Here is a 55,650-nt window from a genome sequence, read left to right as displayed (position 1 = left end):
TGGCGGATCATAGCGGCCTCGCGCCGGCTGGCAACCGCCGCGCTTTGCCGAGCATGCCGTCCACATGACGCAGCAGAAAAGATCAGGCGTCCAGCCTTCTCCGCCGGGTGAACAGCACGGCGACCCCGATCATGGAAACCAGCCACTCGATCAGGAAGGCTGCCGGAACCTCGAAGTGGCCTTCGCCGGCCCAGCTGGGCGTACCCGTTCCCGGAAAGGAGCCGAAAAAGACCGAAGTGCCGACAAAGGCGGCCGCGACCCACGCCCCCGTCCTGGTCTCGGACGGGCGATCCATCCATTTGAAGCACAGCGCAACCCAGAGCAGCTGGGGCGAACCGAACATGAGCATGAAGACCGTCGCCGCGAGGGGTTCGGCCCCCTCGGACATCACGGCCAGGAACTTGAAGCTCGCCAGGCACGCGAACGCGAGCATGAGAATCCGGTTCATCTGTTTCCTTGAGCAGCGCCCGACATCGAGGCCCAGCACCTCGGCGTCGTGGGGGAACACGCATCGTAGTTCCGTCCAGCCGTCGCGCCTTGCCGCGAGCGCTGCGCGGGATCAGGGTCGGCTGACGTCATCGCAATACGGTGCCGACCCGTTGTACTCCAGCAGATCCCACAGGTTGCCGTACAGATCGCGGAACACCGCGACCGTGCCGTACGGCTGCTCCGCCGGCGGGCGTACAAACTCCACGCCGGCGCCTGCAAGCCGATGGTAGTCGCGCCAGAAGTCGTCCGTCTGCAGGAACAGGAAGACCCGCCCACCCGTCTGGTCGCCGACCAGCCTGAGCTGCTCGGGCGTGGAGGCGCGAGCCAGCAGCAGGCTGGCGCCAGCACCGCCGCAAGGAGCGACGACCACCCAGCGCTTGTCCTGCTCTGGCCGCGGGCTGTCCTCGACCAGCTGGAAGCCCAGCTTGCCGACGTAGAACGCGATGGCCTCGTCATAGTCGCGGACCAGGAGTGAGACGTGGACGATCGCTTGATTCATGCGTAGACCTGCAAAAACCAGCCTTGTTGTGCCCGGTGACCGAAATCAATCGCGCGTTCCCTGTGCGTGACGCCTGGTAGATATCAGATGCGATGGAGGACTTACCGATTCCTTGTCCCCGGCAGGATGCTGAAAAAAGTTCCCGCTATGGAAAGTAGCAAGGCGCCAACGACAATCGGCAGACGATACCTGGCCATGAACTGCTCCGAAGCCATCTTCCCGCAGTCGTATCCAACAGAGAAATCTTCTGTTTCAGGGCAGCCACTCAACGCAACGAAGATTCCCGACACGGTCAGCGCAACAGCTGCAAACAGCACGAACCAAAGCAGACAGAACAACAATCTCCGCATATGTTTCCCCTGATAGCCAACGCTTGAATCAAGCCGCGCCGCAAAACGGTGTCGACTTGAATGAGTGGTCAGGCCGCTGCCGCCTGGCGGGAAAGCCAGTATCCGCTTGCTGCAACGGCCACCCAGAACAACAGTCCAACGACTGCGCACTGCGCTTCACTCGCCTCGGCCTTCGGCCGGAACTTGCGAAGTAGCACATATCCCACGCCTTTGATCATCAACTCGAAGAAGATCTCGAACAGGATCCGACCAAGAACACGAGCAACCCCGCCAAGCGCATCTCCAGCGATCTCCCCAATCGGCATAGATGTGTCCTAGCGGTCAAACACCAGAATCAAGCCGCGCGGCGAAGCGACATCGGCTTGAATGAGTAACGCGCCACCGAACCATAGGTGAGGTAAGCCGGCGCGAGGAGCGGCCAGGGCACTCAGCGCCCCGCCGAGACCCAGAACACGCTGCGGAAGTGATGCATCATGTCGGGCGCACGATAGGCATTGCCCACGAACATGGCGTCAGCAGGCGGCTCCCCGCCGGCGCACGCAAGCGGCCGCGCGTTCACTTCTCCGAACCGGCCCTCACCGAATGCCTGCCACTGGTCGCTTTCCACCGGATCGTCGGTGACCGTGCCGTTGGCGTTGCCCACCTGGTCGCGCAGCACCCGGAAGCGGCCGGCGTTGCAGTCCACCTCCAGATCCCACATGTAGAAGCGATGTGGATGGCTGGCCTGCTCCACTACCTGGATGTACTCGATCCTGCGCATGCCAGCGGAGAGTGCATCCACGTTGCGTGCAACGAAGGCCACGCGCTGCGGCGCTTCGCCCATGCCACCCACCAGATACCAGCAGCGCAGGTCGGCCGCGGGATTGCACTTGAGCTGTCTGCTGGTCAGTGGGTCGGCATCCTGTGCCATCGTGGCCAGCGGCAAGCCTGTCGACATTCCCATCAACAGCCCCGCCACCAACGCGCCGCGCCGGCGCAGCCGTGCCCGCAAATCCATCGTGTCTCTCCCTGATTCCTGATCCAATGCGCCGCGCCCTTGCTGGCCTGGCGCCGCGGACCGCGCGGTCATTCCACCAGCGGCCGGAAGGTGGTGGCGGCGCCTTCCCTCACCGTGACCAGCTGCCCCGGCGTCACCGTGCCGCTCTGGGTGCCGAACTCCCGCCGGTAGACGGGATCGATGCTGCCGGACCCAAAGGCCGGCGAATACGAAACGCTGCGCCGCCCGGTATCCACGTGGCGCTCGGTTTCGAACGTCACCGGAAACTCGGCCCACACCAGGTAGCGCCCCGGCTTGAGGCCGGCGAATTCGAAGTTGCCCTCGCGGTCCGTTCGCACGCGCCCGGCGTACTTCCAGATATCCGGATGCAGCTTGCGCAGGTGATGGCTGGAAAAGCTCAGGCCGTAGGCGTCATGCCAAGCCTCCACATGAGCCGTCATGGGCAGCAGGAACACCCACTCCCGATCGGCCACCGCAGTGGCGGCGCGGCTGAGCATCCGCGCCAGCGAGCGCCCCGGCTTGATGGAGTACCCCATGACTCCGCGCAGGCTGCCGTTGCCCAGCTCCATCATCGCTTCCAGCTCGCGCGCGTCGTACCGCTCCATGATGCGCTGCTCCTGGCCGCGCTCTGCCTGCGCCTGCTCTTCGACGGCATGGCGCGAGGCGCTGCGAACCTGCGCGGAAGCCACCTGCGTTGCCAGCAACATGACGCAGCTCAGTCCCGCCACGCCGCAATACAGAACCTTCCGTCCCATTGCCTCTCCCCCGCTCCCTGGAAACGCAATCATAGAACGCGGCTGCGGCGTTGTGTCACCGCGCGCCGCGACGCAGCAAACGTCCGACGCACTTGATAGGCGGTAGGCGTCGGGCCCGTCCCAGTGAGATCGCCAGGTGGACTGCAACTGCGAGCAGCCGAATAACGGCGGGGGTGGGCGGTGTGGCACGGCTTACGCATCGCGCTGCGCCTGCCACTTGTCCATCACGTCCGCGCCACCAGCCCGAGGGAGCGCATGCACGAGATCTCAGGGGTGTTGCACTTGGGGTGTTAATTCAACCCGATTCGGTCTGTACAACCCGATTCTGGCTGGCCGCGCAGACACGGTCAATGCGCGAACCTTCCGCGGTTTCAGTGGCTTGGTGGCTTGGAGCTTGGCCCCGCTCGAGCCCGTTGGCCCAAGACTCGGCGTTATACCGTATGGACGCGCGGCCATAAGAGATATCGCGGTGCCGGGAGGGTCATATCTTCGTGTTGTCGGCACCGCCCGGTACGTGCGGCGTTGCTGCGGGATGTGCGATATCGCTGCATGATCGGGCAGGATCCGGACGTGGCAGCCGGCGTGCCTGCGCGTGGGCGTATGTGCGGCCGCGCGCGCCGACGTCGTGCAATCGATATGCGGTCTGGACGCTGTTACCGCCAGCAGTTCTGGCGCGCACTCGCTCCCAGTGGTGTCGTCGTCCTACCCCGACACCTGCCGGCTCGGGTCTCCGATCTCCAGCTCGCGCAGGATCACGCTTGCCTGGGTGCGGTTGCGGGCGCCGAGCTTTTCGAAGATCACCGACAGGTGCGCCTTGACGGTGCGTTCCTGGATGTCGAGCCGGTCGGCGATCTGCTTGTTGAGCAGGCCCTGGGCGACGAGGGTGAGCACGCGGAACTGCTGCGGGGTGAGGCTGGCCAGGCGCGCGGCGAGATCGGCGTCGGCAGGGGATGACTGGGTGCGGGTGACGGCGCCGCGCAGGGCAGGGGGCAGCCACTGTTCGCAGGCCAGGACGGTGCGGATGGCTTCGCGCAGTTCGTCGAGGCCGGCGCTCTTGGGGATGTAGCCGGCGGCGCCATGGTCGAGGGCGCGGCGGATGATGGCCGGGTCTTCGTTGGCCGAGACCAGCACCACGGCCACCGCCGGGAACTGGGCGCGGATGGCGGCCAGGCCGGCAAGGCCGTGGTTGCCGGGCATGTGCAGGTCGAGCAGCACCAGGTCGATGTCGTCGTGCGTTTCGAGCAGGGCGAGCACGCCGTCGAGCGACTCGGCTTCGCAGGTCACCACGCCCTCCGCCGCATCCACGGCAGCACCGCGCAGGGCGGCGCGGAACAGCGGGTGGTCGTCGGCGATGAGCAGGTTGGGCATTGCGGGCAGGCTACAGGGCGAGGCTGAAGTAGGCGCTGTTGGGGTCTTCGACGTAGTGGCCGAAGGGCGGGCAGGGGCGGAAGCCGGCCGCCTGGTACAGCCTGCGTGCCGGCTCGAAGTAGGGCATCGAGCCTGTTTCGAGGCTGGCGCGCGCGTAGCCGGCGACACGCGCGTCGGCGAGCAGGTGGGCCAGCATCTCGCGGGCCACGCCCCTCCGCAGATAACCGATCGCGGTGCGCATGGCCTTGATCTCGGCATGGCCCGGGCCGAGGTGCTGCAGGGCGCCGCAGCCGGCGAGCTGGTCGCCGTCGTGCAGGGTCCAGACGCGCACGCCAGGCTCGCGCAGGCCGGACAGGTCCAGCGCGTGGCGGCTTTCAGCCGGGGCGGTGGCGGCCATGGCGTCCGCGTGCTGCTGCATCAGCGCGGCGAAAGCGGGGTCGTCGAGGTCGGCGGGGCGGATGTGCATGGCGGTGGGCGGGCTGGTGCCCGTGATGCAATAGGAACGCGTGGGACCGTGGCGGCCAGAGGTCGTCTGGCTGCGGTGGCTGCTCTCATTCGTCTTCGCCACCTTTACCCCGGCGGGTACGTAGCCCCGCAAGCGGGGGCGGGAGCACCGGTCATTGCGCCGTCCAGCCCCCGTCGATGGGCATCGATGTGCCGGTGACATTGTGGGCTTCGCGGCGGCACAGCCACACGGCCATCGCGCCGATATCCTCGGGCAGTGAAAGGCGCTGGCTGGGCTGCTTTTCCGACAGCAGCGAACGCACGCCGTCCTCGCGGCTGCCGCCGTTGCGGCGCGCTTCGATCTGCGGTTCGATCAGCGGTGTCTCCACCCAGCCCGGGCAGATGCAGTTGACGGTCACGCCACCGCTGTCACGGCTGCCGGCCGCGGCGTACTCCAGCGCGGCCACCTTGCTCAGGCCGACTATGCCGAACTTGCTGGCCACGTAGGGCGCCTTGTCCTTCGAGGCCACCAGGCCGTGCACCGAGGCGACGTTGACCACGCGCCCGTAGCCGCGTGCGGCCATGCCCGGCATCGCCAGGCGCATGGTGTGGAAGGCCGAGCTGAGGTTGATGGCGATGATGTCGTTCCACTTGGCTACCGGCATCTCGGCCAGCGGCACGGCGTGCTGGATGCCGGCGTTGTTGACCAGTACGTCGATCGGGGACCAGGTATCGATGGCAGCCACCATCTGGTCGATCAGGTCGGGATTGCGCAGGTCGGCATCGAAGTGGCGCACGTCCGGGGCGCCGGCATCGCGCACGGCCTGCACGGCCGATGCGATCTGTTCCTCACTGCCGAGGCCGTTGACGGCGACGCGCGCGCCGTGCGCGCCGAGCGCTTGGGCGATCGCCAAGCCGATGCCGGAGGTGCTGCCGGTCACCAGTGCGGTGCGGCCTTCGAGGAAGCGGTCATTCATGCGTTTCGGGGTCATGGGGGCCTGCGGCCACGGTAGCAGGCGCGAGGCGGGTGGGAGTGGTACCAAAGTACGATGGGCCGGGCCGGGCGGGCTGCTACCGTGCCGGCATGAGCTATCCATCCATGATCGGAAAAGTGTGCGCGGTGGCGCTGGTTGCCAGTCTGGTGGCCTGTGCCGGGGGGCCGCGCACGAAGACAGCGGAGGCGACCGTGTTCAGCGCGCAGCGCAGCAGCGAACATCGCGGCCAGGACGACCTGCTCACCGCGGGTCTGGGCCTGGACGGCCTGCGCGCGATGGTGCCGCCGGCGTTTGCCGATGCGGGCCATCCCACGTCGGCCGAGCTGCGTCGCCGCGCACTGTGGAGCAACTGGCGCGGTATCGCCGATCTCGCGCCAGGCGGCGGCTATGGCGAGCTGTACGGCAGCGTTGCCACGGTGCCGGGTCGCGAGTTCCATGCCTATGCGAAGGTGCCTGGCGCGATCCATCCGCACCGCGTGATGCTGCAGCTGCCCGACGCGTTCGATGCGCGCAGACGCTGCGTGGTGGTCACTGCCTCGTCCGGCTCTCGCGGCATCTATGGTTCGATCGCGGTCGCCGGTGCCTGGGGCCTGCCGAAGGGCTGCGCGGTGGCCTATACCGACAAGGGCGCGGGCAGCGACTATTACGATCTCGACAGCCACACCGGCAGCCGGCCGGACGGCACGCGCGCCGCGCTGGGGGCGCCGGACCTGGCCTTCGTGCCGGATGCGCCGGTCAATGCCTCCGGCGTGGGCTTCAGGCACGCGCACTCGAAGGACAATCCGGAGGCGGACTGGGGCCGGCATGTGCGCCAGGCGGCCGAGTTCGCCCTGCAGTCGCTGGCCGAGGCGCTGCCGGCGCAGGCGCCTTTCACGTTCGACAACACGCGCGTGATCGCGGTCGGCATCTCCAACGGCGGCGGCGCGGTGCTGCGCGCGGCGGAACTCGATGGCGACTGGCTGGACGCGGTGGTGGCTGGCGAGCCCAATGTCCATGTCGACGCGCCCGGTTCGCGCACTCTCTACGACTACACCACCGAAGCCGCGCTGCTGATGCCCTGCGCGCAGCTGCATCTTCAGGACTTGCCACAGCCACCGCTGGCCGCGCAGGTGGCACCGCTGTGGACCGCGCGCTGCGCCTCGCTGGCGGCCGAAGGGCTGGTGGAAGGGGCCGATGTCGCGGCGCAGGCGAAATCGGCCTACGAGCGGATGCTGGCAAGTGGCTGGACCGACGAAGCGCTGCGTGCCGGCGTACTGTCGACCGGCTTCGACCTGTGGCGTGCGGTGGCAGCGACCTATGCCTCGGCCTATGGACGCTTTGGGGTCGGCGAGCATCCCTGCGGGTTTGCGTTCTCGGTGCAGAACGCCGACTTCTCCGCGCGTGCGGCCACGCCGGCCGAGCAGGCCGCGTGGTGGAGCGACGCCAGCGGCATTCCGCCGGGGGCGGGCGTGGGGCTTGTCGATCCATCGCTGGCGCCGCCGGACTTCGGTTTCGCCGGCCTGCAGTGCCTGCGTGCGCTCAACGGTGGTGATGGCGAGGATGCCAGGCGGGTGCAGGCGGGGATCGCAGCGACCCGCGCCGGCTTGCCGCGCGACGGGCTGCCGATGGTCATCGTGCACGGCGCCGACGACGGGCTGGTGCCGATGGCCTTCAGCAGCGTGCCCTACGTGGCGGCGGCGCGTGCGGCCGGGCGCGACGTGCGCTTCTGGGAAGTGCGCAATGCGCAGCATTTCGATGGTTTCCTCGGGCTGCCGGACTATGCCGCGCGCTACGTGCCGCTGCTGCCGTACATGTATGCGGCGCTCGACCGGGTCACCGCGCACTTGGACGAGGAGGGCGGATTGCCGGCCAACGCGGTAATCGCGACCACGCCGCGGGGGATGGGCAGGGCGCTGGAAAAGACGAATCTGGCGATGCCGGAGTAGGGGCGGGGCTGTCGCACGGCGAAGCGTCGGGGGATGCAGGGTGCTGTGCCTTCGGCGCCCCCGAGACGTCAACCGCTGTGGTCTTGGGCTGGTTCAGTTGCGCAGCTACCTGCTTGCCCCCCCCCCGCTCCTGTCATCCTCACGACGCTTTTGGCACTCTGGAGGTCCGTTGTTTCCGCAGGACCGGCCATGTCCAGACCCCGCCATTTCTCGATGCTGCGCGACTTCCAGCTGGCCGACTGGTTCACGCTGGCCAATGCGGTCTGCGGCACCGGCGCTGTGTTCGCGGCGATGCGGTTCCTGCAGGACGGGGTGGTCAGCGACCTGCTGGTCGGCATGGCGCTGATCCCGCTGGCCTTCATCTTCGACGCGCTCGACGGGCGCATCGCGCGCTGGCGCAAGGTCGCTTCCACGCTGGGGCGCGAGCTTGACTCGCTGTCCGACGTGATCTCCTTCGGCGTCGCGCCCGCCGCGCTTGGCTATGCCTGCGGCCTGCAGGGCGGTTGGGACTGGGTGGTACTGAGCTACTTCGTCGGCTGCGGCGTCAGCCGCCTGGCACGCTACAACGTCACCGCCGAGACCCTGGCCGATGGCGGTGACAAAGTGAAATTCTTCGAGGGCACGCCGATCCCCACCAGCCTGGCGATCGTGATCATGCTCGCGATCGCGGCCTGGCAGGGTGCGATCGGGGACGCGATCTGGTTCGGGCAGTGGCAGCTGGGTCCCTGGCAGCTGCATCCACTGGTCCTGGTGTACGCGCTGTCCGGTTCGCTGATGATCAGCAAGACGATCCGTATTCCGAAGTTCTGAGGCGCATGACACCGGAGCGTCGCTTGCCGTTGCTATGATCGACCGATACAGGAGGACGGCATGTTGAACCAGGGTTCCGGCATCGGTGCGGGCAGCGGGCAGGCGCAGGATTTCGAGCGGCTGGCGCGCCAGTACTGGGCGGCGTGGGGCGATGCACTGCGTGGTACGACCCCGGGCGGCGGCCAGGCCGGGACGCACGCCTGGCAGGACGCGATCGAATCGTGGACGCGCCATGCACACGGCGGCCGCTCCGGCGTCAACGACGCACTGGAGCGTTTCAACAGCCAGGCGCGCGACTGGTATGGACACATGCAGCAGGTGGCCGCGCAATTCGCGGGCCGCGACCATACCGCGGGGGACATCACCCAGGCCTGGAAGCAGGCGCTGGGTGCGGCCGGTACCAATCCTTTTCCCGAGATGCTGCGCTCGATGCGCGGGCAGGGGCTGGGTGGGCTGGACCAGTGGGTCGAGGATGCCTCTCCGTGGCTGGATGCGATGCGCGGCGAGGGCATGTCGTGGCTGCGGATGCCTGCGTTTGGCCTCGGCCGCGAGCACCAGGAGCGCCTGCAGCAGTTGGCGCAGTCGCTGCTGGAATACGAGGAAAGCAAGAACGCCTACAACGCGCTGATGCTCAAGGCCACGCAGCAGGCGTTCACGATCTTCGAGGACAAGCTGGCCGCGCACGAGGAGCCGGGCCGCCAGATCGAAACCCCGCGCGCTCTGTTCGACCTGTGGATCGATGCGGCCGAGGAGGCATACGCCGAGATCGCGCTGTCGCAGGAGTTCCGCCAGGCCTATGGCCAGATGGTGGATGCGCAGATGCGCCTGCGCGCCGGGATGCAGCGGCAGGTTGAACAGATGTGTTCGACCCTGGGCATGCCGACGCGCACCGAGGTCGATGCCGCGCATCGCAAGATCGTCGAACTCGAGCGTGCGATGCGGCGGTTGCGCGATGCGGTCGAGGGTGGGCCGATGCCGGCAACGCCTGCGGCATCGGGCCAGCGCGGTGCCAGGCCGCCTGGCAAGCGCGCGGCTGCGAAGGCGGCGGCGGGGAAATCTAAGTCCGCGCGGGTCACGGCTAAGGCGGATTCGGCCGGCGCTGCCAGCAAGACGGCTTCGAGCAAGGCGGTTCCCAGCAAGTCGGCGTCCAGCAGGTCGGCTGGCAAGACAGCTTCGAGAAAGGCGCCTTCGGGCAAGACGGCCAGCAAGTCGGCTTCCAGCAAGTCGACTTCAAACAAGCCCACGTCCCGCAAGGCAGCGCCGCGCAAGCTGGTGCAGGCAGCCAAGCCTGCGAAACCGGCTGCCCGGAGCAAGCCCGCCAAGCGTGCCGCCCGCAAGCTCGCGCCGCGCCCCAGCGTGACCGCACGGCGTCCGCCGACCAACCGATTCACCAGCCACATCCCGATCCCGGACACGCCACTGCCGCCCGATGCGGCGCCGGTATCCAAGCGTGGAGGACGCTGACATGCACGGACCCCTCGGCATCACGCCCGACCGCCTGGCCAGCGAGGCCATGCGCTTCCACCACAAGCTTGCCGCGGGCCTGCAGAGCCTGCGCGAAGTCGGCGACTACGACTATGGCGCCACCGGCAAGGAAGAAGTCTGGCGTGACGGCAAGGTCGTGCTGTATCGCTACGTGGGTGAAAAGACGCCCACCGCGAAGGTGCCGCTGCTGATCGCTTACGCGCTGGTCAACCGTCCCTACATGGTCGACCTGCAGGAAAGCCGCTCACTGGTGCGCGGGCTGCTCGAGCGCGGCGAAGATGTCTACATCATCGACTGGGGCTATCCCGACCGCTCCGACCGCTACCTCACGCTGGAGGATTACATCGATCGCTTCCTCGGCGGCGCCATCGACGTGCTGCGCCGGCGCAGCGGGCTGGATGCGGTCAACCTGCTCGGCATCTGCCAGGGCGGCGCGTTCTCGCTGTGCTATGCGGCGCTGCACCCGGACAAGGTGAAGAACCTGATCACCATGGTCACGCCCGTGGATTTCCACACGCCGGACAACATGCTCTCGAACTGGACCCGTGACATCGACGTGGACCTGTTCGTCGACACGCTCGGCAACGTGCCGGCGGATATGATGAACTTCTCCTACCTCACGCTGAAGCCGTGGCGGCTGTTCGTGCAGAAATACGTGGGCCTGGTCGATATCCTCGACGATTCCCGGGCGCTCGAGGACTTCCTGCGCATGGAAAAATGGATCTTCGATTCACCGGACCAGGCCGGCGAGGCGTTCCGCCAGTTCATCAAGCAGTTCTACCAGGGCAACGGTTTCATCAACGGTGGCATCGACATCGGCGGGCGCGAGGTGGAGCTGGGCTTCGTCGACATGCCGGTACTCAACATCTATGCCGAGCAGGACCACCTGGTGCCGCCGGATGCCTCGCGCGCGCTGCAGGGCGTGGTGGGCACGGGCGACTATTCGGAGCTGTCGTTCCGCGGCGGGCACATCGGCATCTACGTCTCGGGCCGCGCGCAGAAGGAAGTGCCCTCGGCCATCCACGACTGGCTGGCGGCGCGGGCGCGCTGAGCGTCCTGCGGGGCGGTCATCGGACGCAGCGGATTCTTCACAATCCCGGCGATAGACTGCCCGCGCATCCACGGAACACAGCCATGAACACGACCGCCAAGCCTGCCCTGACCCGTTCGATCAATGACCGCGTGCTTGCTGGCGTGGTGGGCGGCATCGCGCACCGCTTCGGCTGGAGCCCAACCCTGCTGCGGGTCCTGTACGTGGTCGGCTCGGTGCTGTCGGCGGCGTTCCCCGGCATCCTGGTCTACCTGGTGCTGTGGCTGCTGATCCCGGAAGGCAACGATTGATCCAGCCCGCCACGCGATCGCGCGTGGCGCCGCTGTTGGAGGCCGCCGGCTTGCTGCTCGGCATCGCCTGGACACTGCCCAATACGCTGATCGGATTGCTGGCCGGCATGATCGCGGTACCGGTCGGCGCGCGTGCGCGTTTCAATCGGCGCGAGCGTGCCCTGGTGTTCCATCGCTGGCCGTGGGGACCGGGCGGTGCGATGACGCTGGGCAACGTGATCCTGCACAGCGGTGACAGCCTCGATTCCACCTGCATGACCTACGCGCACCGGGCAGGCCTGTGCAGCGAGCCGGGCATCGTGCTGGGCGACCACGAGCGTGCGCACGTCTACCAGTACATGGCGCTGGGTCCGCTGTTCCTGCCGCTGTACCTGCTGTGCGGCGGCATCAGCGTGCGCAACCGCTTCGAGCGCGCCGCCGACCGCTACGCGCAGACAGGTCGCGGCTGGTGGCCCTGGCCGGGGTGATGCGTTTGCAACCCTTGTCGGTATGTCCAAGTTGTCATTTCGACCGCAGGGAGAAATCCCGGCGACGGGCCGCAGATCTCTCCCTTCGGTCGAGATGACAGGCCAGGGATGGACGCGGCGTTGCTGTCGACAGGTACGCTGCGTCGGTGTCGGTGTCGGTGTCGGTGTCGGTGTCGGTCCGATGCCGATGCCGATGCCGGAGACAACATCGCCGGCGTCTCGAATGCGGACTCATGCGGATCTGGCGAGCGCCGACGAACGGTCGCGGTATTTGACGGTCGCGTAACAGCACCCGCGATACTCTGCTTGCGTCGAAAAAGAAACCGACGGCGAAAGCCCGAAGCAGACGATTCGACAAGGAAGGCTCAGCCGACCGGATCAAACCGGAAGACTGGGCCTTCTGCTTTTGCGCCATCGGCGCGTGTCCTGGAGTACGGCGGCGTGCACCGCGCTGGCGTAATGTCCGCACGGTATCGGTCCCCGACATTCCTCCACCGGAGAACGCAGCATGCGCCTGCACACTCGCAGCCTGGCCCTGGCTCTCGCCACCATCCTCGGCACCGCCTGCGGCGGCACGTCCGATACCGAAGTGCAGGACGCTGCGCAAACGGATCCTGCGCCGGCGGCTGTCGAACCGGCCATGAGCCCAACTGCTTCGGCCACCCATACTTTCGATACCGCGCAACTCGCCCGGTTCGACCATCCCTGGGCCATGACCTTCCTTCCTGACGGCCGCCTGCTGGTGACCGAGATGGGCGGCGCGCTGAAGCTCTACGATCCCTCGGCCAACACCACGGGCAGCATCAGCGGTGTGCCCGAAGTGGTGCATGTCGCGCAGGGCGGACTGGGCGACGTGGTGCTGCATCCGCAGTACGCCGGCAACCAGATGATCTACATCAGCTTCGTGGAGCGCGGCGATGACGGCCTGCTTGGCGCCGCGGTCGCGCGCGCGAAGCTGGCGCTCGACGACGCGGGTGGCGGCGCACTGGAAGGTGTCGAAGTGATCTGGCGCCAGGTGCCGAAGAGGAGCGGCGACGGCCACTTCGGCTATCGCATCGCCTTCGACGACGAGGGCAAGCTGTGGATCAGCTCCAGCGAGCGCAAGGAGTTCGATCCGGCGCAGGACATGGCCACCAACCTGGGCAAGATCATCCGGCTCGACGATGACGGCAGCGTGCCCGCTGACAACCCCTTCGCCGGGGCGGGCGAGATCGCGGCGCAGGTCTGGACGCTGGGCCATCGCAACATACTGGGCATCGATTTCGACGCGCAGGGGCGGCTGTGGGCGCACGAGATGGGGCCCAAGGGCGGCGACGAACTCAACCTCATCGTCAAGGGCGAGAACTACGGTTATCCGCTGGTCTCCAACGGCGTGCACTACGACGACACGCCGATCCCGGACCACGACACCCGGCCAGAATTCCGTGCGCCGGTGATCACCTGGACGCCAGTGATCTCGCCGGCCGGCTTCGTCATCTACGACGGCGACCTGTTCCCGGCATGGAAGGGCAACGGCTTCATCGGCGGCCTGTCGTCGTTGGCGCTGGTGCGGGTGGAGTTCGACGGCGAAAGCGCGCGCGAGGCCGAGCGCTTCGACATGCAGCGCCGCATCCGCGAGGTCGAGCAGGGCCCGGATGGCGCGATCTGGCTGCTCGAGGATGGCACCCGCGGCGCCGAGGGCTGGCTGCTCAAGCTCACGCCGAAGGATGACGGCCATGGTGCCGTTGACGGCCACGGCCAGGCAGCACCACGCACCTAGGAAGGAGACGGAATCATGCGCGATGGCCGAACCCCTGGTATGGCGCCCTGGTCGTTCTTCCTGCCGGTAGCGCTGGCGGTGCTTGTCGGTGGAGTCGTGGCCGGGCTGATCCTGCGCGGAATCGATGGCGTGTCCGGCAATGACGATGCCAACCCGGTGGCTGCATCACCGGGCAGTGCGGAAGGTGAAGTCGGGGCACCGGTCGAAGCCGCAGATTCAGCGCGTGCAGAGGTGGACGCGGCAGCGGCGGCACCTGCGCCGCCTGAGGCGGTCGTGCCGGCACCCCATGCCCCGGGCGCGGCATCTCCCGTGCTGCATGAGGACGAGGACGCAGTCGCATCCGTACCGTCCCTGCCCGGCGCAATCGTCGCCAGGCGCGATGGCGCGCCGGAAGCCTGCATCAGCGGCACGATCGCCTGGCGCGACGAGAACGGCTGGCAGCAGCGGTTGGAGAACGATGCGCCGGTGGCCTGCGTGGAGGCGTCTGCGCTTGCGCCGTAGCGCCGGAGCCTAAGCGCGCGGCAGCCGCTCGATCGATGTGCCCAGTGCGGCACCGTCCGCGCCGTAGCGGCGTTCGGCGAACAGCAGTTCCCCGGCGCTGGCCAGTACCACGCTGCTGCAGCGCGTGCCGTATGTCGGGTCGAGCACGAAGGGCGATGACAGCATGCGCTCCAGCTCGATTCCGACGCCCGTGTCGGGCAGTGACTGGTCGGGTGCGCGGGTGGTGTCGCGCAGGGCGGTGAACAGTGGTTCGATGGTGTCCGCGCGGGGCACCGCGGTATTGGCCAGCGGCGACTCCAGCCACGCCTGCAGTGCGCGGGTCGCGAACACACCCTTGGGCCAGGGCGCGTCGAAGCCGCCGTTCGACATCGCGTGCATGCCGGGCGCCACGGTCCGTGCTGAGAAGGCGGGATGATTGCTGGCACAGACCAGCTGCGCGCCGTCGTGCACCAGCAGGTTGAAGCGGCCGTAGTCGGCGGCCTGCGCGCCCAGGGCGGCAGTGAAGTCGCCTGCATCCGCGTGTCCGCGCACGAAATCCCGCACCAGCCAGCCGCGCGATCGTGGCGCCGTCTCCGCGCCCCGTCCCGCACGCACGTTGGTCACCGCGGCCACGCGCCCGCCGCGGGAGAGCTGCAGCCAGCCGCCACCCTGGGCCAGGTCGCGTCCGCCGTAGACATCGGGCGCATCCGGATCGAAGCCCGCTTGTGCGCTCGGCCGCGCATGCGCCTCGTCGCGATTGGCGATCAGCGCCAGCTGCCAGCGCGGGTGCACGCGCCAAGCGATGGCCACCAGGCACATGTCAGTCGGCCTGCGGGTCGCGGATCACGAGCAGGCGCGGTTCGGTCATGTCCTCGATCGCGTACTTCACGCCCTCGCGGCCGAGGCCCGACTGCTTCACGCCGCCGTAGGGCATGTTGTCGACGCGGAAGCTGGGCACGTCGCCGACCACCACGCCGCCGACCTCGAGCCTGTCCCAGGCGCGCATCGCATGCGCCAGGCTGGCAGTGAACACGCCGCTCTGCAGCCCGAACGCACTGGCGTTGACGGTATCGAGCGCGGCATCGAAATCGTCGAACGGCTGCAGGCAGGCGACCGGGCCGAAGACCTCCTGCCGGTACAGGTCGCTGTCCGTCGGCACCTGTTCCATCAGCGTGGCCGGGACCATGTTGCCCTCGCGCGCGCCGCCAGCCAGGCGCTTCGCGCCGCCCTTGCGCGCCGCCTCGATCCAGGACTCGATCCGCTTGGCCGCGGCCTCGTCGATCACAGGGCCGATGAAGGTCTGTTCGTCGCGCGGATCACCCTGCACCAGCGCGGCCGTGCGTGCCTTGAGCTTCCTGCGCAGCGGCTCGTACAGGTCGCGATGGACCAGGATGTGCTGCACGCTGATGCAGCTCTGTCCGGACTGGTAATAGGCGCCGGTGACCAGGCGATCGGCGATGTGGTCGAGCGATGCGCCCGGGTCGGCGTCGACGATGCAGGCGGCATTGCCGCCCAACTCCAGCGTCACCTTCTTGCGGCCGGCGCGCGCCTTGAGTTCCCAGCCGACCAGCCCACCGGTGAAGCTGAGCAGGGCGATGCGATCATCTTCCGTCAGCGCGGCGGCATCCTCGTTGCTGCAGGCGAGGATCGAGAATGCGCCCTTGGGCAGGTCGGTTTCGGCCAGCACCTCGCCGATGATGAGCGCACCGACAGGGGTTTTCGCCGCGGGTTTGAGCACGAACGGGCAGCCGGCCGCGATCGCGGGCGCGACCTTGTGCGCGACCAGGTTGAGCGGGAAGTTGAACGGCGTGATGAAGCTGCACACACCGATCGGCACCCGCTTGACCATGCCACGGTAGCCGCGCGTGCGTTCGGAGATCTGCAGCTCGATGGTTTCGCCTTCGACCCGCGTGGCTTCGCCGGCGGCGATGCGGAAGGTGTCGACCAGGCGCGAGACTTCGCCGCGCGCGTCGCGGATCGGCTTGCCGGCCTCGATGCACAGCGCCAGCGCGAGTTCATCGGCGCGCTCGTCGAAACGGCGCATGCAGTGTTCGAGCACGTCGCGGCGCTGGTCCGGCGTGAACCGGGCCATCGCCTCGCGTGCGCCGTATGCGGCGGCGATCGCCTTGTCGATCAGGGCTGCGTCGGCCAGCGCGACGCGGGTGGCGACCTTGCCGCTGTACTTGTCCAGCACCTCGAGGTCGGTATTGGGCTGCACCGGCGCGTTGGCCAGGTAGCCGGGATAGGTCTTCGCGATTGCGCCGCCCTTGGGCTGCTTGCCGCTGCGTGCCATTGCGGGGTTCCTTGCGGGGAAGTCTGAAACGGGGAATCAAACCTATTCGACGGCGGCGGCCAGTTCGCCGATCTCGCGGTTGAGCAGCGCGTCGTCGCGGCTGTAGTCCACCGGCACCTCGATCAGGTCGATGCCGGGCGTGTCCAGCGCGGTGCGCAGCTGCCGGCGGAAGTCGTCGATCGAGCCGGCGCGGTGGCCGCGCGCGCCGTAGCTTTGTGCGTAGAGCACGAAGTCCGGGTTGCCATAGTCCATTCCAAACTCCGCGTAGCCCTCGTGCGCCTGCTTCCACTTGATCATGCCGTAGGCGTCGTCGCGCAGGACCAGCACGACCAGGTCGATCTGCAGCCGCATCGCCGTCTCCAGCTCCTGCGAATTCATCATGAATCCGCCGTCGCCGCACACCGCCACCACCTTGCGTGTCGGATGCACCATGGCCGCGGCGATCGCCGAGGGCAGGCCCGCTCCCATCGTGGCCAGCGCGTTGTCGAGCAGCAGCGTGTTGGGCAGGCGGCAGCGTGCGTGGCGGGCGAACCAGAGCTTGAACAGGCCGTTGTCCAGGCAGGTGATGTCCTGTGCATCCAGGGCGCCGGCGAGTTCAGCCGCCAGCCGCGGCGCGGACATCGGGAAGCGCGCGTCCGCGGCGAGGCCGGCGATGTTCGCGCACAGTGCGTCGCGCACGCGGTCGAAGAACGCGAACTCCCAATGCGGCTGCGGTTTCAGGTCAAGGCGCTGCGCCAGTTCCCACACCGAGTTGGCGATGTCGCCGACCACCTCGATCTGCGGGAAGTACACCCGGTCCACCACCGCCGGAAAGTAGTTGACGTGGATCACCGTGCGCCGGCCGCGGTGCATGGAGAAGGGCGGCTTCTCGATCACGTCGTGGCCGATGTTGATGATGCAGTCCGCGGCGTCGATTGCGCGGTGTACGAAGTCACCATCCGAAAGCGCGGCGGTGCCGAGCCACAGTGGGCCGGTTTCGTCCAGCACGCCCTTGCCCATCTGGGTACTGAAGAACGGGATACCGAGCCGCTCGACGAAGGCATGCAGCATCTTCGAGGTGGTCTTGCGATTGGCGCCGGCGCCGATCATCAGCAGCGGATGACGCGCCTTGCGGATTGCATCGGCCGCGACGTCGAGCGCCTTGTCCTCGGCGACCGGGCGACGCGTGTGCACGGCAGGCAGCACGATCGCGTCGGTGTCCTCGTCGGCGACGTCCTGCGGCAGCTCCAGGTGGGTGGCGCCGGGGCGCTCCTCCTGCGCAAGCCGGACCGCTTCGCGCACCTTGGCCGGAATGCCGCCGGCCGACACCAGCTGGCGCGTGTACTTGGTCAGCGGTTGCATCATGTCGACCACGTCGACGATCTGGAAGTGTCCCTGGCGGCTGTCGCGGATCGGTTTCTGGCCGGTGACCATCAGCATCGGCATCGCGCCGAGCTGGGCATAGGCCGCAGCGGTGACAAGGTTGGTCGCGCCCGGGCCGAGGGTGGCCAGGCAGACGCCGGCCTTGCCGGTCAGTCGGCCCCAGGTCGCGGCCATGAAGCCGGCGGCCTGCTCGTGCCGGGTCAGCACCAGCCGGATGCTGGAGGTGCGCAGCGATTCGAGCAGCGCCAGCGTTTCCTCGCCGGGAATGCCGAACACAAGGTCGACGCCTTCGGCTTCCAGCGCCTGGACAAACAGATCGGAGGCTTTTGTCATCGCGGGCCACCCTCGCATGCAGAACGTTACGGCGATGTTCCTGTCGCGGCTGAAGCCGCTCCTACAGGGGACGTGGTATCGCACTTGTAGGAGCGGCTTCAGCCGCGAACCGTCGCGTTACCCGCCACGAGCGGGGACGGGGCATCGTCCCGCAGGAGTGGCTTCAACCGCGAACCCTTGCGTCACCCGGCGCCCGAACCACCCTCCACATCCTCCACCCGCAGCCGCAGCCGCCCGTCGGCCACGCGTGCCGACACCGTATCGCCTGTTGCTACATCGGTGGTGCCACGCACCACCTGCCCATCGTCGCGCTGCAGGATGCTGTAGCCCCGCGCGATGGTTGCCAGCGGGCTCACCGCCTCCAGTGACCGGGCCAGTCCGCGCAGCTGCAGGGCATCGCGCTGCAGGCGCCGCGCGATGGCAGCCTGCAGGCGTGGCTGCGCGTCGGACAGCTGCTGGTGCAGCAACTGCAGCCGGCGCTGCGGGCGCGTGGCCTGCAGCACCGCGCGGGCGTGTCGCAGGCTGGCGGCATGCGTCAGCAGGCGCTGCTGCCATGCCGACTGCAGGCGGCGCAGGGCTTCGTCGCGGCGTAGTGCGTAGGCCTGCAGCCGCGCCTGCGGGCGCTGTGCATTCAAGCGCAGCGCCGCGCGATCGGTGCGCTGCGCCAACTGGCGCAGGTGGTTGGCCTGCAGCGCGGAGGCGCGCCGGTGCAGGCCCGCCAGGCGCTGGCCGAGGTCGACCTGGCTGGGCACCAGCAGTTCGGCTGCGGCCGACGGCGTGGGCGCGCGCAGGTCGGCGGCGAAATCGGACAGACTGAAGTCGGTTTCGTGGCCGACCGCCGACACCACCGGCACCGGCGAGTCCGCGATCGCGCGCGCCAGTGCTTCGTCGTTGAATGCCCACAGATCTTCCAGCGAACCGCCGCCGCGCGCCAGCAGGATCACGTCGTGGCGCCCACTGACCGCGGCCCGCTGCAGCATCGAAGTGATCTGTGCGGCCGCCGCCTCGCCCTGCACCGGCACCGGCAGGATGTCCACCTCGACCAGGGGAAAGCGCCGCGCCAGCACGCTCAGCACGTCGCGCACGGCCGCGCCGGAGGGCGAGGTGATCACCGCAAGGCGCCGCACGTAGGCGGGCAGGGGGCGCTTGCGCTCGACGTCGAACAGGCCCTCGGCCTGCAGGCGCGCCTTGAGCTGGTCGAAGGCCCGGCGCAGCGCGCCTTCGCCGGCATCCTCCAGCGAATCCAGGATCAGCTGGTAGTCGCCGCGCGCTTCGTAGAGGGTCAGCCGACCGCGGGCCAGCACCTTCATGCCTTCGCGCGGCAGGAACGCCAGGCGCTGGCTCTTGGGCTTGAACAGCGCGCAGCGCACCTGCGCGCGGGCATCTTTCAGCGTGAAGTACAGATGGCCCGAGGAGGGGCGCGAGACGTTGCCCAGCTCGCCCTCGACCAGCACCAGCGGGAAGGTGTCCTCCAGCAGGCTGCGCGCCAGCGTGTTGAGCTGGCTGGGGCTGAGGATCTCGCCGGTGATCGCGTCATTCATGCCCGGCAGGATAGCCGTGCCGATGCGCCCAGCCCATCACGGCGCGTCGGCCTGCCACTGGATCGAAAGTTCGCCGACCCGCGCCATGCGCTGCAGGTGGCTGGCCACCACCTCCTGGTAGCGCTGGAGCCTTGCGTCGTCGGCAGCCTCGACGGAGACGTCCAGCCGGTCGGCTTCGGCCCGCATGCGCGCGCTGGTGGTCGGGTCGAAGGGGACGAAGCCGCTGTCGGCATCAAACGCGACTTCGAACTTGTGCGCCCAGTGCGTGCACAGGCGCTTGATGAGGTGGGTCGCTTCTGGCGTGGCGATGGTGGCGGAGGATGAGATGGGCATCTGTGGGCCTGCGGGGAGGAGGGCTGGAGCTGTTCTGGCGCCCCGACCGTGCCGTTGACCGGGCGGGCACGGCGGGGCCGGGGTCTTTCAATGAGTTCTTTTCCCATTCGAGCTGGAGTCGGCCCGGGTGGGCTGGATCAGGCCTGCGGCCGGGGGTCGTCCCGGGCCGGGGGTTGCTCCCCGGCTCGGTCAGCCCGTTGCGCGGTCCGGCCCGGCGCAGCGCGCCGGGCGTTCGTGCGGACGCGCGGCAGTGCCGCGCGAGCTGTCCGCACTCACCCATGGCTGACTCGCCGCCGCAGCGCATCCATGCGCTGCTCTCCGCAATCCCCCGCCCCGGAGCGACCATCGCCCAGTCACTGGCGTGGCTTCGAAAAAGCTCGCCATCGAAGCATCGCAGCGCCAGTCGCAATGAGCCGTGCCCTGGCGACCGGGGGTCGTGGAAAGCAAAACATGGATGTTTTGCGCGCGAGTCAGGGCACGATGCCCTGACCGAGCGAAAAGCGATCCCCGGTCGACAGGGCGCGGCATCAATTCGAAGCCCGCGCGGGACTTCCGGAAATCTTCCACTTTGGGAAAAGAACCTTTTCAATGTGGGGGCGGCACCGCCCACCGGAGCCGCCATGGCCGCAACGGAGCGTTGCCGGCCCGTGCCGCGCCCGCATCGCGACAGGCGGCGGTCACCGGTTCGCGGCTAAAATGCGCGCATGTCCGCCCAGCCCCAGTCGTTGCCGCCCTGCCACGCCGATCCGGCCGCACCCTTCGGGACGCTGTCGCGACGGCATACGCAGCAGGTGCGCGTCGGCGGCGTCACGCTGGGCGGGCAGGCGCCGGTGGTGGTGCAGTCGATGACCAATACCGACACGGCAGATGTGGCCTCGACCGCGAAGCAGGTCGCCGAACTGTGGCGCGCGGGTTCGGAGCTGGTGCGCATCACCGTCAACAATCCCGAATCGGCCGCGGCGGTGCCGCGCATCGTCGAGCGCCTGGCGATGCAGGGCATCGAGGTGCCGATCATCGGCGACTTCCACTACAACGGCCACCAGTTGCTCGAGCGCGAGCCCGCCTGCGCCGAAGCCCTGGCCAAGTACCGGATCAATCCGGGCAACGTCGGTTTCGGCAGGAAGCGCGACACCCAGTTCGCGCAGCTGATCGAGTTCGCCATCCGCTACGGCAAGCCGGTGCGCATCGGCGCCAACTGGGGTTCGCTGGACCAGTCGCTGGCGGCCACCTTGATGGACGAGAACGCGCTGCGCGCCGAGCCCTGGGACGCCGGGCGCGTGCTGCGCGAGGCGCTGATCCGCTCGGCGGTGGACTCGGCCGAGCGTGCAGTGGAACTTGGCCTGGGCCGCGACCGCATCGTGCTCAGCGCCAAGGTCAGCGGCGTGCAGGAACTGATCGCCGTGTACCGCGACCTCGCGCGCCGCAGCGACTTCGCCCTGCACCTGGGACTGACCGAGGCAGGCATCGGCTCGAAGGGCATCGTTGCCTCCTGTGCCGCGCTGGGCGTGCTGCTGCAGGAAGGCATCGGCGACACGATCCGCATCTCGCTCACGCCCGAGCCAGGCGCGCCGCGCACCAACGAAGTGGTGGTCGCGCAGGAACTGCTGCAGACCATGGGCCTGCGCGCGTTTACGCCGATGGTCACCGCCTGCCCGGGCTGTGGCCGCACCACCAGCGAGTTCTTCCAGGAACTGGCGCAGGTGGTGCAGGAACACGTGCGCGCGAAGATGCCGGAGTGGAAGATCACCCGGCCGGGCGCGGAGAACATGACCCTGGCGGTGATGGGCTGCGTGGTCAACGGACCGGGCGAATCGCGCCACGCCAACATCGGCATCTCGCTGCCCGGCACCGGCGAGGCGCCGTCCGCGCCGGTGTTCATCGACGGTGAGAAGGCGCTGACCCTGCGCGGCGAGCACATCGCGCGCGAGTTCGTGGCCCTGGTCGACGACTACGTCGATCGCACCTGGGGCCGGGGCGCGGATGCCTGAGGCCAGCTGGCGCCGCGGCGCGGTCGACGCCTGCGGCGGCTTCGTGCGTCGCCATGGCTGGCGACTTGCGCTGCTGTTCGCCGGCATGCTGCTGCCGATGTGGGCCTTCCTGGAGTTGGCCGACGAGGTCCACGAGGCCGAGGCGATTCCGTTCGACGAGCCGGTCCTGCTGTTCGCGCAGGCCATCGCCAGCGAGGGATTCGACCGGGTGTTCCTGTTCTTCTCGAAGATCGGATACGCCTGGGGCGTGGTGCCGGTCGATATCGTTCTGGTTGTAGTGCTGCTTGCGCTGCGTCGCTGGCGCGATGGCCTGTTCGCCGCGGTGGCCACCGGCGGCTCGGCGCTGCTGAACTTGGCGACCAAGCGCCTGTTCTCGCGCGACCGGCCGGCGCTGTGGGAGTCGATCTCGCCCGAGGCCACCTACAGTTTCCCCAGCGGCCACGCGATGGGGTCGATGACCCTCGCCCTGGTACTGGTGCTGCTGGCCTGGCCGACGCGCCTGCGCTGGTGGGTGGTCACGGCGATGGCGGTGTTCGTGCCCATGGTCGGGCTGTCGCGCGTGTACCTGGGCGTGCATTACCCCTCCGACATCCTGGCCGGCTGGTCTGCGGCGGCGCTGTGGACGGTGGGCGCGTACCTGCTGCTGCACCGCCGCATTGCCGCGGGCGCAAACAGCGGCTGAACACGCCGTCCCCGGCGATTGTCCGCACGGGATGCGACCCGGTCTTGCGCGCGGCACTGGCAGGCGTAGAGTGCGGCCGTTGGGCACAGGGATGCGCAATCGGACAGGGGCGGTTGTGAAGGCGATATCCGGGTCACCGGATGTCCCGACACGCATGCGCCCCTGGGTTCTTCGCAATAGCTTCGGCGGTTGGTCCGGGCGGTTTGGCGGGCCGGTCGTCGATTTCCGCGGAGTATCGACGATCCGGAGGTGGGCATGGACAGCAGGACACGTTGGGGGCTTGTCGTTGGACTGTGTGTGGCGGGCGGGGCAGTACTGGCCGCGGTCACGACGGGGGAAGGACGCAGCGCCGGCCGCGCATGGCTGGCGGCGATGCAGCCACAGACGGCGGCGGCGACGGTCGCCACCTCGTCGACAACAGCCGGCGTAGCGGCAGCAAGCGGCCGCGAAGACGCATCGGCACGCGGCACCTACATCATCATGTTCCGCGAGCCGACGGTCGCCGCCTATCGCGGCGGGATCGCTGGGATCGCCGCGGCGCCGGCCAAGCGTTCGAGCGCCACCGGCACCTCGCGTCCGGACATGCGCAGCCCGCAGGCGCGCGAATATGCGCGCTACCTGCAGGGACGCCAGGCCCAGATCGAACGCGGCATGGCGCAGGCGATCGGGCGCCAGCCGCAGGTGTCGCAGCGTTTCCAGCACGCGATCAACGGCGTCGTCGCCGAACTGGGCCCGGCCGAAGCCGAGCGCGTACGCGCGCTGCCCGAGGTGCTGCTGGTCGATGAGTACCGCGAGTACCCGCACGACACCGACACCGGCCCCGCGCTGATCGGCGCCCCCGCCGTGTGGAACGGCACCGCGGCCGGCGGCACCGGCCAGCAGGGCGAAGGCGTCGTCTTCGGCATCCTCGATTCGGGGATCAACTTCGGCAGCCCCTCGTTCGATGCGCTCGATCCGATCGACGGACATGCGCACGTCAACCCGCTCGGCGCCGGCAACTACCTGGGCAGCTGTGCGGCAGGCGGCATCGACGAAGGCCGCTGCAACGACAAACTGGTCGGCGGCTATGACTTCGTCTGCGCGGCACCGGCCAACACCTGCGGCGCGGCCAACATCCGCGAGGAGCCGGGCTTCGGCGACAGCAACGGCCACGGCAGCCACGTCGCCTCGACCGCGGCCGGCAACCGCCGCGACGTCGACGTGCTGGGCAACACGCGCCGGATCTCCGGCGTGGCGCCGCGCGCGAACATCGTCGCCTTCGACATCTGCTACACCAACACCGCGACCGGGCAGGGCCTGTGTCCGAACGTATCGGCAGTGGCGGCGGTGGACCAGGCGATCGCAGATGGCGTGGTCGACGTGATCAATTATTCGATCGGTGGCGGCGCCTCTCCCTGGAGCGAGGCGGTGTCGCAGGCCTTCCTCAATGCGGTCGAGGCGGGCATCTACATCGCGGCCTCGGCGGGCAACAGCGGGCCGGCCCCGAACACGCTTGGACACGTCGAGCCCTGGGTGTCGTCCACCGCGGCATCGCAGCACGGTCGCGGGGATTTCGTGGTGGTGCTGGAAGTGACCGGCCCGCAACCGGTGCCCGAAGCCTTGGCCGCCATCGAGATGAACCCCGGCAGCAACGGCGTGAGCCAGGACGCCGCCATTCCCGGCGACACGCCGCTGCTGGTGAGCCCGGGGATCGATTCGGTCGACGACGCCTGCGCCGCGTATCCGGAGGGCGCCTTTACCGGCGCGATCGCGGTCGTGCGCCGCGGCAGTTGCTCGTTCACCATCAAGGTCGACAATGCCGCTGCGGCCGGCGCGGTGGCGGTGGTCGTCGCCAACAACGCCGCCGGTGCACTCATCCCGTCGGTGCCTGGCACCACCGTGCCGGCTTTTGGCATGCTGCAGGCGGATGCCGACGCGCTGCGCAATTTTGCCGCGGCCAATCCGGCGGTCACCGCCGGCATCCCGTATCCGGCGATCATGCTGACCAACCAGGTCGATGCGCTCGGCGCGTTCAGCTCGCGCGGACCGGCCGGCAGCTTCGACCTGCTCAAGCCGGATGTGACCGCCCCGGGCGTGCGCATCCTGGCGGCGGTGGCGGGGACCACCATCACCGGCTTCGAAGAGGACGTGGCGCTGTACAACGGCACCTCGATGGCCTCGCCCCACCAGGCCGGTGCCGCGGGCCTGGTCCGGCAGGTGCGTCCGGGCTGGACGCCGCCGGAAATAAAGTCGGCGTTGGCGATGACTGCCAGCCAGAGCGTGCTGCTCGAGGACGGCGTCACGCCGGCCGATCCGCACGCCGCAGGCTCGGGGCGGATCCAGGTGGACCGCGCGGTCGCGGCCGGCCTGGTGATGCACGAGACCGCTGCCAGCTACCAGGCGGCCAATCCCGCCACCGGCGGCGATCCGGCCACGCTCAACCAGCCCAACATGATCCGCCGCAACTGCGCGCCGCAGTGCGTGTTCGTGCGGACCTTCCGCAACCCGCTCGCCACCGCGCAGGGCTATCGGGTGCAGGTCGAAGGCCTGCCTGCACGGGCGACCCCGGCCAACCTGAAGGTGCCGGCAGGCGGTTCGGTGTCGGTGCGGGTGGTGGTGGACGGAACCGCGCTGCCGGCCGACGGCAGCTGGAACTTCGGCCAACTGGTGCTCACGCCGGTGGTTGCCGGCTCGCGCAACCCGCCGCCGACGCTGCACCTGCCGATCGCGGTGGTGGTGCCGCCGCCGGTGATCCAGCTGCCCGACCTGGTCGGGTCCGCACTGCAGGCCGGGCGCAGCGGTCGCGCCACGACCACCGTGGCGAACGCGGGCGGTTCGCCGCTGGTGTACAGCTTCGACAACAGCGGCTCGGGCCTGGCGACGCTCGCCAACGCGCTGGGGCAGAACGCGACGAGCGGCTATCGCGCCACGCGCTATGCCGACCCCGCGGCGGCCGGGTTCGCCGCGCAGTTCAGCGCCGACGACTTCAGCCTCGCCGCGTCCACCCGGATCCTCTCGCTGCGTGCGGAAGGCTTCGTGGTGAGCGGTTCTGCGCTGACCGCCATCTCGCCCACGTTGACCTGGGCGATCTACCCGGATGCCGGTGGCGTACCGGCGGGCGATCCGCTGCGCTCGCCGGACGCGGCAGCCTGGACGCTGACCGCCCCGGTCAACGCGCCTGGCGTGGACACGACCGGTGCGGCGATCACGCTGGACCTGGTCGCGGCCGGCGCCACCGTCGACCTCGCGCCGGGCCGCTACTGGCTGCTGGTGCACACCAACTCGACCTTCGCCAACCGCTGGGCCTGGTATGCCTCGACCACGCTCGGCAGCGGCGGTTTCGCCGGGCTCAACGTGTCGACCGCGGGTGCTGGCGCCTGGGCGGCGAACACCACGTCTCCGGGCCTGTCGATGCGGGTCGTGGGCGAGGTCGCCTGCGGGGCCCCGTGGATGGGCGCGGTCAGCCCGCCGATGGGAACGCTGGCGGCCGGCGCCTCACGCGCCTCGACCATCCAGTTGAGCGCGGCCGGCCTGTCCGCAGGCGTGCGCGAGGCGTTCTACTGCGTGGGCAGCAACGATCCGGTCGCGCCCAAGCGCGCCGGCGCGATCCGCCTGACGGTGACGCCGTAAAAAAGCAACATGCGCAGTGAGTCGAGGACGGAGGGCCGGGCAACCGGCCCTTCGTCTTTGCAGGCCGGGGTCGGATACGTGGCCACGCCGAAACGGCGCAGGCGGACGGATCGCATCAGCCCTTGGCATGCACCCGGTTGCGGCCTTCGTGCTTGGCGCGGTAGAGGGCGGCGTCCGCGGCGGCAAGCAGCTGCGAGCGGCTGGTGTCCGGTGAGCGGAGCGGGGCGACGCCCACGCTGACCGTGATCTGCCGGGGCGTGCCGCCGGGAGAGAAGATGGTGGCGGCGATGGCCTCGCGCAGCCGCTCGGCGAAGGCGACGGCATCGCCCGCGCTGCCTTCGGGCAGCAAAACCGCGAACTCCTCGCCGCCGATGCGTGCGGCGATGTCGTCGCTGCGCACGTGCTGGCGCAGCACCGCGCCGATCCGACGCAGCACCTCGTCGCCGGCGATATGGCCGAAGGTGTCGTTGACCGGTTTGAACAGGTCGACGTCGATGATGCACAGCGCCAGCTCGCGGCCGTGGCGCAGCGCGCGGGCGATCTCCTTGTCCAGCACCGCCATGAAGTGGCGCCGGTTGTAGAGGTCGGTCAGCGCGTCGTGCGTGGCGAGCTGGTAGATCTCCTCGTGGTAGTGCCCCTCGATGCTGGTCTGGCTGATGAACTTGAGCAGGCTCTCGCCGACCACGATGTGGTCGCCGTCAGCCAGCGTGGTTTCGTTGATTGCGACGTCGTTGATCCGGGTGGGATTGGTCGCGCCCAGGTCGCGGATGCGGAAGGCATCGTGTTCGAACCAGATCCGGCAGTGTTCGCGCGACACACTCTTGTGCGCGATCACCAGGTCGGCCTCGTGCGAGCGGCCAACCAGCACGGGCGTGCCATCGATGTCGAGGCGCGCGCCGAGCCCTTCGCCGAGGATCACCACCAGGCACGCCGAACGCGGCAGCGGCCGGTCGGGCCCGGTGCTGAGCAGGGTGCGCTGGGTGGTGTTGGCCGGGTCGTCGGGGCGGGACATGGTGGCGCTGGCAGGGGGCCATTCAGTGTACCCGCCAGCGGCGGCGCGGGGCTTTCCGCTACCATGCCCGTCGCAATGGGCCAACAGGGGGCCCCATGACGAATCCGCCCGACCACGATCCCGATCGCACCCAGCTTCTGCACACGCAGGCGCGGCCGGGTGAGGCTGTCGCGCGCGACAGCGACGTGCCGCGCGGCACCCGGCTGGGCCGCTACCGGATCGACTCGTTGCTCGGCCGCGGCGGCATGGGCGAGGTGTACCGCGCCGAGCAGCTTGAGCCGGTGCGCAGGACGGTCGCGCTGAAGCTGCTGCGCGGGCAGGCGCTCGATGCCAGGCGCAAGGCGCACTTCGAGATCGAGCGGCAGGTGCTGGCGCAGATGCGCCATCCCGCAATCGCGCAGATCCACGACGCCGACACCACGCCTGATGGCCATCCGTTCTTCGCGATGGAGTTCATCGACGGGCAGCCGATCACCAGCTTCTGCGAGTCGCGCGCGCTGCCGCTGGCACAGCGGCTGAAGTTGTTCATCGAGATCTGCGAAGGCGTGCAGCACGCGCACCAGAAGGGCGTGATCCACCGCGACCTCAAGCCGGGCAACCTGCTGGTCGACGACAGCGAGGGCCGCGCCCGCCCCAGGATCATCGACTTCGGAATCGCCACCGCGGCCGAGCGCGCCGGCACCCGCGAGATCGCCGGTACGCCCGACTACATGAGCCCGGAACAGGCCAGCGGCGACCAGGCGCTGCTCGACACGCGCAGCGATGTCTACTCGCTCGGCGTGGTGCTGTGCGAGTTGCTCTCCGGCCAGCGTCCCCACGTCCGCGGCGAGACGTTGACGACGCACTCACGCACCACCTGGCTGCCGTCGGCCCAGCTCGACGCCATGCCGGCGACGGAGCGGGCGCGGCTGGCGCAGGCGCAAGGGCAGCAGCCGGGTCCGATGCGGAAGCTGTTGCGCGACGAACTGGACTGGGTGGTGGCGCGCGCCATGGCGCACGAGCGCGAGAATCGCTATGCCTCGGCCGCCGCGCTGGCCGACGACCTGCAGCGCTTCCTCGATGGACGCCCGCTGCAGGCAGTGCCGCCCTCGCGCCTCTACCTGTGGCGCAAGTTCGCTCGCCGCCATCGCGCGGGGCTGGCCGCCAGTGCCGTGGCCACGCTGGCGCTGGTGGCCGGGCTGGCGCTGTCGCTGCACGGGCTGATGCAGGCGCGTGCGCAACGGACGCTGGCTGAGCAACGCAGCGGACAGCTCGAGCGGGTGGCCGCCTTCCAGCAGTCGATGCTCGAGGAGATCGACGTCGAGGGCATGGGGCTGCGCCTGGGCCAGGAACTGCGCCAGCAGGTGGCGCGCAGCGCGCCGCAGATGGCCGGGTCGGTGGAGCAGGTGCTGGCGAAGGTGAGCACGGCAGACCTCGCGCGTTCGCTGATGGAAACCAGCGTGCTGGCCCGCGCGGAGCAGGCGATCGAACGCGACTTCGCCGACCAGCCGGCGCTGGCTGCCGATCTGCGCGAGGCCTCGGGACGCGTGCACGATGCACTCGGGCTGTACGCCGGTGCCGAACGCGCCCAGGCCGCCGTGATGGAGTGGCGGATGTCGGCGCTGGGTCCGCGCGATCCGGCCACGCTGCGCGCGCGTCGCGCCCGCGCCGAGGCATTGCGACAGCTCTCGCGCTATGACGAAGCACGGACGATGCTGGAATCCGCGCTCGCCGACGCGGCGGACCTGCCTGCCGACGACGAGACGAGGGCGCTGATCGAATACGAGCTGTCGGAGGTGCAGGGACTGCAGGGCGACCTGGCCGGCGCAGCTGCTGCGAGGCGGACGCTGCTTGCACGACTGCAGTCGACGCGCGGAGCGGAGGAGCGGCTGGTCCTGCAGGTCAAGTCCGGGCTGGCGATGCAGATGGCGCGCATGGGCGACCTGCCGGAAGCCAGGGCACTGCTCGAAGACGCGCTCACGGTCCGGCGCCGCGTGCTGGGCGACGAGCACGCCGATACGGTGGCGAGCATGAGCGCGCTGGCGACCGCCATGGCGATGCAGGGAGACCTGGTGCCGGCGGTGGAGCTGCAGCGCACTGTGGTGGCGGTGCAGGGTCGGCGGCTGGGCAGCGAGCACCCGGACACGCTGGGCGCTCGCGGCAACCTCGCCAACATGCTCAGCGACCGCGGCGATACCGAGGAAGCCATCGGCGAAGCGGAAGCGGTGGCCGAGGCGCGGCGGCGCGTGCTTGGCGAGGAGCATCCGATGACGCTGCGCGGCCTGCTCAACCTGGCAAGCCTGCGCGCGCGGCTCGACGATTTCGCGGGGGCGCTGCCGCTGGAGCAACAGGTGCTCCAGGCCCGCACCCGGCTACTCGGCCCGGAGCATCCCGACACGCTGTTCGTGGCGCTCAACCACGCCATGACCCTCACCCGGGCCGGCCAGCTGCAGCGCGCGCAGGCGCAGTTCGCCGAGGCGATGCCGCGGGCGCTGGCCGTGATTGGCACCAAGCATCCGCAGTACCAGCTGGGCATGGTGGCCTGGGGCCATGCATTGCGCGATGCCGGTAACCTGGCCGGCGCCGCCAACCAGCTGCGCGCGGCGCTTGCGCTGCGCGAGCAGTTCCTGCCCGCCGGCTCGCACCAGATCATCGACACCGCCTGGACGCTGATCGGCGTGCTGCGCGACACCGGTGCCTCCGGCAAGGCCGAGGCGGACGCGCTGCAGGCGCGCCTGATCGATCCGCTGTTGGCGACGGATCCACACACCCTGGATCCACGCCTGCAGGGCCTGCAGGAGGCGATCGGCGAAGCGTTGGCCGGGGACGTCGACGGGCTCGCGCGACGCCGCTGACAGCGGCGCCCGTCACTCGGCGGGCTTGGCCGCCTCGACCGGTGCCTGGGTGGCCGCGCGCCGCAACAGCATCGCTTCGCGATGCGCGATGTAGCCGTTGGCCCCCAGCACGATCGCGCCGCCGAGCAGCGTCCAGGTGTCGATGGTCTCGCCGAACAGCCACCAGCCAAGCAGCACCAGCACCGGCAGCTGCACGAAGCTGATCGGCTGCAGCGCCGACACCTCGCCAAGCGCAATCGCGCGCGTCCACAGCAGCTGGCCGAAGGTGCCCATCACGCCGGTCGCCAGCAGCCACACCCAGGCCATCGGCTCGGGCCACACCCACTGCAGCAGCGCCGGCACCAGCGACATCGGCACCCAGAACAGGTAGGTGTAGAACACCACGGTGTCGGGTGAATCGAAGCGCGAGAGCTGCTTGATCTGGATCGCCACGATGCCGGCGAACAGCGCGCCCACCAGGGCCACCATCATCCCCGGCGTGAATCCGGTGCCGGGGCGCAGGATCACGATCACGCCCACGAAACCGGCCGCGACCGCCATCCAGCGGCGGATGCGCACCCGCTCGCCCAGCCACATCGCCGCGCCGATGGTGACGAACAGGGGCGTGGCGTAGGACAGCGAGATCGCCTGCGCCAGCGGCAGGTGGCCGACCGCCCAGAACCCGCACAGCATCGCGCCCAGCCCGATCGTGGCGCGCGCCAGGTAGCGACCCAGATGGCGGGTGCGCGGAAACGGATCGCCCCAGCGCATGATCAGCGGCAGCAGCGCCGCCAGGCCGAACAGATTGCGGAAGAAGGCGATCTCGGTGGTCGGAATGGTCCGCGTGGCGAAACGGATCGTCAGCGCCATCACCGCGAACGACAGCGTGCTGCCCAGCATCAGCAGCGCGGCGCGCGCGTACACCGACTCGGGCCACCAGCGCGGGCGCGGCAGGTTCACCAGCGTGCGCCGACGATGCGGGGCTCGGGCTCCAGCGCAACGCCGAAGCGCGCATGCACGGACCCGGCGATGCGCCGCGCCAGTGCCAGCAGCTGCGCGCCGGTCGCCGTGCCATGGTTGACCAGCACCAGGGCGTGGTCGGCGGACACGCCGGCGTCGCCATCGCGCTGGCCCTTCCAGCCGCAGGCCTCGATCAACCAGGCCGCAGGCAGCTTGTGGCTGTCGGCGCCCGCACCGGGAAACACCGGCAGCTGCGGATGCGCGGCGGCGAGTGCCTCGGCCTGCGCGCGCGCCACGATCGGGTTCTTGAAGAAGCTGCCGGCGTTGCCGATCACCGCCGGGTCGGGAAGCTTGCGGCTGCGGATCGCGCAGACCGCGTCGAACACCTGCAGCGGTGTTGGCGATTCGATGCCGGCGGCGGCCAGTTCGTCGCGGATTCCCGCATAGCCGGTGCGCACGGCAGCGGTACGCGCCAGGCGGAATTCCACTGCCATGACCACGTAGCGCCCGGCTTCGCGCTTGAACAGGCTGTCGCGATAGGCGAAGGCGCAGTCCTCGCGCGACAGGCGTGCAAAACGTGCGCGCGCCGGTTCGAAGACATCGACCGCGTGCACCGATTCGGCCACCTCCACGCCGTAGGCGCCGATGTTCTGGATCGGCGCGGCGCCGACGGTGCCCGGGATCAGGGCCAGGTTCTCCAGGCCGCACAGGCCCTGGTCGAGCGTCCAGCGCACCAGGCCGTGCCAATTGGCGCCGGCTTCGGCGCGCACGGTGGCGTGCGTTCGGTCATCGTCCAGCACGCGCAGCGCATCGCCACGCAGCGCCAGCACCGGCACGTCGGCGTCGCCGGAAAACAGCAGGTTGCTGCCGCCGCCCAGCAGCAGCGGGGCGGTTCCTGCCGGCACATGGCGGGCGAATACTTCCGGCAGCGCCGCGGCGTCTTTGACCTCGACCAGCAGCGGCGCGCGCGCGGCGACGCCGAAGCTGTTGCGGGCGCGCAGATCGGCGTCCCGGTGGATGCGGTAGCCGGCACTCATCGCCGGCTCACAGGTTGGGCAGGTTGCCCCGGCTCGGGGCTTCCTTGCGCCGGCGGATGGCTTCCACGCATTCGCCGATCAGGCCTGGCCCGCGATAGATCAGGCCGGTGTAGACCTGCACCAGCGAGGCGCCGGCGGCCATCTTCTTCACTGCATCGGCGCCGGACAGGATGCCGCCCACGCCCACCAGCGGGATCGCCTCGGGCAGGCGCGTGCGCAGCATCCGCAGCACCGCGGTGGACTTGTTCATCAGCGGCTCGCCGGACAGTCCGCCGGTCTCGCGCGAGAGCGGATGGTCCTGCACGCTGATGCGCGAGACGGTGGTGTTGGTCGCGATCACGCCATCGACCTGCAGGTCGCCGAGCACGCGCGCGCAGGCATGCACGTCCTCGTCGGACAGGTCGGGCGCGATCTTGACCAGCATCGGCACGCGCTTGCCGTGCTGCGCGCCCAGGCGCTCCTGTTCCTCGCGCAGCGTGGCGACCAGGCGCCGCAGCGCCTGCTCTTCCTGCAGCTCGCGCAGGCCGGCGGTATTGGGCGAGGAGATGTTGACGGTGATGTAGTCCGCCAACGGATACACCCGCTCCATGCAGTGCAGGTAGTCGCGCGCGGCTTCCTCGTTGGGCGTGTCCTTGTTCTTGCCGATGTTGATGCCCAGCGGGCCGCCGCGCCGCTGCGCGCGTTCGACGTTGTGCACCAGCGCGTCGACGCCATCGTTGTTGAAGCCCAGGCGGTTGATCAGCGCGCGGTGGCGCGGCAGCCGGAACATCCGCGGCGACGGATTGCCGGCCTGCGGACGCGGCGTGACGGTGCCGATCTCGACGAAGCCGAAGCCCAGCCCGAACAGCGCATCGATATGCGCGCCGTTCTTGTCCAGCCCCGCGGCAAGGCCGACCGGATTGGGAAAGGTCAGCCCCAGCAGCCGGGTCGGGAACGGCCGCGGCTGTGCGCCCAGCAGCGCGCCCAGTCCAACGCGCTGCAGCGCGCCCAGGCCATGCAGGCCGAGTCGGTGCGCGCGCTCGGCCTCCAGGCCGAACAGAAGCGGGCGGAGCAGGCCGTACATGTCAGCTGGCGAGGCCGAGCCAGATCAGGCCGCCGAAGAACACCAGCGCCAGCACGATGCCGATCGTGCCGATCACGAGCATCGAGTAGCCGAGGATGAGCCCGGACAGGGCCAGGCCGTCGCCCTCCAGGCGCTCGGGCGCGCGCCGGATCTCGCTGCGCGCCATGTGCCCGGTGATGATCGCCACGATGCTGCCGATCAGCGGCAGCAGGCACCAGCCGAGGATGCCGGAGATCAGGCTGACGACCGAGAGCGTGCTGGTCTGGCGGGTTGCAACGTTCATCATGTGTCTCCGGAAGTTCTGCTATGCGGCCTGGGGCCGGTGGCCGTCGGTGGTGGAATCACCAGGCAGTCCTGTCATGCCACGCAATGCGCCAGGCCACGCTTGACCATCAAGGCCGGCGAACCTGGACGCGTTGTGTCGCGCCGCAGCATCGCATATCGCGTTGCGCCAGTCGCGCCCTGCAGGCGGACTGGCGCACGACGATCGGCTCGGCTCAGAGGTCGAACTTGATGCCCTGCGCGAGCGGCATCGCATCGGAGTAGTTGATGGTGTTGGTCTGGCGGCGCATGTAGGCCTTCCATGCGTCGGAGCCGGACTCGCGGCCACCGCCGGTCTCCTTCTCGCCGCCGAACGCGCCACCGATCTCGGCGCCCGAGGTGCCGATGTTGACGTTGGCGATGCCGCAGTCCGAGCCGGCGGCCGTCAGGAACGCCTCGGCCGCGCGGAGGTCGGTGGTGAAGATCGACGAGGACAGGCCCTGCGGCACCGCGTTCTGCATGTCGATGGCTTCGTCCAGGCTCGAGTACTTCATCACGTACAGGATCGGCGCGAAGGTTTCGGTCTGCACCACTTCGGCGTCGTTGGACAGGCCGGTCACGATGGTCGGCAGCACGAAGAAGCCCTTGCGGTCGGTCAACGCGGCGCCGCCGCTTTCGACCTTGCCGCCGGCGGCCCTGGCGCGCTCGATCGCGGCGAGGTAGGCATCGACCGCGGACTGGCTGTTGAGCGGGCCCATCAGGTTGGCCGGATCGGTGGGATCGCCGATCTTCTTCTCCACCTGCGCATAGGCGGTGACCAGCTTGGCCAGCACGTCGTCATGGATCGACTCGTGTACGAACAGGCGGCGCGTGCTGGTGCAGCGCTGGCCGGCGGTGCCGACCGCGCCGAACACGACCGCCGGGATCGCAAGTTTCAGGTCGGCCGACGGGTCGACGATGATCGCGTTGTTGCCGCCCAGCTCGAGCAGCGAGCGGCCCATGCGGCGCGCCACGCGCTCGCCGACCGTGCGGCCCACCTTGGTCGACCCGGTGAAGCTGACCAGCGCCACGCGCTTGTCGTCGACCATGCGCTGCGCGAGCGCGTTGTCAGTGTCGTTGAACAGGAAGAAGATGTCGGGAAAGCCGCCCTTGCGCAGCGCCTCGTTGCAGATCTTCATCGAGGCGATCGCCGACAGCGGCGTCTTGCCCGACGGCTTCCAGATCGAGATGTCGCCGCAGACCGCGGCCACGAACGAATTCCAGGCCCACACCGCGACCGGGAAGTTGAACGCGCTGATGATCCCGACGATGCCCAGCGGATGCCACTGCTCGTACATGCGGTGGCCGGGGCGCTCGGAATGCATGGTCAGGCCGTACAGCTGGCGCGAGAGACCGACGGAGAACTCGCCGATGTCGATCATCTCCTGCACTTCGCCGTCGCCCTCGGGCTTGGACTTGCCCATCTCCAGCGCGACCAGGGAACCGAGTGCGTCCTTGTGCGTGCGCAGCGCATCGGCGCACAGGCGGATCGCCTCGCCGCGGCGCGGCGCCGGCGTCGTGCGCCAGACCTTGAACGCGGCCTGGGCACGCTCGACGATCAGTTCGTAGTCCGCCTGCGACGAGGCCTGCACGCGGCCGAGCACTTCGCCCGTGGTCGGATTGACCGGCTCCAGCACGCCGGCATCGCTGGTCGTGGACCATTCGCCGTTGCCGAGCCAGGTGCCGGATTCGCTGGCGCCCAGGCCGAGCGCGGAAAGGACGGGGTGTGTCATGCCGGGGAACTCCTGTGCGCCGCGTGGCCGCGGGGCGGCAGGGTTGGGCGCGTATGCGGATAGGGATGGTGCCCCCGGCGCGATTCGAACGCACGACCTTCCCCTTAGGAGGGGGACGCTCTATCCAGCTGAGCTACGGGGGCAGCAGTGCGCTGATTTTCGCATGTCGCGCCTGGACATGCCAAAACGCGAACAGGCCCGCGACGGTGCGCGGGCCTGTTGCGGTGGCTGCAGGACGGGCGGCTGCCCGCTGCGGTGGCTTACGGGGTGACGACGATCTTGCCGCGCATCAGCGCCGAGTGGCCGGGGAACGAGCAGAAGAAGCTGTAGTCGCCACCGGCCTTGAGCTTGCTGCCCGCAATCGCCACGCTGGCGTTCGCGCCACCGCCGATCATCTTGGTGGCGGCCAGCACGCGCGCATCACCGGCCGGGACGTAGCTGGCGGCGGCACCGGCCTTGATCGCGTCCTTGGCGACGCCGGCCACATCGGCCGTGGCGGTGACCACGATGTTGTGGCCCATTGCGGCGACCGGCAGCTTGCCCGTGTGCTCGAGCTCGAAGCTGATGCTCTTGCACGCGGCCGAGACAGTGACGCTCTTCTGGTCGAACTGCATGTTGTCGCCGCCCTTGAGCTTGACCGTGCAGTTGGGCGCGGCCTGGACCATGCCGGCGGCACCGAGGAGGACGAGGGCGAGGAGGACCTTGTGGACGTTCATTGCGTACTTCTCCGTGGGGAATCGATGACTTTTTCGTCTTGCCGGCATGATCCGCCCGCGGGCCCGGGTGCGCCTTGATCTGGATCATCCGGACGGCACCGTATGGGTTAAAAAGGTTCCTCTCCATTCGAGGAAGTTCGGCGGAGTTGCAACGGACTGGATCAGGCCTGCGGCCGGGAGTCGTCCCGAGCCGGGGGTTGCTCTTCGGCTCGGTCAGCCATCCATGGCTGACTCGCCGCCGCAGCGCATCCATGCGCTGCTTTCCGCAACCCCCGCCCCGGAACGACCATCGCCCCATCACTGGCGTGGCTTCGAAAAGCTGGCCATCGAAGCATCGCAGCAGGGCGTGGCGTGGGTCCGAAGCCCGAAAGTGGCGCTTGTAAGAAAAGTCTAAAAAAGCTCACCGCGGCGCCGGCGCGCACCCCAGCGCCGTCAGCACCCCGTGCAGTGCCGGGATCTGCATCAGCCAGGGCGCGGCGATGGTCAGCAGGCCCATGCCCAGTACCAGCGCCGCGGCCGTGCGGCGCAGGGCGGGGCGCTGCAGCCAGCGGCCCATGCGCTGGCCGGACCAGGTCAGCGGCAGCATCACCGGCAGGGTGCCCAGGCCGAAGGCGAGCATGGTCAGGGCGCTGTTGCGCGGATGCGCCTGCAGCCAGGCCACGGCCAGCAGGCTGAAGCTCAGGCCGCAGGGCATCCAGCCCCAGAGCGCGCCGATGCCCAGGCGGCGCGCGGGCGTGTCCGCCGGCAGCAGGCGCCGCTGCAGTGGCCGCAGCCAGCCCCAGGCGCGGGTGCCGGGGCGCGAGAGGAAGCCGGGCAGGGCGCGCACGCCCAGCAGGCGCAGGGCCACCACCACCAGCGCGGCGCCGACCAGGGCGCGCAGGACGATGCCGATCCAGGGGTCGCGCAACACCCCCAGCAGGCCGTGCCCGAACGTGCCGACGATGGCGCCCGCGAGCGTGTAGCCGCCCACGCGGCCGAGGTTGAGCTGCAGCGCCGCCGGCCAGCCGCCAGCGGGCGCCGTGGCCGACAGCCCGGTCGCGATGCCGCCGCACATGGCCATGCAGTGCAGCCCACCCAGCAGGCCGCTGGTCAGCGCGGCCAGCAGCACCAGCCAGTCAATCGGCATGCGGCGGTTCCGGGTCGTGCGGCTCGGGCGCGCGCGGCTTTGCCGGACGTGGCCCCGGGCTGTCTTCGCGCAGGATGTCGAGCGCGGGCGTATCGAGATCGTCGAACTGGCCGCGGCGCACCGCCCACACGAAGGCCCAGACCGCCACGCCCAGCAGCACCAGGCTGATCGGGACGAGCAGCAGCAGGATCCTCATTGGCGATGCTCCGGCGGCTTGGACAGGAGGTGGGCGGCATCCGCGGCGCAGGCAGTGATCGGCGCAAACACGCGGGGGGTCTGGACGGGATGGCGGCGGGAGACCCGCATGGCAAGCCGCGCAGCCATCATGCCGCCCTGGCCAGGCGCAGCGCATTCAGCGTGACCACCAGCGACGAGCCGGCCATGCCCAGGGCTGCAATGAAGGGCGTGACCACGCCGCTCGCGGCCAGCGGGATGGCGAGCAGGTTGTAGCCCAGCGCCCAGCCCAGGTTCTGGCGGATGATGCGGCGGGTGTCGCGCGCAACGCGCACCGCGACGGGAATGCGCAGCAGGGTGGGCCCGGTCATCACCAGGTCGGCCGCGCGCTGGGCCAGGGCGGCGCCCTTGTCCATGGCCAGCGAGACGTCGGCGCCGGCCAGCACCGGGGCGTCGTTGAGGCCGTCGCCGACCATCGCCACGATCCGTCCTTCGTCCTGCAGCCCGCGCACCAGGGCGAGCTTGTCCTCGGGCCGCTGGCGGGCGTGGGTGCGGTCGATGTCCAGCGCCGCTGCAAGCGTCTCCACGCGCGATGCCGCGTCGCCGCTGGACAGGTGCACGCGCAGGCCCAGCGCACGCAACTCCCGCAGCGCCTCGGCCGCATCCGGGCGGACGTGTTCGCGCAGCTCGAAGCGCGCCACCGCGCGCCGGCCATCGCCCAGCCAGATCGCGCCATCGTCGTCGCCGCCGAAGGCGAAGGCGGCCTGGCCCAGCTTCCAGTCACGGCCGTCGACGCGGCCTTCGACGCCTTGGCCGGCCACCGCACGCACCACCGTTGCCTCCAGCTCGTCGCCGGCGTCGGCGAAAGCGGCGGCGAGCGGATGCCCGGCGTCGCGCTCCAGCGCGGCGGCGATGGCCAGGGCCGCAGGCGGGTCCAGTCCCTCGAAGGCCTCGACCGCGGCCAGCGCCGGGCGGTCGTCGCTGAGCGTGCCGGTCTTGTCGAACACGATGTCGGTGGCCGTGGCCAGGGTTTCCATCGCATCGGCGCGGGTGGCCAGCACGCCTGCGCGGGCGAGGCTGCCGTGCGCCGCGGCGAGCGCGGTCGGCACCGCCAGCGACAGCGCGCAGGGGCAGCTGATCACCAGCAGGGCCAGGGTGACCTCGAAGGCGCGCGAGGGGTCGTACATGCGCCAGCCGATGTACACCAGCACCGCCACGAACAGCAGCGAGACCACGAAGCGGCTGCCGATGTCGTCGGCCAGCCGTGCCAGCCGCGGACGGTGCGATTGCGCGTCCTCGACCAGGCGGGTGAGCTGGGACAGCCGCGTCTCCGGGCCGGTGCAGGTGATGCGGATCCGCGCCGGCGCTTCCCGGCTCACCGTGCCGGCGTAGACGGTCGCGCCCGGTGGCTTGCGCACTGCGCCCGATTCGCCGGTCAGCAGCGATTCCTCGAGCCAGGCCTCGGTGTCGAGCAGCACGCCGTCGGCCGGCACCGAATCGCCGACTGCAATGCAGGCCACGTCGCCGCTGCGCAGGTCGGCCAGCGGCACCGACTCGCGGCTGCCGTCAGGCTTCTCGCGCGTGGCGAAGGCTGGCCGCGCCCGCGCCAGCGCATCGACCTGGGCGCTGGCGACGTTGCGCGCGCGCTGTTCGAGCATGCGCGCGGCCAGCAGCAGGAACACGAACATCACCGCTGCGTCGTACCAGACGTGCTGGCCGCCGCGGATGGTCTCGAACAGGCTGGCGAAGTAGGCCAGCAGGGTGGAGGTGGCGATCAACGTGTCCATGCCGACATGGCGCGCGCGCAGTTCGCGCCACATGCCCGACAGGAACGGCCAGCCCGAATAGAACACCACCGGCGTTGCCAATAGGAAGGTCAGCCAGCGGAAGAAATCACGCGTGGCCAGCGGCATCGTGTTGTTGAAATCCAGGTACAGCGCCTCGGCCATCATCATCGCCTGCAGCATGCCGATGCCGGCGATGCCCAGGCGCAGCAGCCAGCGGTTGCGCTCGGCAGTGCGGGCGCGCTCGCGCGCATCGCCGCCGGCCAGCCACGGGCGATAGCCCAGCGACACCAGCCGGTCGAGCACGCGCGAGAGCGGCGCCTGTTGCGGGTCCCAGTCGATGCGGATGCGGCCGGTCACCGCGTTGGCGGTCACCTCGGCGACGCCGGCTTCGCGCTGCAGCGCGTTCTGGATCAGCCAGGCGCAGGCCGCGCAGCGCATGCCGTCGGTGAGCAGGGTGATGCGGCGCCCCTCCGGCACGGCGTGTGCGTGCTCACGCAGCAGGTCCTCACGGTCCCAGACCGAGAGGTCGACGTGATCCGTGCCGACGCGGCCGGCGGCGGCGGTGCGCAGCCGGTAGTAGTCGCCCAGGTCGGCGTCACGGATCCAGCGCGCGGCCGAGGCGCAGCCATCGCAGCAGTAGGCGTGGCCGTCGTCGTCGCTCGCGCGTTGGCGCAGGTCGGCCGGCAGCGTTTCGCCACAGTGGTGGCAGGCGGGACCCGCCACGGCCAGCGCTACTGCGCCAGCGACGGGGCCAGGCGCGTGGCGTGCTGCTGCCGCGGCAGCCGGCCCTGCAGGCGCCAGCTGCCGTCGGCGGGCGCCAGCTCCACGATCCAGTCATGGCCGTGGTCGATCGACTGCTGCAGGCGCCAGCCGGTGTCGCTGGGTGACAGCTCCAGCGACAGGTCCGCGCTGCCCTGGCTGGGATGCTGCAGCACCACCCGCAGCGGCGAGTCGCGTTCGAACTCGCCGGTGGCGGGGATCACCTCCAGCACGCCCTCGTCGGCGCGCAGCACCGCGCTCAGGCCGAGGGCGTGCGCCCGTCCGTCAGGGCCCAGGTCGGTGGTCTGGATCTGGGAGACGCGGCGCACGTCATCGCGCACCACGTCCGCGCCGCCGCTGCGCGAAGCGATGATCACCAGGGCCATGCCGGCGAATACCGACGCCGCCGGCAGGCCGATCACCAGCCACATGATCGGCATCTTCCAGAACGGTTGTTTCTGCTTGTCCATCACATGGGTCCAAAGAAGCTGCTGTCGACGATCTCGCGGCTCGTCCCATCATCGCTCTCGATGATGAAGCGCACATCATTGCGGCCGCTGGCGCCATCGCGCGCGACCAGCACCACCGGCACCGATACCACCGCCTCGGCGCGGGCCTGCACGCTGGTTGCAGCGTCGCGCAGCGCGATGCCAGGCGCCGATTCAAGCATGATCCGGAAGCTGCGCTCGCGGTCGCTCTTGTTGACCAGCTTGAGCGTGTAGTCGTTCTCGATCGCGCCGTTGGCGGTCTCACGATACAGCGCGTTGCGGTCGCGCAGCACTTCGGCGATCAGCTCGCTGCGCGTGCCCACGCCCACCGCCCAGGCAACCATGAGGCCGAGCAGCAGCAGGCCGTAGACGAAGATGCGCGGGCGCAACACCTTCGTGCCCTTGCCGTCGATGGCGTTCTGGGTCGAATAGCGGATCAGGCCCTTGGGGTAGCCCATCTTGGTCATCACGTCGTCGCAGGCGTCGATGCATGCGCCGCAGGCGATGCACTCGTACTGCAGGCCATTGCGGATATCGATGCCGGTCGGGCAGACCTGCACGCAGATGGTGCAGTCGATGCAGTCGCCCAGCTCCTCGAACTGGAACTTCGGCAGCGGATGCACCTCGCCCAAGTCGCCGTCCCAGGTGACCGTGCTGCTGGCGTGCGCGGCCTGGGTCGCCGCCGACGGATGCCGGCTGGCGCGGAACACGTAGTCGTAGGCGGTGCGCGGGTCGAGCAGGCCGCGCACGCGTTCGAACACGCTGGGCAGGCCGCGCTTGCGCGGGCCGCGCGGCTCGCCGCGCATCGGGTCGTAGGCGATGATCAGGGTGTTGCGGTCGAACATCGCGCCCTGGAAGCGCGCGTAGGGGCACATGTACTTGCACACCTGCTCGCGCAGGAAGCCGGCGTTGCCCCAGGTGGCCAGCGCGTAGAACAGCACCCAGAACGTTTCCCAGCTGCCCCATGACAGCGTCGCCAGGCGCGCGCCCAGCTCGGTGATCGGGGTGAAGAAGCCGACGAAGGTGAAGCCTGTCCACAGCGCCAACACCGCCCACAGCGTGTGTTTGGCGCCCTTGCGCAGGATCTTCTCGCCGGTCCAGGGGCCGGCGTCGAGCTTCATCCGCTTCGGCCGGTCGCCCTCGGTCCAGCGCTCCATCCATAGGAACACCTCGGTCCATACCGTCTGCGGGCAGGCATAGCCGCAGAACAGCCGCCCGGCCAGCGCAGTGAAGAAGAACAGCGCCAGCGCGGCGATGATCAGCAGCAGCGCCAGGAACAGGAAGTCCTGGGGCCAGAAGGTCAGCCCGAACACGTGGAACTTGCGTGCCGGCAGGTCGAACAGCACCGCCTGGCGGTCGTCCCAGCGCAACCAGGGGACTCCGTAGAACATGCCCAGCAGCCAGACCACCGCCGCCACGCGCAGCCGGTTGAGCGGGCCGGAGACGTCGCGCGGATAGACCTTGCGCTCCTTGACGTACAGCGAGCCGCCGCCGTCGTCGACGACGTCGATGGGGATGTTGCGGCTCATCGCGGCGTCCCGGATCGGACGGACGGTGGCTTGTGGGTGCGGAAGATCATCGATGGCTCCACCGGTTCGCGGTCACGGCGTGGCTGTAGCGGCGCCGGGCGAAGCCGGCACACGCCAGTATGGGGATCGGCCGGACCGGTCAAAGCGACAGAATGTCCCAGGCGCCTGCACGGCGCCCGGTGGACGCCGCGCAGCGCCGCTTCAGCCCGGCGGCAGGGCCCGGTTGAAGCGGCTGGCCGGACGCAGCAGGATCCAGGTGAACAGGCTCGAGGCGGCGGTGGCCACCCAGAACATGAAGAACCCGAAGGTGTAGCCCAGTCCCCGGGTCATCGGGAACTCGGGGAAGGTCATGTCGCGCAGCTGGATCGGGTCGATGAAGGCGAAGAACACCATCGTGCACACGCCCGCGGCGAAGAAGCTGGGCCACGCGATCGCACCAACCCGCTGCGCCATGGGGCGCGGCGGGTGGTCGAAGCGCGGCTGGGTGAAGTCGGTCATTGCCGTCCTGGAGGCGGGTCCGTCCGGTCGGAGTTTGACAAAGACCATACATACGCCGCCACCAGCCGTCCACGGGTCTCGCCCAGCAGGTCGCGATGGGCCGGCATGATGCCGTGGCGGCCCCCGACGATGGTGGTGCGGATGCTGTCGAGCGTATTGGCGTACAGCGTGTTGCGCTGGGTCAGGTCGGGGGCGCCCAGGTCCGGGTTGCCCTTGCCCTCGGGGCCGTGGCAGGCCACGCACAGGCTGTCGTAATACTTCTTGCCGCGCGCGGCCATGTAGTCGTTGCGCAGGGTGGCGTCGATGTCCTCCGAGCGCAGCGCGCGGACATAGGTGGCGGCCTGGGTGATGGCGAGGTCGCCGCCGATCCCCTCCAGCACCGTGCCCAGCGGCGGCATGATGCCCTGGCGGCCATCCAGCACCGATTCCAGGACGCGCTCCGGATCGCCGCCCCAGTTCCAGGCGGTGTCGGTCAGGTTGGGGTAGCCCGATGCGCCCTGCGCCGATGAGCCGTGGCAGGCCGCGCAGGTGTTGGCGAAGATCGAACGGCCCAGCTCCATGGCGGTCGGGTCGGCCGCCAGCGTGTCGAACGGCTGGTTGGCGTAGACGCCGAAGGTTTCCTCGAGCAGCTCGGCGTGCCGCGCCTTGTCCGCGTCATGCGCCTTGGCCGAGGTCCAGCCCGAGGCGCCGGCGAAGTTGCCCAGGCCGGGGTACCAGGCCAGGTAGCCGATACCGAAGATGATGGTCAGGTAGAACCCGTTGATCCACCACTTCGGCAGCGGCTTGTTGTACTCGGTGATGTCGCCGTCCCAGATGTGGCTGGTCTCTTCCGGCTTCGGATCGCCGGGGCGGCGGCGCGCCGTCCACCACAGCAGCCAGGCGCAGCCACCGATGTTGATCGCCACCAGCACGATGACGTACCACGACCACGCATTGCTCATCGGGAAGACTCCTGGTCGTCGGTCAGCGGCAGCTGCGCCGCCTCGTCGAACTCACGCCTGCGCTTCGGGCTCCAGACCCAGATCCAGCCGCCGAGGAAGCACACCAGCAGCACGACGGTGACGATGCCGGAGATCATTGTGCTTCTCCTGCGCGCGGCGCGTGCCGGCCCAGGCCCTGCAGGTAGGCGACCACGGCGTCGAGTTCGGTCTTGCCGGCAAGTTCGGCCGGTGCCTGGGCGATGTCCTCGTCGCTGTAGGGATCGCCGAGGCGCTGCAGGGCGCGCATGCGGCGGGCAGTCTGGTCGCGGTCGACGGTGTTCGTGGCCAGCCAGGAGTAGGCGGGCATGTTGGACTCGGGCACCACGTCGCGCGGGTTGATCAGGTGCACGCGGTGCCAGTCGTCGGAGTAGCGGCCGCCGACGCGGGCAAGGTCGGGCCCGGTGCGCTTGGAGCCCCACTGGAACGGGCGGTCGTAGACCGATTCACCCGCCAGCGAGTAGTGGCCGTAGCGCTCGGTCTCGAAGCGCAGGGTGCGCACCATCTGCGAGTGGCAGTTGTAGCAGCCTTCGCGGACGTAGACATCGCGGCCCGCCAGCTCCAGCGCGGGGTAGGGCTCGACGCCGGGCAGCGGCTCGATCGCTTCGGCCTGGTACATCAGCGGGACGATTTCGGCCAGGCCGCCGAAGGAGACCACCACCGCGATCAGCACCGCCAGCAGGCCGACGTTCTTCTCGACCTTCTCGTGCGCGTGCGCGTTCTTGTTCTCGCTCATGCCTGGCCTCCGGCGCGGGCCTGGGCCACGGTGGCGATTGACTGGGAAGGATCGGGCGCCAGCACCGGCTGGTCGGCGGCGACGGCCTGGCCCTGGCGATAGGTGCGCCACACGTTCAGCGCCATCAGGAACATGCCGGCCAGCACCACCACGCCGCCCAGCAGGCGCACCAGGTAGTAGGGGTAGGTGGCGTTGAGCGCCTCGACGAAGCTGTAGGTCAGGGTGCCGTCGTCATTGGTGGCGCGCCACATCAGGCCCTGCATCACGCCGGCAATCCACATCGAGGCGATGTACAGCACCACGCCGATGGTGTGCAGCCAGAAGTGCAGGTCGATCCACTTGATCGAATACATCTCGCGCAGGCCCAGCAGGCGCGGCAGCAGCGCGTAGATCGAGCCGATCGAGATCATCGCCACCCAGCCCAGCGCGCCGGCGTGGACGTGGCCCACGGTCCAGTCGGTGTAGTGGGACAGCGAGTTGACCGTCTTGATCGACATCATCGGCCCCTCGAACGTGGCGATCATGTAGAAGCTGAGCGCGACGATGAGGAACTTCAGGATCGGGTCGGTGCGCAGCTTATGCCACACGCCCGAGAGGGTCATGATGCCGTTGATCGCGCCGCCCCAGCTGGGCGCCAGCAGGATCAGCGAGAACACCATGCCCACGTTCTGCGCCCAGTCGGGCAGGGCGGTGTAGTGCAGGTGGTGCGGGCCGGCCCACATGTAGACCGCGATCAGCGCCCAGAAGTGGACGATCGACAGGCGGTAGGAGTAGATCGGCCGCCCGGCCTGCTTGGGTACGTAGTAGTACATCATGCCCAGGAAGCCGGCGGTCAGCAGGAAGCCGACCGCGTTGTGGCCGTACCACCACTGCACCATCGCGTCGACCGCGCCGGTGTAGATGCTGTAGGACTTGCCCAGCCCGACCGGGATCGCGATGTTGTTGACGATGTGCAGCAGGGCGATGGCGATGATGTACGCGCCGTAGAACCAGTTGGCCACGTAGATGTGCTTGACCCGGCGCTTGGCGATCGTGCCGAAGAACAGCACCGCGTAGGCCACCCACACCACGGTGATCAGCAGGTCGATCGGCCATTCGAGCTCGGCGTACTCCTTGCCCTGGGTCATGCCCAGCGGCAGGGTGATGGCCGCGGACACGATCACCGCCTGCCAGCCCCAGAACACGAAGGCGGCCAGCCTGTCGGAGAGCAGCCGCACGTGGCAGGTACGCTGCACCACGTGCAGGCTGGTGGCGAACAGCGCGCTGCCGCCGAAGGCGAAGATCACCGCATTGGTGTGCAGCGGCCGCAAGCGGCCATAGCTGAGCCAGGAGATGCCCTTGGTGAGGTCCGGCCAGTACAGCTGCGCGGCGATCAGCACGCCCACGGCCATGCCGACGATGCCCCAGACCACGGTCATCACCGCGAACTGGCGGACCACCTTGTCGTTGTAAGTTTCTGTAGCGGCCTGGTGCATGGCGCGTCCTGACGTTGAACGTGGCGAAGACTAGTCCGGGGGTGGAATGACAGCCTTGATCACGATCAAGGCGTCTCCCGGACGGCTGTGGAACGGTGTGAGGCGCAAAGGGCTGCCGCGGCGCTGGACGCGGCCGGGCGGCAAGATCGGCCCGCCCGGCATTATCGCCCAGCGTGCGGGCCGGGTTCACCTTCCGGACGCTGCGTTGCGGGAACGGCCTCGCTGACAAACGCCTGTTTTCGCGGGGTCCGGCTTGATCCGGGTCAAGGCGCTAGGACGAAAAGTCCACATACTCGGGTCCCATGCAGACCATCTCTCCATTGAATCCGGCCAGGACCTGGCGTTTCGACGCGGAGCTGCTGCGCCGCTACGACCGGCCGGGGCCGCGCTACACGTCCTATCCGACCGCGCCGCATTTCGCCGAAGGTTTCGGCGAAGCCGATTTCAGCGACCTGGCCCGGCGCAGCAACCAGGATCCGATCCCGCGCCAGCTCTCGCTGTACGTGCACATCCCGTACTGCCAGAGCCCGTGTTTCTACTGCGGCTGCAATCGAATCATCACCCGCGACGTGGCCAGGGGGCGCATCTACCTGGACCGCCTTGAGCGCGAGATCGCTCTGGCCGCGCCGCTGTTCGACCGCGACCGCGAAGTGGTGCAGCTGCACCTGGGCGGCGGCACCCCGAACTTCCTGGCGCCCGAGCTGCTGGGCGAGCTGGTCGGCAGCCTCGGCCGGCATTTCAGCTTCAGCCGTGCAGCGGACCGCGATTTCTCGATCGAGCTCGATCCGCGCTTCGTCACCCCCGACGATATCGAGGTGCTTTCGGCAATCGGCTTCAACCGCACCAGCCTGGGCGTGCAGGACTTCGATCCGGAGGTGCAGAAGGCGATCAACCGCGAGCAGGGCATCGATGAAACCCTTGCGATCATCGACGCCTGCCGCCGCTTCGGCATGCGCTCGGTCAACGTCGACCTGATCTACGGCCTGCCCAAGCAGACCCCGGAAGGCTTCGGCCGCACCCTGGACACGGTGATCGACGCGCGTCCGGACCGGCTGGCGATCTACGGCTACGCGCACATGCCGCGCCTGTTCAAGGCCCAGCGCCAGATCGAGGACGCCGACCTGCCCAGCCCCGAGGGCAAGCTGGCGCTGCTGGAGCTGGCGGTGCAGCGGCTGGGCGACGCCGGCTACGAATACATCGGCATGGACCATTTCGCGCTGCCCGGCGACGAGCTCGCCCGCGCCCAGCGCGAGGGCGGCCTGCACCGCAACTTCATGGGCTACACCACCCATGCGCAGACCGACCTGGTGGGTTTTGGCGTGAGCGCCATCAGCCACGTCGGCGACAGCTTCACCCAGAACCACCGCGACCTGCCCTCGTGGGAGATCGCGGTCGACGAGGGCCGGCTGCCGATCTGGCGCGGCCTGATGCTGGGCAACGACGACGTGCTGCGCGCGGACCTGATCCAGCAGCTGATGTGCCAGGGCGAGATCGACGTGCGCAGGGTCGAAAAGACCTACGGCATCTCGTTCGGCGAGTATTTCAGCGAATCCCTGGCCGCGCTGCGGCCGCTGCAGGACGACGGCCTGGTGCAGTGCCCGCCCGGCTGGATCCGCGCCACGCCCCGCGGACGCGCCCTGTTGCGTATCATTGCCATGTGTTTCGACCGGTACCTGGGTGCGCAGCCTGACGGAGTGCGCTATTCCAGGGCCATCTGAAACCCACTGGCAGACAGGGCGGGCGTGTGCAAGAACAACCACTGAAGGTGTTGACCGGGACCCCGATCGCCGACGATGGCGATGAATACACCTTCTGCAGTACCTGCGCCTTCTCCGCGGCCTGCCTGTCGGAGGGCTACGACAAGAGCGTCCTGCGCGACCTGCACGTGCTGGTCGAACACGTCGGCCCGTTCCGCGAGGGCGACCACATCTTCCGCGAGGGCGATCCGTTCAACGCCATCGCCGCGGTGCGCGCCGGCACGGTCAAGACCTACGTCAACGACGCCAACGGGCGCGAGCAGGTGCTGGGCTTCTTCCTGCCCGGCGAGGTGATCGGCCTCAACGCCATCCACGCCTCGCGCTATCCCTGCAACGCGGTGGCGCTGGACACGGTGATGCTGTGCCGGTTCTCGTTCCCGATGATGGCGACCCTGGCCGGGCGCATGCCCGGACTGCAGCGTCACCTGTTCAACCTGCTCAGCCAGGACATCGGCAAGGCCTCGGTGCTGTCGGGCAACTTCACCGCCGACGAGCGCCTGGCGGCGTTCCTGGTGATGCTGTCGCGGCGCTTCGCCGAGCGCGGCTTCTCCGCCTACCGCATGCGCCTGACCATGGCCCGCACCGACATCGCCAACTACCTGCGGCTGGCGCCGGAAACCGTGAGCCGCGTGCTGCGCCGGCTGCAGGACGAAGGCGTACTCAAGGTCGACCGCCGCGACATGGAGATCCTCCAGCCCGAGGTGCTCGATGCGTTGGCGCACCACGTGCTGCGCGATTGAGGCTGCGTCCGTAGGCATCCGGATGCGGTGGGATCCGTTTGTCGTTCCGGATGCAGGGATACCTGTTTGTCATCCCGGATGCGATGAGGGTTTTCATCTGTCATCCCGAACGCAGTGAGGGATCTTCCTTCCGCAGAGCAGATCCCTCACTGCGTTCGGGATGACACCCAAAGCGCTGCCGCCGCCCCAACCGGCCTCACCAGCCGAAGTGGAACATCGCCTTGGCCAGCACCACGATACCCACCATGTGCCAGAACAGGCTCAGGTGCAGGCGTCGCGACAGGCTGCCGCGCAGCTGCCCGCGCCTGATCTTCCACATCGCGTAGCCGAAGTGCCCGGCCACGCCCAGCGCCAGCGCGATCTTGACCGTCAGCATCAGCGCAAAGCCGCTTGAAAGCGGCTGCGCCAGCGCTTCGCGGTAGCGCCAGGCCATGCCGGCGCCGCTGCCGTACAGCACCAGCAGCACCCAGGGCATGATCCCGCGCGCCACCTTGCCGATCCCGGCTTCGACCAGGTGCATCGCGTTCTTCGGCACGTGCCGGCGCACCCGCTCCAGGATCAGCACCTCGAAGAACACCGTGCCCACGAACAGCAGCGCGGCCAACAGGTGCAGCACCAGCAGGAGCGGGTAGGGACGCATCGTGCACGCAGGTTGCGCCCGCGTGGCCGCAGCCGCACTGACATGGATCAACCGCACCCAGCTCCCTCCCTCGCACGGAGGGGGAGGGTTGGGGTGGGGCGGCAGGTCGCGTCGATGCATCCAGCGCACCTTCGGTGCGCACCCCCATCCCGGCCTTCCCCGCGTGAAGGGCGCAATGCCCCGCGTTGCGGGGGAAGGGCCAAGAGCAGCGGCGGCGACACCGGTCCACCGCGGAATCCGGCCGGTTTTCCGACATTCACGCGGCCTTGACGCAGGTCAAGGTGCCACCAGCCCCGCGACAACACGATGCCGCAATCTCCAAGAGAGGCTCTGCACCAATGGATTCGACGCGCAAACTCTGGACAGGATTGGCGATCCTGTTGATCAGCTCATTCGCCGTGCTGCTGTGGGTGGGCAGCGAGGTCCATCGCCAGGCGCCACCGATGCCAGACCGGGTGGTGTCCACCGATGGCAGCGTGGTCTACACCCGTGCCGATATCGAGAAGGGCCGCCAGGTCTGGCAGTCGGTCGGCGGACAGCAGCTGGGCTCGATCTGGGGCCACGGTGCCTACGTCGCGCCCGACTGGGGCGCGGACTGGATGCATCGCGAGGCCGAGGCGATCCTCGATATCTGGGCCGCGCGCGAGCACGGCCAGGACAGCTACAAGCTGCTCGACGCCCCGATGCAGGCGGCCTATACCGCGCGCCTGCAGGCGCTGATGCGTCCCAATACCTGGGATGAGGCGTCCGCGACCATCACCCTCGACGCCGACCGCGTCGCCGCGATCGAGCAGGTGGCTGCGCACTACGTCAGCCTGTTCGGCAACGAGCCCGAAACCGCCGCGCTGCGCGAAGCCTATGCGATGCGCAACGACACCGTTGACACCGCGGCACATCGCGCGGCGATGACCGGGTTCTTCTGGTGGGTGTCCTGGTCGCAGGTGACCCAGCGTCCCGGCCAGGAGATCAGCTACACCGCCAACTGGCCGGCCGACGGCCTGGTCGGCAACACGCCGCCGCCCAGTACCTTCCTGTGGACGGTGTTCAGTGTGCTGTTCCTGATCGCCGGCGTGGCGCTGCTGGGCTGGCACTACGCGGTCAGCCACGGCGACGGGATGGCGCCGGTGCTGCCGAAGACCGATCCGCTGGCCAGCATCAGGATCACCCCGTCGATGCGCGCCACCGCCAAGTACTTCTGGGTGGTGATGGCGCTGTTCCTCGTGCAGATCCTGCTGGGCGCGACCACCGCGCACTACCAGGTTGAAGGCCAGCAGGCCTACGGTTTCGCGCTGTCGGAGATCCTGCCGTATTCGCTCACGCGCACCTGGCACACGCAGCTCGCGGTGCTGTGGATCGCGACCGCGTGGCTGGGCATGGGCCTGTACATCGGCCCGGCGATTTCCGGGCATGAGCCGAAATTCCAGCGACTTGGCGTCAACGTGTTGTGGACGTGCCTGATCGTGATCGTGGTCGGCTCGTTCGCCGGCCAGTGGTTCGCGGTGATGCAGAAGCTGGGCCTGGCGAACAACTTCTGGTTCGGCCACCAGGGCTGGGAATACGTCGACATCGGCCGCTTCTGGCAGTGGTTCCTGTTCGTGGGCCTGATGCTGTGGCTGACCCTGGTGGGCCGCGCGCTGTGGCCGTCGATCCGGCATGGCGGCGAATCGAGGTCCATCGTCAGCCTGCTGTTCCTGTCGGTGGTGGCCATCGGCATCTTCTACGCGGCCGGCCTGATGTGGGGCGAGCACACCCACCTGTCGATGGTCGAGTACTGGCGCTGGTGGGTGGTACACCTGTGGGTGGAAGGCTTCTTCGAGGTGTTCGCGGTGGCGGTGATCGCCTTCCTGTTCACCCGCCTGGGCCTGCTGCAGATCAAGACCGCGACGATCGCGGTGCTGTTCGCGACCATCGTGTTCATGGCCGGCGGCGTGCTCGGCACGCTGCACCACCTGTACTTCACCGGCACGCCGACGGCGGTGATCGCGATCGGCGCCAGCTTCTCGGCGCTGGAGGTGGTGCCGCTGGCCTACGTGGGCTTCGAGGCCTACCACAGCTACAAGCTGGGCAAGGCCACGCCGTGGATGGCGAAGTACCGGTGGCCGATCATGTTCTTCATCGCGGTCGCGTTCTGGAACCTGGTCGGTGCCGGCCTGCTCGGATTCCTGATCAATCCACCGCTGCCGCTGTACTACATGCAGGGCATGAACCTGACCGCGGCGCACGGACACACGGCGTTGTTCGGCGTGTACGGCATGCTCGGCGTCGGCCTGATGCTGTTCTGCCTGCGCGGCCTGAAGCCGGACGTGGTCTGGAACGAGGGCGCACTGAAGTTCTCGTTCTGGGCCTTCAACATCGGCCTGGCCGCGATGGCGCTGCTGACCCTGCTGCCGATCGGCGTGCTGCAGCTCGCCGCCGCGCTCGAGCACGGTTACTGGTATGCACGCTCGGCCGAGTTCATGCAGCAGCCGCTGATCGACATGCTGGTGTGGCTGAGGGTGCCGGGCGACACCATCTTCAGCGTCGGCGCGCTGTCGCTGGCCTGGTTCATGCTGCGGCTGTGGATCGTGCCCAGGCGCGAGGTGTTGCCGGTGGGTGGCGATCTGGCGGAAGCGTGATCGCAGCACGCACGGGCGCCGTCGGCTGATGACGGCGCAAGCCCGGGGGCCCACGAAGGCCGCCGGGCTTCGTGCTTCGCGGGGACGGCAGTGGCTGGGCGCGTGGCTGCATCCATCGGCGCACGCGGTACATTGAATGAAAAGGGAGCAGGACATGGACACTGGCAAGCGCATCGGCATCCAGGTCAACCCGCAGGTCGAGGTCGACGGCGCCCTGGTGGCGCGCGCCCTCGACCTGGAGGTCGAGGAGTTCCGGCGGCTGATGGAGGACCGCCGCATCTCGGTGCTGTGCGAACGCGGCGTGGGCGAGGACGAGGGCCTGTACCGCGCGAGCTTCTACTACGGCGAACGGCGCGCCCGCATGGTCGTTGACGCAAATGGAACGCCAGTGGCGGATGTGTCGTAGATCGCGGACCGTTGCTTCTGTAGGAGCGGCTTCAGCCGCGATACGCATTCACGGATGCGACGCGGCTGATGCACCGATCGCGGCTGAAGCCGCTCCTACAGAGGGGCCGCAGGGCAGGGGTGGCGATAGCGGATCGGGATCGCTTGACCTGCGTCAACGTCCCCTGCACGTCGTTGCCTGAAGATGGCCGCATGACCAGACCCGCTTCCGGACCTTCGCCCGGCCTGTTGACCGAGGCGCCGCACCGGCTGATGTTCTTCATTGGCGCCGGCAATCTGCTGCTGGCGATGGCCTGGTGGGCGGCCTGGCTGGCCGCGCAACGCTGGCCGGGACTGCTGCAGGTGCCGCAGGCAGCCACCTATCCGGGCTGGCTGCATGCCTTCGTGATGCAGTACCAGGTGTTGCCGAGCTTTTTCTTCGGCTTCCTGCTGACCGTGTTCCCGCGCTGGCTCGGCCTGCCCGACATCCCGCGCTGGCGCTACGTGCCGGTGGGCGTGGGCATGTTCGGTGGTCAGGCTGCGATGCTGCTGGGCGCGCTGGGGCTGGAGGTCGCGCTGGTGGTGGGCCTGTTCATGACCCTGGCCGGGTGGAGCTCGGGCGTGTGGATCCTGGGGCGGCTGCTGCTGTCCGAGCGCGGAACGACCTGGCACGCGCGCTCGTGCTTCGCGGCGATGCTGCTGGGCCTGCTCGGCGTGCTGTGCTTCGGTGCATTCCTGCTGACAGGTTCGGCGTGGTCGGTGTTCTTCGCGATCAAGCTGGGCACCTTCGGCCTGCTGCTGCCGGTGTACCTGACCGTCGCGCACCGCATGTTCCCGTTCTTCGCCGGCAACACCGTCCCCGGCTATGTCGCCTGGCGTCCGATGTGGCTGCTGGCCGCGATCTGGGCCCTGGCGATGGCGCACCTGCTGCTCGAGCTGCTGCATGCCTACGCCTGGCTGTGGCTGGTGGACCTGCCGATGCTGGTGCTGTCGGTGTGCGTGCTGTGGCGCTGGTGGCCGCGCGGCGCGGCACCGGGGCTGCTGCGCGTGCTGTTCGTGGGGCTGCTGTGGTGGCCGATCACGTTCGCGCTGTTTTCGCTGCAAAGCCTGCTGTACCTGGAATCGGGCGCGTTCGTACTCGGCCGCGCGCCGGCGCATGCGCTGTTCATCGGCCTGTTCGGCAGCGTGCTGGTGGCGATGGTGAGCCGCGTCACCCAGGGTCATTCGGGCAGGCCGCTGAAGATGTATGGCCTGGCGTGGTTTGCCTTCGTCGGCATCCAGGTGGCGGCGGCGATGCGCATCGCCGCAGAAATGATGCCGGACGTGCTGGCATGGCAGGCACTGTCCGCGCTGGGCTGGCTCGTGGCGCTGTCGCCATGGGTGTTCCGGATCGGCGGCATCTACCTGTCGCCGCGTGCGGACGGCAAGCCGGGGTAGGGGAGTGGTGCGCGGGAGAGGGACAATGGTCGGCCTTTGGCCGGAGGTTTTTTCGGGATGATCGAGTTCTACCCGCAGATCAAGCACGCCCATATCGGCTTTGCCCTGCTCAGCGGCGGGCTGTTCGCAATGCGCGGCCTGCTGCTGCTCCTGGGCGCGCGCTGGCCCAATGCTGCGCCGGTGCGCTACCTGAGCTACACCATCGATACCGCCCTGCTGACGGCGGCGATGATGCTGCTGACCATCCTGCCCTCGGCGCTGTACGCCAATGGCTGGCTGGCGGTGAAGGTGGTGCTGATCGTGGTCTACGTGGTGCTTGGCGTGTTCGCGTTGCGTCGCGGCCGCACCCGTCGCGCGCGCGCGATCGGCTACGTGGCGGCGTTGCTCGTCTTCGCCCAGGTCTACTTCATCGCACGCACGCACCATCCGCTGGGGGCGCTGTACCTGCTGGGCTGAGTGCTGCCGGCGGTGCCGGGGCAACCTTGCGTCCGATCACGGCGTGATGCATGCGCCTGCGTGGGTCGCGATCCTCTCAGGCCGCACCGCCGCGCGGAAGCGGCAGCCGCCAGCCACGCCGGATCGCCAGCCAGCGAAGCACGAAGCAGGCCACCGCGCCGACGACTGCGGTCGGCGGTCCCGGCAGCGACAGCGCGTTCCCGGTCACGACCACCAGCGCGCCCACCAGCGCGGCCACCGCATAGAGTTCGCGCTGCAGCACGCCCGGGATGGTCGCCACCAGCAGGTCGCGCACGATGCCCCCGCCGACGCCGGACAGGATGCCGAGCATGACCGCGCCGGTCGGCCCCAGCCCGTGCGCCAGCGCCTTGCCCGCGCCGAGCACCGCGAACAGCGAGAGCCCGATCGCGTCGGAGATCTGCACCGGATTGCGCATGCGTTCGACCTGCTCGTGCCACTGGAAGGTCACCAGGCCCGCAGCGACCGATACCGCCAGATAGCGCCAATCCACCATCGATGCCGGCACCAGGTCCAACATCACGTCGCGGAGGATGCCGCCGGCCGTTGCCGCGGCGAACGACAGCACCAGCACGCCGAACAGGTCCAGCCGATGCCGCACCGCCACCAGCCCGCCGCTGATCGCGAACGCGAACGTGCCGAGGAAATCGATCATGGCGACGAAGGTCAGGGTCATGGCATGTGCGCAGGTAGGGCGGAAGGTTGGTGCAGGCTTGCGCCGGGTGGATCAGGACATGGGTTCGGGTTCGCGCATGCCCGCGATCTTCGCCGGCAGCGGAATGAACTCGCCATCGTCCAGGTCAGGCAACTTCATGCGGCCGGCCGCCCAGTCCGCCCGTGCCTGGTCGATGCGCTCCTTCGAGGAGGATACGAAGTTCCAGTCGATGTAGCGCGGCCCCACCGGATCGCCGCCCAGGGCCATGACCACCGCTTCGCTCGATGCCGCGATGGTGGCGGCGCTCCCCGGCACGAGTACGGCCATGCTGCCGGGCTCCACGCGCTGGCCTGCGATCTCCACGTCGCCACGGGCGACATAGACCGCGCGTTCGGGATACTCGGCCGGCAGCGACACGCGCCCGCCCGGGGGCAGCTGCCAGTGCACGTAGAACTGCGGCGAATCGATTCGCACCGGTGATTGCACGCCTGCCAGGCGCCCGGCGATCAGACGCCCGGCCACGCCCTCGTCATGGAATGCCGGCAGCGCATCCGCCGGGTAGTGCCAGAAGCCGGGATCGATCTCTTCGCGGTCCTCAGGCAGCGCAACCCAGGCCTGGATCCCGTCCATCGGCCCGCCTTCGTCGCGCAGCCGCTCGAAGCGTTCGGAATGGGTGATGCCGCGGCCGGCGGTCATCCAGTTCACCTCGCCGGGGCGCACCGGCTGCTCGGAACCGACGCTGTCGCGATGCATGATCTCGCCGTCGAACAGGTAGGTGATCGTGGACAGTCCGATGTGCGGGTGCGGGCGCACGTCGGCTTCCGGCGGCAGGCCAGGCTCGATCAGTTTCGGGCCCATGCGGTCGAAGAAGATGTAGGGCCCGACCATGCGCCGCCGGGCAAAGGGCAGTACCCGCCCGACCTCGAAGCTGCCCAGGTCGCGGGTGCGCTGGCGGATGAGAAGTTCGATCATGTCGCGCCTCCTGGCTGCCGCGGCGTGTGCCGTGGGCGGCATCATCGCAGCTGGGGCGTGCGAGCTGAACCGACAGGCTGCCGCAGGAGCGGTTTCAGTTGCGATTGCAGCATCCGGTGGTGATACACGATGCGAACGACTGGACCATGCCTCCGGCTGGCGTCGTTCCGGGCCGGGGGTTGCTCCCCGGCTCGGTCAGCCATCCATGGCTGACTCGCCGCCGCAGCGCATCCCTGCGCTGCTTTCCGCAACCCCCGCCCCGGAACGACCATCGCCCAGTCACTGGCGTGGCTTCGAAAAATCCCCCACCGAAGCATCGCGACACCAGTTGCAGTGAGCCGTGCCCTGGCGACCGGGGGTCGCGACGAGCAAAACATGGATGTTTTGCGCGTGAGTCAGGGCAGGGAGAGCGTGGATGGCTTGCGCGGCATGCCGCGCATCCACGCGAGCGCCCGGCATGCTGTGCCGGGCCGGACCGCGTAGCGGCC

51 protein-coding genes and 1 tRNA gene are annotated in these 55,650 nt (G+C 69.1%); 18 read left to right on the top strand and 34 right to left on the bottom strand.

The window, feature by feature from the left end:
• Positions 1 to 82: 82 nt before the first annotated feature.
• The 8 genes from ACW5DW_RS14910 to ACW5DW_RS14875 form a co-directional block, all read right to left on the bottom strand.
• Positions 83 to 508, bottom strand: a complete 426-nt coding sequence (locus ACW5DW_RS14910) for a hypothetical protein (protein ID WP_457019962.1) — start codon at positions 506 to 508, stop codon at positions 83 to 85.
• Between the two features lie 51 nt (positions 509 to 559).
• Positions 560 to 988: a VOC family protein gene (locus ACW5DW_RS14905; protein ID WP_457019961.1), complete on the bottom strand. Its 429-nt coding sequence runs from the start codon at positions 986 to 988 to the stop codon at positions 560 to 562.
• 418 nt (positions 989 to 1,406) lie between these two features.
• The gene (locus tag ACW5DW_RS14900; protein ID WP_457019959.1) at positions 1,407 to 1,643 is read right to left on the bottom strand and encodes a hypothetical protein; all 237 of its coding nucleotides are present in this window, start codon (positions 1,641 to 1,643) and stop codon (positions 1,407 to 1,409) included.
• Positions 1,644 to 1,765: 122 nt separating this feature from the next.
• Positions 1,766 to 2,407, bottom strand: coding sequence for a hypothetical protein (locus ACW5DW_RS14895; protein WP_457019958.1), 642 nt, complete (start codon positions 2,405 to 2,407; stop codon positions 1,766 to 1,768).
• Positions 2,404 to 3,123, bottom strand: coding sequence for a hypothetical protein (locus ACW5DW_RS14890; RefSeq protein WP_457019957.1), 720 nt, complete (start codon positions 3,121 to 3,123; stop codon positions 2,404 to 2,406). Before ACW5DW_RS14890 ends, ACW5DW_RS14895 begins: the two co-directional genes overlap by 4 nt.
• 669 nt (positions 3,124 to 3,792) lie before the next feature.
• Positions 3,793 to 4,458 carry a response regulator gene (locus ACW5DW_RS14885; RefSeq protein ID WP_457019955.1) on the bottom strand — a complete coding sequence of 222 codons (666 nt, stop codon included), beginning with the start codon at positions 4,456 to 4,458 and terminating at the stop codon, positions 3,793 to 3,795.
• A 10-nt stretch (positions 4,459 to 4,468) separates the two neighbouring features.
• A complete protein-coding gene (locus tag ACW5DW_RS14880) occupies positions 4,469 to 4,924 on the bottom strand; it encodes a GNAT family N-acetyltransferase (protein ID WP_457019954.1) in 456 nt (151 codons plus the stop codon).
• 151 nt (positions 4,925 to 5,075) lie between these two features.
• Positions 5,076 to 5,894 (bottom strand): 3-hydroxybutyrate dehydrogenase, encoded by an 819-nt coding sequence (locus ACW5DW_RS14875; RefSeq protein WP_457019953.1) that lies wholly within the window; start codon positions 5,892 to 5,894, stop codon positions 5,076 to 5,078.
• 92 nt (positions 5,895 to 5,986) lie between these two features.
• Here ACW5DW_RS14875 and ACW5DW_RS14870 point away from each other — a divergent pair, with 92 nt between their 5' ends.
• The 8 genes from ACW5DW_RS14870 to ACW5DW_RS14835 all read left to right on the top strand — a co-directional run bounded on the left by ACW5DW_RS14870 (position 5,987) and on the right by ACW5DW_RS14835 (position 14,185).
• Positions 5,987 to 7,822, top strand: coding sequence for a 3-hydroxybutyrate oligomer hydrolase family protein (locus ACW5DW_RS14870; RefSeq protein ID WP_457019952.1), 1,836 nt, complete (start codon positions 5,987 to 5,989; stop codon positions 7,820 to 7,822).
• Between the two features lie 189 nt (positions 7,823 to 8,011).
• The gene (locus ACW5DW_RS14865) at positions 8,012 to 8,632 is read left to right on the top strand and encodes a CDP-alcohol phosphatidyltransferase family protein (RefSeq protein ID WP_457019950.1); all 621 of its coding nucleotides are present in this window, start codon (positions 8,012 to 8,014) and stop codon (positions 8,630 to 8,632) included.
• A 60-nt stretch (positions 8,633 to 8,692) separates the two neighbouring features.
• Positions 8,693 to 10,096 (top strand): class III poly(R)-hydroxyalkanoic acid synthase subunit PhaE, encoded by a 1,404-nt coding sequence (gene phaE / locus ACW5DW_RS14860; RefSeq protein WP_457019949.1) that lies wholly within the window; start codon positions 8,693 to 8,695, stop codon positions 10,094 to 10,096.
• A 1-nt stretch (position 10,097) separates the two neighbouring features.
• Positions 10,098 to 11,168, top strand: coding sequence for a class III poly(R)-hydroxyalkanoic acid synthase subunit PhaC (locus ACW5DW_RS14855; RefSeq protein ID WP_457019947.1), 1,071 nt, complete (start codon positions 10,098 to 10,100; stop codon positions 11,166 to 11,168).
• An 83-nt stretch (positions 11,169 to 11,251) separates the two neighbouring features.
• Entirely contained in the window at positions 11,252 to 11,458 is a 207-nt protein-coding gene (locus ACW5DW_RS14850) for a PspC domain-containing protein (protein ID WP_457019946.1), read from the top strand.
• Positions 11,458 to 11,925, top strand: a complete 468-nt coding sequence (locus ACW5DW_RS14845; protein WP_457020103.1) for a hypothetical protein — start codon at positions 11,458 to 11,460, stop codon at positions 11,923 to 11,925. Before ACW5DW_RS14850 ends, ACW5DW_RS14845 begins: the two co-directional genes overlap by 1 nt.
• 508 nt (positions 11,926 to 12,433) lie before the next feature.
• Entirely contained in the window at positions 12,434 to 13,684 is a 1,251-nt protein-coding gene (locus tag ACW5DW_RS14840) for a PQQ-dependent sugar dehydrogenase (protein ID WP_457019945.1), read from the top strand.
• A 15-nt stretch (positions 13,685 to 13,699) separates the two neighbouring features.
• A complete protein-coding gene (locus ACW5DW_RS14835) occupies positions 13,700 to 14,185 on the top strand; it encodes a hypothetical protein (RefSeq protein ID WP_457019944.1) in 486 nt (161 codons plus the stop codon).
• Between the two features lie 9 nt (positions 14,186 to 14,194).
• Here the strand turns inward: ACW5DW_RS14835 and ACW5DW_RS14830 are convergent, their stop codons facing one another.
• The 5 genes from ACW5DW_RS14830 to ACW5DW_RS14810 form a co-directional block, all read right to left on the bottom strand.
• Complete coding sequence (locus ACW5DW_RS14830) at positions 14,195 to 14,974, bottom strand: NRDE family protein (protein WP_457019943.1); 780 nt, start codon at positions 14,972 to 14,974, stop codon at positions 14,195 to 14,197.
• Between the two features lie 10 nt (positions 14,975 to 14,984).
• Complete coding sequence (locus ACW5DW_RS14825) at positions 14,985 to 16,457, bottom strand: aldehyde dehydrogenase family protein (RefSeq protein WP_457019942.1); 1,473 nt, start codon at positions 16,455 to 16,457, stop codon at positions 14,985 to 14,987.
• Positions 16,458 to 16,499: 42 nt separating this feature from the next.
• Positions 16,500 to 18,152 carry an acetolactate synthase large subunit gene (locus ACW5DW_RS14820; RefSeq protein WP_457019941.1) on the bottom strand — a complete coding sequence of 551 codons (1,653 nt, stop codon included), beginning with the start codon at positions 18,150 to 18,152 and terminating at the stop codon, positions 16,500 to 16,502.
• 182 nt (positions 18,153 to 18,334) lie between these two features.
• Entirely contained in the window at positions 18,335 to 19,693 is a 1,359-nt protein-coding gene (xseA, locus tag ACW5DW_RS14815) for an exodeoxyribonuclease VII large subunit (protein WP_457019939.1), read from the bottom strand.
• 36 nt (positions 19,694 to 19,729) lie between these two features.
• On the bottom strand, positions 19,730 to 20,026 hold the full coding sequence (locus ACW5DW_RS14810; RefSeq protein ID WP_457019937.1) for a DUF2218 domain-containing protein: 297 nt from the start codon (positions 20,024 to 20,026) through the stop codon (positions 19,730 to 19,732).
• A gap of 704 nt (positions 20,027 to 20,730) precedes the next feature.
• Between ACW5DW_RS14810 and ispG the strand changes: the two genes are divergently transcribed.
• The 3 genes from ispG to ACW5DW_RS14795 all read left to right on the top strand — a co-directional run bounded on the left by ispG (position 20,731) and on the right by ACW5DW_RS14795 (position 26,305).
• A complete protein-coding gene (gene ispG / locus ACW5DW_RS14805; protein ID WP_457019936.1) occupies positions 20,731 to 22,014 on the top strand; it encodes a flavodoxin-dependent (E)-4-hydroxy-3-methylbut-2-enyl-diphosphate synthase in 1,284 nt (427 codons plus the stop codon).
• Positions 22,007 to 22,696, top strand: coding sequence for a phosphatase PAP2 family protein (locus ACW5DW_RS14800; RefSeq protein WP_457019935.1), 690 nt, complete (start codon positions 22,007 to 22,009; stop codon positions 22,694 to 22,696). Before ispG ends, ACW5DW_RS14800 begins: the two co-directional genes overlap by 8 nt.
• Before the next feature lie 255 nt (positions 22,697 to 22,951).
• Positions 22,952 to 26,305: a S8 family serine peptidase gene (locus ACW5DW_RS14795; protein ID WP_457019934.1), complete on the top strand. Its 3,354-nt coding sequence runs from the start codon at positions 22,952 to 22,954 to the stop codon at positions 26,303 to 26,305.
• A gap of 115 nt (positions 26,306 to 26,420) precedes the next feature.
• Here ACW5DW_RS14795 and ACW5DW_RS14790 read toward each other — a convergent pair whose 3' ends face one another.
• A complete protein-coding gene (locus ACW5DW_RS14790; RefSeq protein ID WP_457019933.1) occupies positions 26,421 to 27,317 on the bottom strand; it encodes a GGDEF domain-containing protein in 897 nt (298 codons plus the stop codon).
• 95 nt (positions 27,318 to 27,412) lie between these two features.
• Between ACW5DW_RS14790 and ACW5DW_RS14785 the strand changes: the two genes are divergently transcribed.
• Positions 27,413 to 30,151 carry a protein kinase domain-containing protein gene (locus ACW5DW_RS14785; RefSeq protein ID WP_457019932.1) on the top strand — a complete coding sequence of 913 codons (2,739 nt, stop codon included), beginning with the start codon at positions 27,413 to 27,415 and terminating at the stop codon, positions 30,149 to 30,151.
• Between the two features lie 12 nt (positions 30,152 to 30,163).
• On the opposite strand, the gene ACW5DW_RS14780 is transcribed toward ACW5DW_RS14785, so the two are convergent.
• The 17 genes from ACW5DW_RS14780 to ccoN form a co-directional block, all read right to left on the bottom strand.
• On the bottom strand, positions 30,164 to 31,030 hold the full coding sequence (locus ACW5DW_RS14780; protein WP_457020102.1) for a DMT family transporter: 867 nt from the start codon (positions 31,028 to 31,030) through the stop codon (positions 30,164 to 30,166).
• Positions 31,031 to 31,086: 56 nt separating this feature from the next.
• Positions 31,087 to 32,127: a UDP-N-acetylmuramate dehydrogenase gene (gene murB / locus ACW5DW_RS14775; RefSeq protein ID WP_457019930.1), complete on the bottom strand. Its 1,041-nt coding sequence runs from the start codon at positions 32,125 to 32,127 to the stop codon at positions 31,087 to 31,089.
• Between the two features lie 7 nt (positions 32,128 to 32,134).
• Positions 32,135 to 33,190, bottom strand: a complete 1,056-nt coding sequence (locus ACW5DW_RS14770) for a quinone-dependent dihydroorotate dehydrogenase (protein WP_457019929.1) — start codon at positions 33,188 to 33,190, stop codon at positions 32,135 to 32,137.
• Between the two features lies 1 nt (position 33,191).
• Positions 33,192 to 33,473, bottom strand: a complete 282-nt coding sequence (locus ACW5DW_RS14765) for a DUF4190 domain-containing protein (protein WP_457019928.1) — start codon at positions 33,471 to 33,473, stop codon at positions 33,192 to 33,194.
• A gap of 214 nt (positions 33,474 to 33,687) precedes the next feature.
• Positions 33,688 to 35,223: an L-piperidine-6-carboxylate dehydrogenase gene (gene amaB / locus ACW5DW_RS14760; RefSeq protein ID WP_457019927.1), complete on the bottom strand. Its 1,536-nt coding sequence runs from the start codon at positions 35,221 to 35,223 to the stop codon at positions 33,688 to 33,690.
• A 66-nt stretch (positions 35,224 to 35,289) separates the two neighbouring features.
• Positions 35,290 to 35,366, bottom strand: a tRNA-Arg gene (locus ACW5DW_RS14755).
• Between the two features lie 117 nt (positions 35,367 to 35,483).
• Complete coding sequence (azu, locus tag ACW5DW_RS14750; RefSeq protein ID WP_457019926.1) at positions 35,484 to 35,939, bottom strand: azurin; 456 nt, start codon at positions 35,937 to 35,939, stop codon at positions 35,484 to 35,486.
• Positions 35,940 to 36,339: 400 nt separating this feature from the next.
• Positions 36,340 to 37,065, bottom strand: coding sequence for a sulfite exporter TauE/SafE family protein (locus ACW5DW_RS14745; protein WP_457019925.1), 726 nt, complete (start codon positions 37,063 to 37,065; stop codon positions 36,340 to 36,342).
• Positions 37,055 to 37,261 carry a cbb3-type cytochrome oxidase assembly protein CcoS gene (gene ccoS, locus ACW5DW_RS14740; protein WP_457019924.1) on the bottom strand — a complete coding sequence of 69 codons (207 nt, stop codon included), beginning with the start codon at positions 37,259 to 37,261 and terminating at the stop codon, positions 37,055 to 37,057. The genes ACW5DW_RS14745 and ccoS overlap by 11 nt, the downstream gene beginning before the upstream one ends.
• A 127-nt stretch (positions 37,262 to 37,388) precedes the next feature.
• On the bottom strand, positions 37,389 to 39,749 hold the full coding sequence (locus tag ACW5DW_RS14735) for a heavy metal translocating P-type ATPase (RefSeq protein WP_457019923.1): 2,361 nt from the start codon (positions 39,747 to 39,749) through the stop codon (positions 37,389 to 37,391).
• An 8-nt stretch (positions 39,750 to 39,757) separates the two neighbouring features.
• On the bottom strand, positions 39,758 to 40,255 hold the full coding sequence (locus tag ACW5DW_RS14730) for a FixH family protein (RefSeq protein WP_457019922.1): 498 nt from the start codon (positions 40,253 to 40,255) through the stop codon (positions 39,758 to 39,760).
• Positions 40,255 to 41,802 carry a 4Fe-4S dicluster domain-containing protein gene (locus tag ACW5DW_RS14725; protein ID WP_457019921.1) on the bottom strand — a complete coding sequence of 516 codons (1,548 nt, stop codon included), beginning with the start codon at positions 41,800 to 41,802 and terminating at the stop codon, positions 40,255 to 40,257. The genes ACW5DW_RS14730 and ACW5DW_RS14725 overlap by 1 nt, the downstream gene beginning before the upstream one ends.
• Positions 41,803 to 42,003: 201 nt before the next feature.
• Positions 42,004 to 42,300 carry a hypothetical protein gene (locus ACW5DW_RS14720; protein WP_457019920.1) on the bottom strand — a complete coding sequence of 99 codons (297 nt, stop codon included), beginning with the start codon at positions 42,298 to 42,300 and terminating at the stop codon, positions 42,004 to 42,006.
• Entirely contained in the window at positions 42,297 to 43,241 is a 945-nt protein-coding gene (ccoP, locus tag ACW5DW_RS14715; RefSeq protein ID WP_457019919.1) for a cytochrome-c oxidase, cbb3-type subunit III, read from the bottom strand. Before ccoP ends, ACW5DW_RS14720 begins: the two co-directional genes overlap by 4 nt.
• Complete coding sequence (locus ACW5DW_RS14710) at positions 43,238 to 43,378, bottom strand: cbb3-type cytochrome oxidase subunit 3 (protein ID WP_457019918.1); 141 nt, start codon at positions 43,376 to 43,378, stop codon at positions 43,238 to 43,240. Before ACW5DW_RS14710 ends, ccoP begins: the two co-directional genes overlap by 4 nt.
• Entirely contained in the window at positions 43,375 to 44,013 is a 639-nt protein-coding gene (ccoO, locus tag ACW5DW_RS14705; protein WP_457019916.1) for a cytochrome-c oxidase, cbb3-type subunit II, read from the bottom strand. The genes ACW5DW_RS14710 and ccoO overlap by 4 nt, the downstream gene beginning before the upstream one ends.
• Complete coding sequence (ccoN, locus tag ACW5DW_RS14700; protein WP_457019915.1) at positions 44,010 to 45,488, bottom strand: cytochrome-c oxidase, cbb3-type subunit I; 1,479 nt, start codon at positions 45,486 to 45,488, stop codon at positions 44,010 to 44,012. Before ccoN ends, ccoO begins: the two co-directional genes overlap by 4 nt.
• A gap of 302 nt (positions 45,489 to 45,790) precedes the next feature.
• Between ccoN and hemN the strand changes: the two genes are divergently transcribed.
• A complete protein-coding gene (gene hemN, locus ACW5DW_RS14695; RefSeq protein ID WP_457019914.1) occupies positions 45,791 to 47,206 on the top strand; it encodes an oxygen-independent coproporphyrinogen III oxidase in 1,416 nt (471 codons plus the stop codon).
• Positions 47,207 to 47,256: 50 nt separating this feature from the next.
• The gene (locus ACW5DW_RS14690) at positions 47,257 to 47,985 is read left to right on the top strand and encodes a helix-turn-helix domain-containing protein (protein WP_457019913.1); all 729 of its coding nucleotides are present in this window, start codon (positions 47,257 to 47,259) and stop codon (positions 47,983 to 47,985) included.
• Between the two features lie 196 nt (positions 47,986 to 48,181).
• Here ACW5DW_RS14690 and ACW5DW_RS14685 read toward each other — a convergent pair whose 3' ends face one another.
• Complete coding sequence (locus ACW5DW_RS14685) at positions 48,182 to 48,625, bottom strand: CopD family copper resistance protein (RefSeq protein WP_457019912.1); 444 nt, start codon at positions 48,623 to 48,625, stop codon at positions 48,182 to 48,184.
• A gap of 338 nt (positions 48,626 to 48,963) precedes the next feature.
• Here ACW5DW_RS14685 and ACW5DW_RS14680 point away from each other — a divergent pair, with 338 nt between their 5' ends.
• The 4 genes from ACW5DW_RS14680 to ACW5DW_RS14665 all read left to right on the top strand — a co-directional run bounded on the left by ACW5DW_RS14680 (position 48,964) and on the right by ACW5DW_RS14665 (position 53,517).
• Positions 48,964 to 51,240 carry a nitric-oxide reductase large subunit gene (locus tag ACW5DW_RS14680; protein ID WP_457019911.1) on the top strand — a complete coding sequence of 759 codons (2,277 nt, stop codon included), beginning with the start codon at positions 48,964 to 48,966 and terminating at the stop codon, positions 51,238 to 51,240.
• Between the two features lie 154 nt (positions 51,241 to 51,394).
• Positions 51,395 to 51,646 carry a DUF6522 family protein gene (locus tag ACW5DW_RS14675; RefSeq protein ID WP_457019910.1) on the top strand — a complete coding sequence of 84 codons (252 nt, stop codon included), beginning with the start codon at positions 51,395 to 51,397 and terminating at the stop codon, positions 51,644 to 51,646.
• A gap of 191 nt (positions 51,647 to 51,837) precedes the next feature.
• Positions 51,838 to 53,061, top strand: a complete 1,224-nt coding sequence (locus tag ACW5DW_RS14670; protein WP_457019908.1) for an NnrS family protein — start codon at positions 51,838 to 51,840, stop codon at positions 53,059 to 53,061.
• A 57-nt stretch (positions 53,062 to 53,118) separates the two neighbouring features.
• Positions 53,119 to 53,517 (top strand): SirB2 family protein, encoded by a 399-nt coding sequence (locus tag ACW5DW_RS14665; protein ID WP_457019906.1) that lies wholly within the window; start codon positions 53,119 to 53,121, stop codon positions 53,515 to 53,517.
• Between the two features lie 76 nt (positions 53,518 to 53,593).
• On the opposite strand, the gene ACW5DW_RS14660 is transcribed toward ACW5DW_RS14665, so the two are convergent.
• Together ACW5DW_RS14660 and ACW5DW_RS14655 are read right to left on the bottom strand one after the other, a co-directional pair.
• Positions 53,594 to 54,211: a trimeric intracellular cation channel family protein gene (locus ACW5DW_RS14660; protein WP_457019904.1), complete on the bottom strand. Its 618-nt coding sequence runs from the start codon at positions 54,209 to 54,211 to the stop codon at positions 53,594 to 53,596.
• Between the two features lie 51 nt (positions 54,212 to 54,262).
• Positions 54,263 to 55,162: a pirin family protein gene (locus tag ACW5DW_RS14655; protein WP_457019902.1), complete on the bottom strand. Its 900-nt coding sequence runs from the start codon at positions 55,160 to 55,162 to the stop codon at positions 54,263 to 54,265.
• Positions 55,163 to 55,650: the final 488 nt, after the last annotated feature.

The sequence above is a fragment of the Luteimonas sp. A482 genome (genome assembly GCF_054072655.1).
This window is presented reverse-complemented; position numbering and strand designations above follow the sequence as displayed.

Excerpts from the sequence above, each read along its gene's own strand:
- ACW5DW_RS14905 (WP_457019961.1), bottom strand. The coding sequence starts at position 988 with ATGAATCAAGCGATCGTCCACGTCTCACTCCTGGTCCGCGACTATGAC.
- ACW5DW_RS14900 (WP_457019959.1), bottom strand. The coding sequence starts at position 1,643 with ATGCCGATTGGGGAGATCGCTGGAGATGCGCTTGGCGGGGTTGCTCGT.
- ACW5DW_RS14895 (WP_457019958.1), bottom strand. The coding sequence starts at position 2,407 with ATGACCGCGCGGTCCGCGGCGCCAGGCCAGCAAGGGCGCGGCGCATTG.
- ACW5DW_RS14890 (WP_457019957.1), bottom strand. The coding sequence starts at position 3,123 with ATGATTGCGTTTCCAGGGAGCGGGGGAGAGGCAATGGGACGGAAGGTT.
- ACW5DW_RS14885 (WP_457019955.1), bottom strand. The coding sequence starts at position 4,458 with ATGCCCAACCTGCTCATCGCCGACGACCACCCGCTGTTCCGCGCCGCC.
- ACW5DW_RS14880 (WP_457019954.1), bottom strand. The coding sequence starts at position 4,924 with ATGCACATCCGCCCCGCCGACCTCGACGACCCCGCTTTCGCCGCGCTG.
- ACW5DW_RS14875 (WP_457019953.1), bottom strand. The coding sequence starts at position 5,894 with ATGACCCCGAAACGCATGAATGACCGCTTCCTCGAAGGCCGCACCGCA.
- ACW5DW_RS14870 (WP_457019952.1), top strand. The coding sequence starts at position 5,987 with ATGAGCTATCCATCCATGATCGGAAAAGTGTGCGCGGTGGCGCTGGTT.
- ACW5DW_RS14865 (WP_457019950.1), top strand. The coding sequence starts at position 8,012 with ATGTCCAGACCCCGCCATTTCTCGATGCTGCGCGACTTCCAGCTGGCC.
- phaE (WP_457019949.1), top strand. The coding sequence starts at position 8,693 with ATGTTGAACCAGGGTTCCGGCATCGGTGCGGGCAGCGGGCAGGCGCAG.
- ACW5DW_RS14855 (WP_457019947.1), top strand. The coding sequence starts at position 10,098 with ATGCACGGACCCCTCGGCATCACGCCCGACCGCCTGGCCAGCGAGGCC.
- ACW5DW_RS14850 (WP_457019946.1), top strand. The coding sequence starts at position 11,252 with ATGAACACGACCGCCAAGCCTGCCCTGACCCGTTCGATCAATGACCGC.
- ACW5DW_RS14840 (WP_457019945.1), top strand. The coding sequence starts at position 12,434 with ATGCGCCTGCACACTCGCAGCCTGGCCCTGGCTCTCGCCACCATCCTC.
- ACW5DW_RS14835 (WP_457019944.1), top strand. The coding sequence starts at position 13,700 with ATGCGCGATGGCCGAACCCCTGGTATGGCGCCCTGGTCGTTCTTCCTG.
- ACW5DW_RS14825 (WP_457019942.1), bottom strand. The coding sequence starts at position 16,457 with ATGGCACGCAGCGGCAAGCAGCCCAAGGGCGGCGCAATCGCGAAGACC.
- ACW5DW_RS14820 (WP_457019941.1), bottom strand. The coding sequence starts at position 18,152 with ATGACAAAAGCCTCCGATCTGTTTGTCCAGGCGCTGGAAGCCGAAGGC.
- xseA (WP_457019939.1), bottom strand. The coding sequence starts at position 19,693 with ATGAATGACGCGATCACCGGCGAGATCCTCAGCCCCAGCCAGCTCAAC.
- ACW5DW_RS14810 (WP_457019937.1), bottom strand. The coding sequence starts at position 20,026 with ATGCCCATCTCATCCTCCGCCACCATCGCCACGCCAGAAGCGACCCAC.
- ispG (WP_457019936.1), top strand. The coding sequence starts at position 20,731 with ATGTCCGCCCAGCCCCAGTCGTTGCCGCCCTGCCACGCCGATCCGGCC.
- ACW5DW_RS14800 (WP_457019935.1), top strand. The coding sequence starts at position 22,007 with ATGCCTGAGGCCAGCTGGCGCCGCGGCGCGGTCGACGCCTGCGGCGGC.
- ACW5DW_RS14795 (WP_457019934.1), top strand. The coding sequence starts at position 22,952 with ATGGACAGCAGGACACGTTGGGGGCTTGTCGTTGGACTGTGTGTGGCG.
- ACW5DW_RS14790 (WP_457019933.1), bottom strand. The coding sequence starts at position 27,317 with ATGTCCCGCCCCGACGACCCGGCCAACACCACCCAGCGCACCCTGCTC.
- ACW5DW_RS14785 (WP_457019932.1), top strand. The coding sequence starts at position 27,413 with ATGACGAATCCGCCCGACCACGATCCCGATCGCACCCAGCTTCTGCAC.
- ACW5DW_RS14780 (WP_457020102.1), bottom strand. The coding sequence starts at position 31,030 with ATGCTGGGCAGCACGCTGTCGTTCGCGGTGATGGCGCTGACGATCCGT.
- murB (WP_457019930.1), bottom strand. The coding sequence starts at position 32,127 with ATGAGTGCCGGCTACCGCATCCACCGGGACGCCGATCTGCGCGCCCGC.
- ACW5DW_RS14770 (WP_457019929.1), bottom strand. The coding sequence starts at position 33,190 with ATGTACGGCCTGCTCCGCCCGCTTCTGTTCGGCCTGGAGGCCGAGCGC.
- ACW5DW_RS14765 (WP_457019928.1), bottom strand. The coding sequence starts at position 33,473 with ATGAACGTTGCAACCCGCCAGACCAGCACGCTCTCGGTCGTCAGCCTG.
- amaB (WP_457019927.1), bottom strand. The coding sequence starts at position 35,223 with ATGACACACCCCGTCCTTTCCGCGCTCGGCCTGGGCGCCAGCGAATCC.
- azu (WP_457019926.1), bottom strand. The coding sequence starts at position 35,939 with ATGAACGTCCACAAGGTCCTCCTCGCCCTCGTCCTCCTCGGTGCCGCC.
- ACW5DW_RS14745 (WP_457019925.1), bottom strand. The coding sequence starts at position 37,065 with ATGCCGATTGACTGGCTGGTGCTGCTGGCCGCGCTGACCAGCGGCCTG.
- ccoS (WP_457019924.1), bottom strand. The coding sequence starts at position 37,261 with ATGAGGATCCTGCTGCTGCTCGTCCCGATCAGCCTGGTGCTGCTGGGC.
- ACW5DW_RS14730 (WP_457019922.1), bottom strand. The coding sequence starts at position 40,255 with ATGGACAAGCAGAAACAACCGTTCTGGAAGATGCCGATCATGTGGCTG.
- ACW5DW_RS14725 (WP_457019921.1), bottom strand. The coding sequence starts at position 41,802 with ATGAGCCGCAACATCCCCATCGACGTCGTCGACGACGGCGGCGGCTCG.
- ACW5DW_RS14720 (WP_457019920.1), bottom strand. The coding sequence starts at position 42,300 with ATGACCGACTTCACCCAGCCGCGCTTCGACCACCCGCCGCGCCCCATG.
- ccoP (WP_457019919.1), bottom strand. The coding sequence starts at position 43,241 with ATGAGCAATGCGTGGTCGTGGTACGTCATCGTGCTGGTGGCGATCAAC.
- ACW5DW_RS14710 (WP_457019918.1), bottom strand. The coding sequence starts at position 43,378 with ATGATCTCCGGCATCGTCACCGTCGTGCTGCTGGTGTGCTTCCTCGGC.
- ccoO (WP_457019916.1), bottom strand. The coding sequence starts at position 44,013 with ATGAGCGAGAACAAGAACGCGCACGCGCACGAGAAGGTCGAGAAGAAC.
- ccoN (WP_457019915.1), bottom strand. The coding sequence starts at position 45,488 with ATGCACCAGGCCGCTACAGAAACTTACAACGACAAGGTGGTCCGCCAG.
- hemN (WP_457019914.1), top strand. The coding sequence starts at position 45,791 with ATGCAGACCATCTCTCCATTGAATCCGGCCAGGACCTGGCGTTTCGAC.
- ACW5DW_RS14685 (WP_457019912.1), bottom strand. The coding sequence starts at position 48,625 with ATGCGTCCCTACCCGCTCCTGCTGGTGCTGCACCTGTTGGCCGCGCTG.
- ACW5DW_RS14680 (WP_457019911.1), top strand. The coding sequence starts at position 48,964 with ATGGATTCGACGCGCAAACTCTGGACAGGATTGGCGATCCTGTTGATC.
- ACW5DW_RS14675 (WP_457019910.1), top strand. The coding sequence starts at position 51,395 with ATGGACACTGGCAAGCGCATCGGCATCCAGGTCAACCCGCAGGTCGAG.
- ACW5DW_RS14670 (WP_457019908.1), top strand. The coding sequence starts at position 51,838 with ATGACCAGACCCGCTTCCGGACCTTCGCCCGGCCTGTTGACCGAGGCG.
- ACW5DW_RS14665 (WP_457019906.1), top strand. The coding sequence starts at position 53,119 with ATGATCGAGTTCTACCCGCAGATCAAGCACGCCCATATCGGCTTTGCC.
- ACW5DW_RS14660 (WP_457019904.1), bottom strand. The coding sequence starts at position 54,211 with ATGACCCTGACCTTCGTCGCCATGATCGATTTCCTCGGCACGTTCGCG.
- ACW5DW_RS14655 (WP_457019902.1), bottom strand. The coding sequence starts at position 55,162 with ATGATCGAACTTCTCATCCGCCAGCGCACCCGCGACCTGGGCAGCTTC.